At 64.9% G+C, this 57,254-nt stretch carries 50 protein-coding genes and 1 pseudogene (2 of these 51 running past the window's edge); 25 read left to right on the plus strand and 26 right to left on the minus strand.

From position 1 onward, the window contains the following. The 4 genes from DC366_RS04735 to DC366_RS04750 form a co-directional block, all read right to left on the minus strand. A protein-coding gene (locus tag DC366_RS04735; RefSeq protein ID WP_108691049.1) for a DoxX family protein crosses the window boundary here: on the minus strand, positions 1 to 151 show its 5' portion. The gene continues 251 nt to the left of window position 1, outside the view; the window shows 151 of its 402 coding nt (coding positions 1-151); its start codon is at positions 149 to 151; its stop codon lies off the left edge, out of view. Positions 152 to 412: 261 nt separating this feature from the next. Further along, positions 413 to 1,381: an MBL fold metallo-hydrolase gene (locus DC366_RS04740; RefSeq protein ID WP_108691050.1), complete on the minus strand. Its 969-nt coding sequence runs from the start codon at positions 1,379 to 1,381 to the stop codon at positions 413 to 415. Between the two features lie 3 nt (positions 1,382 to 1,384). Next, a complete protein-coding gene (locus tag DC366_RS04745) occupies positions 1,385 to 2,620 on the minus strand; it encodes an alpha-hydroxy-acid oxidizing protein (protein WP_108691051.1) in 1,236 nt (411 codons plus the stop codon). A 123-nt stretch (positions 2,621 to 2,743) separates the two neighbouring features. After that, positions 2,744 to 3,643 carry a LysR family transcriptional regulator gene (locus DC366_RS04750; RefSeq protein WP_108691052.1) on the minus strand — a complete coding sequence of 300 codons (900 nt, stop codon included), beginning with the start codon at positions 3,641 to 3,643 and terminating at the stop codon, positions 2,744 to 2,746. Positions 3,644 to 3,868: 225 nt separating this feature from the next. Between DC366_RS04750 and DC366_RS04755 the strand changes: the two genes are divergently transcribed. Then, the gene (locus DC366_RS04755) at positions 3,869 to 4,429 is read left to right on the plus strand and encodes a formylglycine-generating enzyme family protein (protein WP_165802846.1); all 561 of its coding nucleotides are present in this window, start codon (positions 3,869 to 3,871) and stop codon (positions 4,427 to 4,429) included. Between the two features lie 109 nt (positions 4,430 to 4,538). Next, positions 4,539 to 5,537, plus strand: a complete 999-nt coding sequence (locus DC366_RS04760) for a serine hydrolase domain-containing protein (protein ID WP_108691054.1) — start codon at positions 4,539 to 4,541, stop codon at positions 5,535 to 5,537. A gap of 25 nt (positions 5,538 to 5,562) precedes the next feature. On the opposite strand, the gene DC366_RS04765 is transcribed toward DC366_RS04760, so the two are convergent. Continuing rightward, positions 5,563 to 5,973, minus strand: a complete 411-nt coding sequence (locus DC366_RS04765; RefSeq protein ID WP_108691347.1) for a DoxX family protein — start codon at positions 5,971 to 5,973, stop codon at positions 5,563 to 5,565. 499 nt (positions 5,974 to 6,472) lie between these two features. On the opposite strand from DC366_RS04765, the gene DC366_RS04770 reads away from it, so the two are divergent. Further along, positions 6,473 to 8,041, plus strand: coding sequence for a phytoene desaturase family protein (locus tag DC366_RS04770; RefSeq protein WP_108691055.1), 1,569 nt, complete (start codon positions 6,473 to 6,475; stop codon positions 8,039 to 8,041). Positions 8,042 to 8,110: 69 nt separating this feature from the next. On the opposite strand, the gene DC366_RS04775 is transcribed toward DC366_RS04770, so the two are convergent. Beyond that, entirely contained in the window at positions 8,111 to 8,884 is a 774-nt protein-coding gene (locus DC366_RS04775) for a DeoR/GlpR family DNA-binding transcription regulator (protein ID WP_108691056.1), read from the minus strand. 190 nt (positions 8,885 to 9,074) lie between these two features. Between DC366_RS04775 and DC366_RS04780 the strand changes: the two genes are divergently transcribed. The 7 genes from DC366_RS04780 (at position 9,075) to DC366_RS04810 (ending at position 20,631) form a co-directional block, all read left to right on the plus strand. Then, on the plus strand, positions 9,075 to 10,073 hold the full coding sequence (locus tag DC366_RS04780) for an ABC transporter substrate-binding protein (RefSeq protein ID WP_108691057.1): 999 nt from the start codon (positions 9,075 to 9,077) through the stop codon (positions 10,071 to 10,073). A 99-nt stretch (positions 10,074 to 10,172) separates the two neighbouring features. Next, entirely contained in the window at positions 10,173 to 11,213 is a 1,041-nt protein-coding gene (locus tag DC366_RS04785) for an ABC transporter ATP-binding protein (protein WP_108691058.1), read from the plus strand. After that, entirely contained in the window at positions 11,213 to 12,886 is a 1,674-nt protein-coding gene (locus DC366_RS04790) for an ABC transporter permease subunit (protein WP_108691059.1), read from the plus strand. Before DC366_RS04785 ends, DC366_RS04790 begins: the two co-directional genes overlap by 1 nt. Positions 12,887 to 12,898: 12 nt before the next feature. Beyond that, positions 12,899 to 13,600 (plus strand): HAD family hydrolase, encoded by a 702-nt coding sequence (locus DC366_RS04795; protein ID WP_108691060.1) that lies wholly within the window; start codon positions 12,899 to 12,901, stop codon positions 13,598 to 13,600. A 198-nt stretch (positions 13,601 to 13,798) separates the two neighbouring features. Continuing rightward, positions 13,799 to 14,374 carry a TetR/AcrR family transcriptional regulator gene (locus DC366_RS04800; RefSeq protein WP_108691061.1) on the plus strand — a complete coding sequence of 192 codons (576 nt, stop codon included), beginning with the start codon at positions 13,799 to 13,801 and terminating at the stop codon, positions 14,372 to 14,374. A 26-nt stretch (positions 14,375 to 14,400) separates the two neighbouring features. Next, on the plus strand, positions 14,401 to 17,778 hold the full coding sequence (locus tag DC366_RS04805) for an MFS transporter (RefSeq protein ID WP_108691062.1): 3,378 nt from the start codon (positions 14,401 to 14,403) through the stop codon (positions 17,776 to 17,778). Positions 17,779 to 17,874: 96 nt separating this feature from the next. After that, complete coding sequence (locus DC366_RS04810) at positions 17,875 to 20,631, plus strand: DUF2339 domain-containing protein (RefSeq protein ID WP_108691063.1); 2,757 nt, start codon at positions 17,875 to 17,877, stop codon at positions 20,629 to 20,631. 20 nt (positions 20,632 to 20,651) lie between these two features. On the opposite strand, the gene DC366_RS04815 is transcribed toward DC366_RS04810, so the two are convergent. The 3 genes from DC366_RS04815 to DC366_RS04825 all read right to left on the minus strand — a co-directional run bounded on the left by DC366_RS04815 (position 20,652) and on the right by DC366_RS04825 (position 24,251). Further along, a complete protein-coding gene (locus DC366_RS04815) occupies positions 20,652 to 22,436 on the minus strand; it encodes an SLC13 family permease (RefSeq protein ID WP_108691348.1) in 1,785 nt (594 codons plus the stop codon). A gap of 98 nt (positions 22,437 to 22,534) precedes the next feature. Further along, positions 22,535 to 23,512, minus strand: coding sequence for a glutathione S-transferase family protein (locus DC366_RS04820; RefSeq protein ID WP_108691064.1), 978 nt, complete (start codon positions 23,510 to 23,512; stop codon positions 22,535 to 22,537). Between the two features lie 310 nt (positions 23,513 to 23,822). Further along, positions 23,823 to 24,251: a CHRD domain-containing protein gene (locus tag DC366_RS04825; protein WP_108691065.1), complete on the minus strand. Its 429-nt coding sequence runs from the start codon at positions 24,249 to 24,251 to the stop codon at positions 23,823 to 23,825. Between the two features lie 290 nt (positions 24,252 to 24,541). Here DC366_RS04825 and DC366_RS04830 point away from each other — a divergent pair, with 290 nt between their 5' ends. Together DC366_RS04830 and DC366_RS04835 are read left to right on the plus strand one after the other, a co-directional pair. Then, positions 24,542 to 24,751 (plus strand): hypothetical protein, encoded by a 210-nt coding sequence (locus DC366_RS04830; RefSeq protein ID WP_133176170.1) that lies wholly within the window; start codon positions 24,542 to 24,544, stop codon positions 24,749 to 24,751. 153 nt (positions 24,752 to 24,904) lie between these two features. Continuing rightward, a complete protein-coding gene (locus DC366_RS04835) occupies positions 24,905 to 25,165 on the plus strand; it encodes a hypothetical protein (protein WP_133176171.1) in 261 nt (86 codons plus the stop codon). Between the two features lie 23 nt (positions 25,166 to 25,188). Here the strand turns inward: DC366_RS04835 and DC366_RS04840 are convergent, their stop codons facing one another. Further along, positions 25,189 to 26,334, minus strand: a complete 1,146-nt coding sequence (locus tag DC366_RS04840; protein ID WP_108691349.1) for a lytic murein transglycosylase — start codon at positions 26,332 to 26,334, stop codon at positions 25,189 to 25,191. A gap of 401 nt (positions 26,335 to 26,735) precedes the next feature. Between DC366_RS04840 and DC366_RS04845 the strand changes: the two genes are divergently transcribed. From DC366_RS04845 to DC366_RS04860, 4 genes are all read left to right on the plus strand, one after another. Then, complete coding sequence (locus tag DC366_RS04845; RefSeq protein WP_108691068.1) at positions 26,736 to 28,706, plus strand: polysaccharide biosynthesis protein; 1,971 nt, start codon at positions 26,736 to 26,738, stop codon at positions 28,704 to 28,706. A 133-nt stretch (positions 28,707 to 28,839) separates the two neighbouring features. Beyond that, positions 28,840 to 29,493: a protein-L-isoaspartate O-methyltransferase family protein gene (locus DC366_RS04850; protein ID WP_108691069.1), complete on the plus strand. Its 654-nt coding sequence runs from the start codon at positions 28,840 to 28,842 to the stop codon at positions 29,491 to 29,493. A 32-nt stretch (positions 29,494 to 29,525) separates the two neighbouring features. After that, positions 29,526 to 30,983 carry a TolC family outer membrane protein gene (locus tag DC366_RS04855; protein ID WP_243405041.1) on the plus strand — a complete coding sequence of 486 codons (1,458 nt, stop codon included), beginning with the start codon at positions 29,526 to 29,528 and terminating at the stop codon, positions 30,981 to 30,983. 72 nt (positions 30,984 to 31,055) lie between these two features. Then, positions 31,056 to 31,919, plus strand: a complete 864-nt coding sequence (locus tag DC366_RS04860) for a hypothetical protein (protein WP_108691070.1) — start codon at positions 31,056 to 31,058, stop codon at positions 31,917 to 31,919. Positions 31,920 to 32,070: 151 nt separating this feature from the next. On the opposite strand, the gene DC366_RS04865 is transcribed toward DC366_RS04860, so the two are convergent. Further along, positions 32,071 to 32,394, minus strand: coding sequence for a DUF6280 family protein (locus DC366_RS04865; RefSeq protein ID WP_108691071.1), 324 nt, complete (start codon positions 32,392 to 32,394; stop codon positions 32,071 to 32,073). A gap of 216 nt (positions 32,395 to 32,610) precedes the next feature. Between DC366_RS04865 and efp the strand changes: the two genes are divergently transcribed. Beyond that, positions 32,611 to 33,174: an elongation factor P gene (efp, locus tag DC366_RS04870; protein ID WP_108691072.1), complete on the plus strand. Its 564-nt coding sequence runs from the start codon at positions 32,611 to 32,613 to the stop codon at positions 33,172 to 33,174. Between the two features lie 95 nt (positions 33,175 to 33,269). Here the strand turns inward: efp and DC366_RS04875 are convergent, their stop codons facing one another. From DC366_RS04875 to DC366_RS04885, 3 genes and pseudogenes are all read right to left on the minus strand, one after another. Beyond that, the gene (locus DC366_RS04875; protein ID WP_108691073.1) at positions 33,270 to 35,291 is read right to left on the minus strand and encodes a capsule polysaccharide biogenesis protein; all 2,022 of its coding nucleotides are present in this window, start codon (positions 35,289 to 35,291) and stop codon (positions 33,270 to 33,272) included. Then, entirely contained in the window at positions 35,291 to 36,439 is a 1,149-nt protein-coding gene (locus DC366_RS04880) for a polysaccharide biosynthesis/export family protein (protein ID WP_500690304.1), read from the minus strand. Before DC366_RS04880 ends, DC366_RS04875 begins: the two co-directional genes overlap by 1 nt. 138 nt (positions 36,440 to 36,577) lie before the next feature. Further along, positions 36,578 to 37,645: pseudogene (locus DC366_RS04885) on the minus strand (capsule polysaccharide biogenesis protein); the annotation flags it as partial. A gap of 134 nt (positions 37,646 to 37,779) precedes the next feature. Here DC366_RS04885 and DC366_RS04890 point away from each other — a divergent pair. Next, entirely contained in the window at positions 37,780 to 38,367 is a 588-nt protein-coding gene (locus DC366_RS04890) for a riboflavin synthase (RefSeq protein ID WP_108691076.1), read from the plus strand. A gap of 15 nt (positions 38,368 to 38,382) precedes the next feature. Here DC366_RS04890 and DC366_RS04895 read toward each other — a convergent pair whose 3' ends face one another. The 8 genes from DC366_RS04895 to DC366_RS04930 form a co-directional block, all read right to left on the minus strand. Further along, positions 38,383 to 39,648: an HlyD family type I secretion periplasmic adaptor subunit gene (locus tag DC366_RS04895; protein WP_108691077.1), complete on the minus strand. Its 1,266-nt coding sequence runs from the start codon at positions 39,646 to 39,648 to the stop codon at positions 38,383 to 38,385. A gap of 32 nt (positions 39,649 to 39,680) precedes the next feature. Then, positions 39,681 to 41,471 (minus strand): type I secretion system permease/ATPase, encoded by a 1,791-nt coding sequence (locus tag DC366_RS04900; protein WP_108691078.1) that lies wholly within the window; start codon positions 41,469 to 41,471, stop codon positions 39,681 to 39,683. Between the two features lie 239 nt (positions 41,472 to 41,710). Beyond that, positions 41,711 to 42,352, minus strand: coding sequence for a DUF3726 domain-containing protein (locus tag DC366_RS04905; RefSeq protein WP_108691079.1), 642 nt, complete (start codon positions 42,350 to 42,352; stop codon positions 41,711 to 41,713). Beyond that, a complete protein-coding gene (locus tag DC366_RS04910) occupies positions 42,349 to 44,040 on the minus strand; it encodes a hypothetical protein (protein WP_108691080.1) in 1,692 nt (563 codons plus the stop codon). The genes DC366_RS04905 and DC366_RS04910 overlap by 4 nt, the downstream gene beginning before the upstream one ends. A gap of 61 nt (positions 44,041 to 44,101) precedes the next feature. Further along, positions 44,102 to 45,646: a BCCT family transporter gene (locus DC366_RS04915; protein ID WP_108691081.1), complete on the minus strand. Its 1,545-nt coding sequence runs from the start codon at positions 45,644 to 45,646 to the stop codon at positions 44,102 to 44,104. A 39-nt stretch (positions 45,647 to 45,685) separates the two neighbouring features. Beyond that, the gene (locus DC366_RS04920; protein ID WP_500690305.1) at positions 45,686 to 46,645 is read right to left on the minus strand and encodes a membrane dipeptidase; all 960 of its coding nucleotides are present in this window, start codon (positions 46,643 to 46,645) and stop codon (positions 45,686 to 45,688) included. A gap of 151 nt (positions 46,646 to 46,796) precedes the next feature. Then, a complete protein-coding gene (locus DC366_RS04925) occupies positions 46,797 to 48,245 on the minus strand; it encodes an aldehyde dehydrogenase family protein (RefSeq protein ID WP_108691083.1) in 1,449 nt (482 codons plus the stop codon). Between the two features lie 167 nt (positions 48,246 to 48,412). Beyond that, positions 48,413 to 49,291, minus strand: a complete 879-nt coding sequence (locus tag DC366_RS04930) for a LysR family transcriptional regulator (RefSeq protein ID WP_108691084.1) — start codon at positions 49,289 to 49,291, stop codon at positions 48,413 to 48,415. 133 nt (positions 49,292 to 49,424) lie between these two features. On the opposite strand from DC366_RS04930, the gene DC366_RS04935 reads away from it, so the two are divergent. Together DC366_RS04935 and DC366_RS04940 are read left to right on the plus strand one after the other, a co-directional pair. Then, on the plus strand, positions 49,425 to 49,736 hold the full coding sequence (locus tag DC366_RS04935) for an ETC complex I subunit (protein WP_108691085.1): 312 nt from the start codon (positions 49,425 to 49,427) through the stop codon (positions 49,734 to 49,736). A 247-nt stretch (positions 49,737 to 49,983) separates the two neighbouring features. Beyond that, positions 49,984 to 51,357 carry an MATE family efflux transporter gene (locus tag DC366_RS04940; RefSeq protein WP_243405042.1) on the plus strand — a complete coding sequence of 458 codons (1,374 nt, stop codon included), beginning with the start codon at positions 49,984 to 49,986 and terminating at the stop codon, positions 51,355 to 51,357. Positions 51,358 to 51,372: 15 nt separating this feature from the next. Here DC366_RS04940 and DC366_RS04945 read toward each other — a convergent pair whose 3' ends face one another. Both DC366_RS04945 and DC366_RS04950 read right to left on the minus strand, forming a co-directional pair. Beyond that, on the minus strand, positions 51,373 to 51,777 hold the full coding sequence (locus tag DC366_RS04945; RefSeq protein WP_108691087.1) for a hypothetical protein: 405 nt from the start codon (positions 51,775 to 51,777) through the stop codon (positions 51,373 to 51,375). A gap of 10 nt (positions 51,778 to 51,787) precedes the next feature. Then, complete coding sequence (locus tag DC366_RS04950) at positions 51,788 to 52,990, minus strand: pyridoxal phosphate-dependent aminotransferase (protein WP_108691088.1); 1,203 nt, start codon at positions 52,988 to 52,990, stop codon at positions 51,788 to 51,790. A gap of 87 nt (positions 52,991 to 53,077) precedes the next feature. Between DC366_RS04950 and DC366_RS04955 the strand changes: the two genes are divergently transcribed. From DC366_RS04955 to DC366_RS04965, 3 genes are all read left to right on the plus strand, one after another. Continuing rightward, positions 53,078 to 53,488, plus strand: a complete 411-nt coding sequence (locus tag DC366_RS04955; RefSeq protein WP_108691351.1) for a helix-turn-helix domain-containing protein — start codon at positions 53,078 to 53,080, stop codon at positions 53,486 to 53,488. Beyond that, a complete protein-coding gene (locus DC366_RS04960; protein WP_108691089.1) occupies positions 53,472 to 53,732 on the plus strand; it encodes a succinate dehydrogenase assembly factor 2 in 261 nt (86 codons plus the stop codon). The genes DC366_RS04955 and DC366_RS04960 overlap by 17 nt, the downstream gene beginning before the upstream one ends. Positions 53,733 to 53,840: 108 nt before the next feature. Beyond that, positions 53,841 to 54,347: a MarR family winged helix-turn-helix transcriptional regulator gene (locus DC366_RS04965; protein ID WP_439331647.1), complete on the plus strand. Its 507-nt coding sequence runs from the start codon at positions 53,841 to 53,843 to the stop codon at positions 54,345 to 54,347. A 60-nt stretch (positions 54,348 to 54,407) separates the two neighbouring features. Here the strand turns inward: DC366_RS04965 and DC366_RS04970 are convergent, their stop codons facing one another. Further along, on the minus strand, positions 54,408 to 54,836 hold the full coding sequence (locus DC366_RS04970; protein ID WP_108691090.1) for a VOC family protein: 429 nt from the start codon (positions 54,834 to 54,836) through the stop codon (positions 54,408 to 54,410). A 155-nt stretch (positions 54,837 to 54,991) separates the two neighbouring features. Between DC366_RS04970 and thyX the strand changes: the two genes are divergently transcribed. After that, positions 54,992 to 55,906, plus strand: coding sequence for an FAD-dependent thymidylate synthase (gene thyX / locus DC366_RS04975; RefSeq protein ID WP_108691091.1), 915 nt, complete (start codon positions 54,992 to 54,994; stop codon positions 55,904 to 55,906). Positions 55,907 to 55,989: 83 nt separating this feature from the next. Continuing rightward, positions 55,990 to 56,865: an alpha-1,2-fucosyltransferase gene (locus DC366_RS04980; protein WP_108691092.1), complete on the plus strand. Its 876-nt coding sequence runs from the start codon at positions 55,990 to 55,992 to the stop codon at positions 56,863 to 56,865. Between the two features lie 75 nt (positions 56,866 to 56,940). On the opposite strand, the gene DC366_RS04985 is transcribed toward DC366_RS04980, so the two are convergent. After that, positions 56,941 to 57,254, minus strand: partial view of an alpha/beta fold hydrolase gene (locus tag DC366_RS04985; RefSeq protein WP_108691093.1) — the 3' end only. 448 nt of this gene lie beyond the right edge of the window; 314 of the gene's 762 nt are visible here — the last part of the coding sequence; its start codon lies beyond the right edge, outside the window; it ends in the stop codon at positions 56,941 to 56,943.

Below are 57,254 nucleotides of genomic sequence, written 5' to 3' on the forward strand. Positions count from 1 at the left end.
TCCACGACATCGAAAACATCTCGGGCGTGCGGCCTGCGGGAAAGCCGAGGATCTTTTCGCTGCCGTAGCAAAGGAAGGTCAATCCGGCAGCGATACGCAAGACGCTGCGCATACGCGGACCCCAGTTGGAAGCGTGTTCTTGGACGGTCATCTTGATCTCCTTCTATGTGTGTCGAACAGCGGGGTTATTGCGAAAACCGTCTGCACCAGAGCTGCGTCGGCGTCGTGGTTCTCCCCCTCGGGCGCGGCAGCGATGTGCCGGTGTCTGAGGTCAACATAGAGATGAGCTATCTGCCGCGGAACAGGTATAATCCGCCATTCACTGTTGCGTTGGCTGCAATAAACGCCTGCCGCGGGGCGTAAAAAACCGGCCGCCGCGGGTAGGCTGCGACCGGCGATCCCGTACGGGGTCTTACCAGACGCCGCGGCGGTGGTTGTCGACCCAGCGGAACATGCCCTCGATATTGGCCCGGCGCATGTACTCATAGCCGAACCACTCGTCGCGATACTCGTTCCCGGCGGTGACGTTGCGCCACAGCTGGTCCCAGTTCATGCCCTGGCGCGACAGCTCCAGCACCTGCGCGTGCAGGTCGGTCATGTAATCGCGCAGGGCGACGATATCCTCGGTGGTGGCGGGATCGTTGTAGTGGCCCACATCGATCAGATCGACGTCCTGCTCGATCACCCAGTCCAGCGTCTTGATCCAGCCGGGATAGTAGAAGTCCAGAAAATCCATGTAGGGAAAGGTCTTGGACTGGCAGACATCGGTGCATTGCATCGCGCTCTGCTTCGGGAAGACGACCTGCACCATGCTGTTGGAGTGGTTGCCCGCAGGCTCGTGATGCAAAAGGATCGTCTCGCCGCCCAGCTCGATCTCGGCCTCGTTGTCAAAAACGCGGTCGGGCGTGGCCACGGGCAGCTTTTCGCCGATGATCGGCTCGATCGCGTTGCGCTGCGCGATCACGGTCGCGCCCGCGTCCTGCCAGACCTGCGTGCCGGCCAGATGGTCCCAGTGGGCGTGGGTCTGGACGACATATTTGATGTCGGCGTCGAACCGCGTCTTGATCTCTTCCTGCAGCCATTTGGCGACGCAGGTATTGCCCGCGTCGACGACCAGCGCGCCCTCGTCGGTGATCAGGACCAGCCCGCTATGTGTCGCCGGAAAGGAGCCATTGGTGTGCCGGTAAAGGTTGTCCTTGAACTCGACGAGCGATTTCTCCACGTCGCAGTTTCCTTCGGACGGATCCGGCAGGGTCTCGCGGCCCTCATAGATGGATTGGTCCACCGGCTCGGCAGTATCGCTCGCTGCAAAGGCGGCGGGAGCGATCAGGGTAATGGCCGCCAGCGTGGCGGCCAGAGTCATGTTTTGGAATGTCTGCATGGGTCAGCTCCGGTTGGCTTCGGCGCTGGGGCCGACGAGGTTGATATAGCTGGGGTCCAGATCCGACAGTTTGGCCGCGCCGGTCAGCAGCATGGCCGAGCGCAGATCCTGCCCCAGATGCTCCAGCACCGATTGCACGCCCTGCGCACCGCCAAGGCCCAGCCCGTACATCACCGGACGCCCCACGGCGACGGCATTTGCACCCATGGCCAGCGCGCGGATCACGTCGATGCCGCGGCGCACCCCACTGTCGAGGATCACCGGCACGCGCCCATTCACCGCGTGCGCCACATCCGGCAGCGCCGCGATGGACGCCGGCACGCCGTCGATCTGGCGGCCGCCATGGTTCGAGACCTGGATCGCATCCGCGCCCGCGCCGATGCAGCGGTCGGCATCATCGCCGCGCAGCAGCCCCTTGACCACGACGGGCAGGCCGGTCTGGTCCTTGATGAACTTGATGGCATCCAGATCCAGATCGACCTTCTGGTCGAAGAAGTTGCCCGAGCCGCCCCGTTCGGGATCGTGATTGCCGAACACCATGTCCTGGCGGAAGGGCGCGCCCATCGCCTTGAAATCATCCGGCATCCCCGGCCCGAGCGCGTCGGCGGTCAGCACGATGGCGGAATAGCCCGCGTCCTTGGCGCGCTTCAGAAGCGATTTCGTGACCTCGATATCGTTGTTCCAGTAGAGCTGGAACCATTTCGGCCCCTGCGTCGCTTCGGCGATCTCCTCCAGCGTGCGGTGCGAGGCCCCGGACGAGCAATAGAGCGTTCCGGCCATGCCGGTGCCGCGTGCGGTGGCAACCTCGGCCTCCTCATGAACCATGCCATGCGCGCCCATCGGCGCGGTAAAGATCGGGAAGGGCAGGGTCTGGCCCAGCAGGTCGATGGACAGGTCCACATCCGAGGAGACGCCGCGCAGGCGCTTGGGCTCTATCCGGAAGTCGTCAAAGGCGCGGCGGTTCTCGCGCAGGGTCCACTCGTCGCCCGCGGCGCCCGAGACGAACTGGTAGCCCGCCTCGGGGATCACCTCCTGCACGGCGGTGTCCAGCCGGTCGAGGCTAATGATGTCGAGCGGTTTGCCCGCTGTCGAGGCGCCGTAAGCGCTGGGCTTCACCGCATCGTTTGCGGCGGCCTCGGCGGCGGCATCGGTCGTCTGTGCGGCTGCCGGGCTGACGAAGGGCAGGGTGCCGAGGCCGAGGGCGGTGGCGCCGAGGAAGTTTCTACGGGATTCATCCATGATCGTTCCTTTCTGTTGAGGTCCGAAAGTTTGGGCCAACGATCTTGCATGTCAACAGCGCGGGTTCTGGCGCGCCGCATCGGTTTCGCGCCCGGCCGGTTGGCGCGACTCCGCCGGTCCGGATCACCAGGACCGTGCGCCGCCCAGTTCGACGACCAGATGATCGACGAAAAGACGCAGCTTGGCCGGCATGGGTGCGCTCGGCGGCCAAAGCGCGACGATGGGCATCCTGCGCGTCTCCGCACCGGGCAGAACCCGTTCGAGGCGCCCCTCCGCGATGGCCGGTCCGGCGATGAAGCCGGGCAGGATCGCCAGCCCCAGACCCGCGATGGCGATGTCCCGAATTGCCTCGCCATTGTTCAGCGTGATACGGCTCTTCAATGTTCGCGCCGCGGCCTTGCCGAACGACCACAATTGCGCGTCGGACATATGCTGATACCCGATGATCTGGTGATCGCGCAGATCACCGGGACCCGCCGGGCGGCCGTGCCGGTCCAGATAGGCGGGGCTGGCGCAGGGGATCGCCTCATCAACGCAAAGATTTCGCTTTATCAAGGCACTATCGCGCAATTCGCCGATCCGTATCGCAACGTCAAACCCGTCGCGCAGCAGATCGCGCGCCCGGTCGTCATAGTCGATGCGCAGTTCCAGACCCGGGTGCCGCGCCGCGAACCGCGCGATGATCGGCGACAGGTGGAGGGTGCCGAACGTCATCGGCGCCGTGATCGCCAGCGTCCCGCGCAGGCTGTCATCCTGTGCAAGCCCGCCGGCCGCGCTTTCGGCAGCCGCCGCCAGATCGGCCATCGCAGGGCGCAGCCGGTCATCCAGCCGAAGGGCCGCTTCGGTCGCCCTGATGCGGCCCGCGCTGCGCAGGAAGAGTGCCGCGCCGAGCGCGTCCTCAAGATCGGAAATACGTTTGCTGACGACCGATTTCGACAGGTTCAGCCGCGCCCCCGCCGCGGTGATGGTGCCCAGTTCCATCACCGTCAGAAAGGTCTCGATCTCGTTGAGCGTGTAGCGCATGGGGCCAGCCTATCAGAGGCCCGTCCGTTCGCAACAAGCGAACGCCGCGTTCGATATGCTTTCGCTCACCGCGACCGGCCCCGGATCTGATATATGCTGAACTGAAAGGAGGCCATCATGGAGCTTACCGGAATTCACCATTTAAGGGCGAGGGCGATGGACGCCCCCGCAATCAGTCAATCCGCTTCCGACAGGCTCGGTGCGGGGCCGGTCAAAAGGAACGGCATGATGTATCGCGCAGTTGCAAACAGGGGTCTGTCCCGCATGGTTCTGGCCGGTTTCGCCGTCTGCGCGATCGCTGCCGGTGCGCTTGACGCCCAAGAGGGCGCAGAGCCGCCGGATTACACGCAACGCGCCGCGCGCCCCGTTACGGCGGCCATCGCGCCGCACTCGGTGCAGGCGAATGATGCGATGATCCCGGTCGAGCCGGGCACCTACACGCTGGGCCGAAACGACGGCCCGGCCAGCGAGGCGCCGACTCATCCGGTCCGGCTGCAAGGCTTTCGCATCGACCGCACCGAGTACGGCGCGACGGCGGGCGGTGCGCTCGACATGAGCGGATCGCTCGCCGAATGGACGTCGAGCCTGAAGCGTCCCAATCCCTATGACCCGGCTGACGGGCGTGAGGCGCCGGACAGCGCCGGAGAGCGGATCACGCGCGGCGGCGATTACATCTATGACGCTGCCGCTTCCACCCTGACAGCCACCCATCGGGACGGGTTTTCCAACGCACCGGGGCGCGGCCACCGACATATCGGGTTCCGCTGCGCCGCCGACGCGGGCTGATACGCGGCGCAGGTGATGCGCGCCGCATTCATCGTCACAATCCTGTGCAGCGCGGTGTCATTGCCAAGGCCGCGGCATATTTCCAATCAAACAGAAAAGGGATGTTCTCATGCGCTGCACGCGACGCCAGACGATAACCGGGGGGCTGGCCGCGCTGGCCGCACCTGCCACCTTCGCGGGATCCCTGTCCGCCCAGTCACGCGCCATAGATGACGTAGCGGCGAGGGCCGGGGAGCTCGGCCAGTTGCATGCGCTCGTCATCCGGCGCGGCGGGGATGTGCTTTATGAGAACGCCTTCGCGGGCGGCGGTCTCGACGCGCCCGCCAATGTCAAATCCGTCTCGAAGACGCTTCTTGCCTTGCTGACGGGTATCGCGATCGAGCGCGGCGCGCTGCCGGGGACGCAGGCACGGGTGCTGCCCGCTTTGGGGCGCCCCGAGGCGGGCGATGCGCGCGACGGGATCACGGTCGGCGACCTGCTGTCGATGCGGGCGGGACTGGCCAGCACTTCGGGCGCGGATTACGGGGCCTGGATCGCCAGCGCGAACTGGATCGACTACGTTCTGACTCGCGATCTGGTGGCGGAGCCGGGCGGGCGCTTCATCTATTCGACGGGCGGTTGGCACCTTCTGGGGGCCGTCCTTGCGCGCGCAACGGGACGCGACCTGCTCGGCCTTGCGCGGGACTGGCTGGGCGCACCGCTTGGGATCGACATCGCCCCGTGGCAGCGTGATCCGCAGGGCAACTACATGGGCGGCAACCAGATGGCGCTGTCGCCCCGCGCGCTGGCGCGGGTCGGCGACATGGTGTTGAACGAGGGCCGCTGGAACGGCGCGCAGGTGGTTCCCGCGTCCTGGATCGCCACCTCGTGGGAGCCGCGCGCCCGGTCGCCATGGAGCGGGGACCGCTACGGTTATGGCTGGTTTCTGACCCGCATCGCGGGCCATGACGCCGCCTATGGGCGCGGCTATGGCGGTCAGATCCTCGCGGTCGTGCCGGATCTGGACCTGACGATTGCGATCACCTCCGATCCGACGCTCCCGGCCCGGAGCGAAGGGTATTTCGGCGATCTGCAAGATCTGATGGGTGCCATCGTCTCTGCGGTGTGATGGTTCCGTCCGGTAGACCCCGGCCTCACATATCGGCGCCGGACCTCTTGGCGCGCACGGCGTCCACGCTCCACGGTCCGGGGCCTGCGAAGACGAGATAGAGGAAGACAAAGCAGAACAGGATCGCAGCATCGCCCCCGTTCAGCGATGGGAAAAAGCTCTGCGGCAGATGCGCGATGAAATAGGCAACCGCCATCTGGCCCGAAAGCAGGAAAGCGACCGGGCGGGTGAAGAGCCCGATAACCAGCAGGCCGCCCCCGAAGAGCTCCAGCACCCCTGCAAACCAGCCCAGAGTGAAGGCGTCTGGCACGCGGTCGGCCACCGGGAATCCCAAGAGTTTTTCCGTGCCATGTGCGAAGAAGATCAGCGCGGCCACGATCCTCAGCACGCTGAGCATGCGCGGGGCCCATGTTGTTTCAAGTTCGCGGATTGTCATTTCGGCTTCCTCCCGGTGCAAGGGGCGATGCCCCCCCCAGCGTCGATTGTCGAGCCAAACCGCCGATCCCGTCAAGAGGCATCGCCGATTCCCGATTGCGCTGAACATATGAGCCTCCGCCGCAGATTTGGTGGCCGGGAAATATACCTGCGCGAACAGGCTGGTCGCGACAAAAAGACGGATGCGCTGACTGACGACCAACAGCGCCCGGAGGCTATCCAGATACGCAGATTTCTGATGCTGATTGTCGGTGCGACGCGCAGCGTGACGGTGAAGGGGCGGATTGACTGCGGACGGTATCCTGTGGCCGGGCATGAGATTTGCCGTGCGCCTGACGCAGGAAAGCGCGCCGCTATGGGAATACTGATCCGGCGGCGGGGGCGGGCAGAGCAACGCGCCAGAATTGACTGTCGCATGGCCTTTCGCGCGTTTTTATGGCACCCAAGGCGAAAGTCACACTCAATGCCGCAACCTGCGGGTTTCGGAAGCGGAGCATCCCATGAGCAACGAAAACCATGACGCGATCATTGTCGGATCAGGACATAACAGCCTCGTTTGTGCGCTCTATCTTTTGCGGGCCGGTTGGAGCGTCCGGGTTCTGGAGCGCGCGGATACGCCCGGTGGCGCGGTCAAGACCCTGGAGCTGACCGAGCCGGGGTTCCGGCATGACTGGGCGGCGATGAATATCTCGAACTTCAGGAACTCGGCCTTTTACGAGGAATTCGGTCCGGCACTGGAGCGGCAGGGCGCGGAGTTCGTGACGGCCGAGAATTGCTTTGCCTCGGTCTATGACGATGGGACGTGGTTCGGTGTCGGCACGGATATCGAGGCCAACGTCGCCCGGATCGCGGCCCTCTCTGAACGCGACGCCGAGACGTGGAAATCGCTGACCGGCAGCTTTGCATCGCGCGCGGCCATCGTCGGCGGCCTGATGTCCAGCCCGATGAAATGGACGGCGCTGACCGGTCTTGGCTTTAATGCGCTGCGCCAGCACGGGTGGGGCGGGACGTTCGATCTGGTCCGCTTCGCGCTGTCGTCGCCGCGCGACTGGCTGGGTCGCACATTCGAGAGCGAGAAGGTTCGCGCGGCACTGGCGCCCTGGGGGATGCATGTCGACTATGCGCCCGACATCGCGACGGGCGCCATATTTCCCTATCTTGAGGCGTTCGGCGATCAGGCGGGCGGTCTGTCACTGGGCAAGGGCGGCGCAGATACCATTGTCCGCGCGATGGTTGCCGAGATCGAGGCGCAAGGCGGGTCGGTCGACTGCGGCACCGAGGTGACGCGCATCCTGCACAAGGACGGCAAGGCGCATGCGGTTGAAACCGCGGATGGGCGCAAGATCGCGGCGAACAAGGCCATTATTGCCAATGTCGCGCCGAAGGCGCTGGCGCGGATGACCGGCGGGACAGGCGACGCCGATTACGACGAGGGGCTGGATACGTTCCGCCACGCGCCCGGCACGGTGATGATCCATCTGGCCCTGTCGGATCTGCCGGACTGGCGCGCGGGGCCGGAGCTGCGCGATTATGCCTATGTCACGATCGCCCCGACGCTGGATACGATCGCGCTGGCCTATCAGCAGCCGATGGCCGGGCTTTTGCCGTCCGAGCCGATGATCGTCGTCGGCCAGCCCACCGCGATCGACCCCGGCCGCGCGCCCGAGGGCAAGCACACGCTCTGGCTGCAGGTGCGGATGGTGCCGGGCGACATCAAGGGCGACGCAGCCGGGCAGATCGACGCGGCGGATTGGGACGCGGCCCTCGCCCCCTTTTCCGAGCGGGTGCTGGACATTGTCGAGCGTCATGCGCCGGGCCTGCGGGACCGGATACTCGGGATGCGCTGTGTCTCGCCGCGCGATCTGGAGGCGGACAATCCCAACCTTGTGGGCGGCGATCAGGTCTGCGGCAGTCATCATCTGTCACAAAATGCGATGTTCCGCCCGGTCCGGGGCTATTCGGACGGCACCACGCCGCTGGAAGGGCTCTATCACACCGGCGCCGCCGTCTGGCCGGGCGCAAGCACGGGCGCGGGGCCGGGCACGCTGTTGGGGCGGATGCTGACGTAAGCGCTACGTGATCGGGGCCAGGAGCGGGATGTTCCTGGTCGCCCGCGCGCCGCGCAGCCCGGAACGCGTTCAGTGGGACACGACCTTGACGTCACTCTCGGTCGCCAGAGCAGACAGCGGCGGCGGAAGCCGGTCGTTGGTCACGATAATGTCGATCTCGCGCAGATCGCACAGTTTCACCAAACCGTCGGACCCGATCTTGTTCGAGGTCAGGGCCAGCACGATGTTGCACGCCTGCTCCATCGCGGTGCGCACCCTCTGGACCTCGAAATCGTCGTCGTCGCGCAGGCAGCCCTGCAGGTCCATGCCGCTGACGGCGATGATGGCGTAGTCGAACTTGAACTGTGCGATGAAATCCGCGGCACCAAGGCCGATGATCGCGCCGTCGATGTGGCGCACGACGCCGCCCGGTATGGCGACGGTGAAGTCCTCGCGCCCGTCGAACAGCATCGCGCTGCGGATGCTGTAGGTGACGATCTTGAGGTTGCGCCGCTCCAGCAGACCCAGCGCGACCGCCTCGCAGGTGGTGCCGATGTCCAGAAATACCGTGGCCCCGTCCGGTATCAGGTCCGCGATCCGGTCCGCGATGATCTTCTTCTCCGCGGTCTGGGTCCGGCGCCGTTGCTGATAGACACCGCGGTCAAGCGCGCCGGTGAAGGCGATCCCGCCATGCGTGCGCCGCGCGCCTCCCTGCCGTTCCAGCTCAAGCGCGTCGCGGCGGACGGTCTGCACCGATACGCCGAGCTGGGCCGCCGCCTCGGCCAGGCTGATATGGCCGTGCTCCTCGACAATCCGCGACAATGCGCGGTGGCGCGTTTCCTTCTTTCCGGGGGCGGTCGTCATGGGCGGTCTTCCGATTCGGGCATGCCGGGGCGCGGCCTCCGGGCGGGTGCGTGTCTTGTCTGTGATACACTGAAAATAAGGACTCTTGTACGCTTTTGGAAGAAATTTTACATTTTGCTTGTTATAATGCTTACATTTTGTAGGCTACCCGTCAGCGAAACTCCGAAATCCCAAGCGACGAGGACCGACAATGAAACTTCAGACACTTTCTGTAATCTCCGCCTTGATGATGAGCACCGCCGCAACCGCAGGCGAATTGACCATCTACACCTCATATGAAGAGGACGAGGCAGCGGCGTTCCTCGATCTGGCGCGCGAGGCGATGCCGGATGTGGAGATGAACATGCTGCGCCTGTCGCAGGGCGATCTGGTCGCGCGCATCATCGCCGAGCAGGGCAACCCCCAGCATGACCTGCTGTGGGGCTTTGCGGCATCGGCCATCGTCAATCCGCAGATCGAGAAAACGCTGGAGCCCTACGCCCCCGATGGCGTCAAGCAGATCCCGGCACAGTTCCGTTCGCCCGAGGACAAATGGTTCGCCGTGTCGGGCTACATGGCCGCCTTTTGCGTCAACAACGAGCGGCTGAAGGACAAGGGTCTGGAGATGCCGACATCCTGGGCGGACCTGACCGATCCGGCGTTCAAGGGCGAAGTCGTGATGCCGAACCCGGCGTCTTCCGGCACTGGGTATATCCAGATCAGTTCGCTCTTGCAGATGATGGGCGAAGAAGACGGCTGGGCCTTCCTCGACAAGCTGGACAAGAACGTCGCGCAATATATCAAGTCCGGCTCCAAGCCCTGCCATGCGGCGTCCGCCGGTGAATATGTGGTCGGTGCGTCCTATGACATGCGCGCGATCAAGAACATCAACGAGGGGTATCCGATCACCATGGTCATCCCCTCTGAAGGCTCCGGCAACGAGCTGGAGGCGAACGCGCTGGTGGCATCCTCGGACAACAAGGAAGACGCCAAGCGTTTCCTCGACTGGACGGTGACGCCCGAGGCGGCGACCGCCTATGGCAAGTGGAAGGCGATCGTGACCATGCCGGGCGGCGAGAAGCCGCAGGAATTCCTTGATGCCGGCCTGCCGCAGGACACGTCTGACGTGCTGCATCCCACCGATTTTGCTGCCGCTGCCGAAGACCGCACCGCGATTATTTCGGAGTGGGAAAAACGCTACGAGCGCTGAACACTGCAAACGCTGGCCGGGGGCAGCATCCCCCGGCTTGTCAGTGCCTCGCGCCCCTATGGTGCGGGGCGCTTTTTTCCAACGAATTGAAGGCGCCTCATGGATCTCGATGTCCGCAACATTACCAAGACCTACGGCCCGGTCACGGCGCTGAACGATCTTTCGCTGACCATTCCGGCGGGCAGTCTGACCTGTTTTCTGGGCCCGTCCGGCTGCGGCAAGACCACGCTTCTGCGCGTCATCGCGGGCCTGGAGACGGCCGATTCCGGGCATATCATGCTGGGGTCCGAGGATCTGTCGGACACGCCCCCGTCCGAGCGTAATTTCGGCGTCGTCTTTCAATCCTATTCGCTGTTTCCCAACCTCACGGCGATCCGCAACGTGCAATACGGGCTGGAATGCCGCGGCTGGAGCCGTGCGCGCCGCCGCGAACGGGCGCGCGAGATGCTGGACCTTGTGCATCTGGGCGACCAGGCAGACAAACTGCCCGAGCAGATGTCGGGCGGACAGCAGCAGCGCATCGCCATCGCCCGCGCGCTTGCGCCCGAACCGTCGCTTTTGCTGCTGGACGAGCCGCTGTCGGCGCTCGATGCCAAGGTACGCGCGGGGCTGCGCGGCGAGATCCGCAATATCCAGCAGCAATTCGGCATCACCACGGTGATGGTCACCCACGACCAGAACGAGGCGCTGGAAATGGCCGATCAGATCGTGGTCCTGCGCGACGGCGAGATCGAGCAGGTCGGCACGGCCCGCGATCTCTATGCGCATCCCAAGACGCAGTTCGTTGCCGATTTTATCGGCGCGATCAACCTGCTGCCGGTCAGCGCCACCCCGGATGGCGGCGCGCGATACGGCGAGGCGACGCTTTCCCTGACGGGTGCGTTGGACGGGGCCACGACGCTGGGCCTGCGTCCGGAGGCGATCACGCTGGGAGGCAGCGGCGAGCCCGGCGAGAATGCCCTGACATGCACCGTCGCGGGCACGCGCTTCATGGGTAACCTGCAGCATGTCGACCTGCGGCCCGATTGTGCCCCCGGCCAATCGCTCACTGTCGAAATGAACGGACTGGTGCAGGCGCCGGGCGCCGGTGAAAAGATCGTTGCCCGGTTCCCGTCGCGCGCGTTGCAGGTGCTGCGCTGATGGCCGCCGCGTCCGTCCGCTCGCGCCGCCGCCCAAGGCTCGGCGACAGGGCCGTGTCGTTCATCCTGTCGGGTCTGGTGATCGCCGCGCTCGCGGTCTTCTTTCTTCTGCCGGTCCTTGCCATCCTCTGGCGCAGCTTCGACGTACAGGGCGGAGCGGGCCTTGGCAACTATGCCACAACGCTCAGCGATCCGCGCATCTGGGAGTTGATCGGCAACAGCCTGGGCATGGCGGGCCTGTCGGCGATCGGCGCCGTAACCTTGTCCTATTTCTACGCCTACGCGCTGCAACGCACCAATGTCGTTGGTAAATCCATCCTCAGGATGGTGGTGATGGCACCGCTTTTCGCGCCCTCGCTGATCCAGGCGCAAGGCCTGATATTTCTGTTGGGACGCAATGGCATCTTCAACCGTTTTCTGGGGTTCGAGATCGACATCTACGGCTTTTGGGGCGTGGCGATCGCCAACACCCTTTATACTTTTCCCTACGCCTTCCTGATCCTGTCGGCGGCGCTGGCGGTGGCCGATGCGCGGCTCTATGAGGGGGCGATCGTCATGGGGGCGAAGCCGTGGAAGATCTTTCGCACCGTCACGCTGCCCTCGACACGCTACGGGATCGCGGCGGCGATTTTCGTCGCGTTCTCGCTGTCCATCACCGATTTTGGCAATGCCATCGTCATTGGCGGCGATTTCAGCGTGCTCGCGACCGAGATCTACAACAAGGTCATCGGGCAGGCGCAATTCCACCTTGGCGCAGTGATCGGCGTTGTACTGCTGGTGCCCGCCGCGCTTTCCAAGCTGATCGTCGGCTATATCTCCAAGCGGCAACATTCGCAGGTGACGGACAAATCCGTCGCCCTTCAGGTGCGGCCGAACCGGCGTCGCGATCTGGCCTATGGGGCCTATGCCACCCTCATTGCCATTCTGTTCCTGTCCATTCCGCTGATCGTGTTCTTTGCCAGCCTGGTCAAGCTGTGGCCCTACAACATGACCCTGACGCTGGAGCATTACGCCTTCGACGTGCAGAACGGGACCGAGCCGTTGTGGAATTCCATCGGCGTGGCGCTGGCCACCGCGACACTGGGCGTGGTCGCCGTATTCATCGCATCCATCGTCACAATGAAATTCCGCACGCCGCTGAGCGGGCCGATATCGTTCCTGTCGACGCTGCCTGCCTCGATCCCCGGCATGGTGCTGGGGCTGGGCTATGTGCTGGCCTTCAACAGCCTGGCGAACCCGCTGAACTTTCTCTACGGAACGTTCCCGCTGATTGTGCTGCTTTACATCTACTACAACCATGCGCAGGGCTTCTTGATCACCACGACCAGCCTAAAGCAGGTCAGCGCGACCTTTGACGAGGCGTCGACCATGCTGGGCGCCGGCGCGATGCGGACGCTGTTCAAGGTGACGCTGCCGCTGCTCTGGCCCACCTTGCTGGGGGTCGGCGTGTTCTTCTTCATGCGCGCGATGGTGTCGCTATCGGCGGTGATTTTCCTGATCACTCCGCAGACGCAGGTGGCCGCCGTGTCGGTCCTGCAACTGGCCGATCGCGGAGCGACCAATCAGGCGGCGGCGTTTTCGGTCTGCATCATGGCCATCGTGCTGCTGATGCTGTTGATCGTGCGCGGCATCCTGTGGCTGGTCGGCGCGCGCGGCGTGACCCTGATCCGGTAAGATGGTGCGGACATGACAATAAAAGCTATCCTTTTTGACAAGGACGGGACGCTGCTGGACTATCACGCGACCTGGACATCGATCAATTTGCAGGCGGCGGAGTTTGCCGCCGGCGGCGATCCGGCGCTGGCCCGGCGGCTCCTGGCCCTTGCAGACGCCGATCCTGACACCGGGCGCGCCCATGCGGGCGGGCTGTTTGCGGCGGGCAACTCTGCCGAGATCGCGGATGCCTGGATCGCCGATGGCGCGGCGATGCCGCGCGCGGCGCTGATCGCGGCCATCGACCTGATCTTTACCGACGCGATGCGGACGGCCGTGCCCATAGAGGGGGGACTTGCCGCGATCCGCGCGCTTCATGCGCAAGGCTGCCGAATGGGTGTGGCCAGCAGCGACAGCGCGGCGGCGATCCGTGTTTTTCTGGAAAGCGCCGGGCTGGCCGCTTATTTCGATTTCATCGCCGGATACGATTCCGGCCATGGGCACAAACCCGACCCCGGCGCGCTCTTTGCCTTCTGCCGCGAAATCGGCATCCCGCCGGCTTCCACGGCGATGGTGGGCGACAACATACAGGATCTTCAACTTGCGCGCGCGGGGCAGGCGGGTCTTGCGGTCGCGGTGCTCAGCGGCACTGGCACAGCCGAAACCATGGCACCCCTGGCCGACATCGTGATCCCGGATATCAGCCATCTTGGACAACTGGTCGGTAAAGACTGAATCGACCCGGGCCTGTCCGGGCGGCGTTGGTTCAATGATCCGGCTGCGTCATGACGTTGCCGAACTTTGCCGCCTGCTCCGCTGAAAAGGGGCAGATGGCCGCATTCCTCTATAGGTTCGGAATTTTTCTTGACTTGTCGAATTTGCCAGGCAATAAATGTGAGTGATCGATCACACGCAAGTTGAGGCACAGGCAAAATGGCAAAATCTTCTGAGACCCGGCGCAAGCTGATCGACAGGACCGCACTGCATCTGTTTGCCGAACGCGGATATGCGGAGGTCTCCGTGCGCGATATCGCCCAAGCTTGCGGCATTGGCGAAAGCGCCCTTTACCGGCACATGACGTCCAAGGAAGAGCTGGCCATCCGTGTCTTTCGCGAGGCTTATCTCGGGTTCGGCGCCAGACTGCTTTCTGCCGCGCCGGATGAGGCGCCGCTCGGGACCAAGCTGGCAGCATATCTGCGCGTCATGCTCGAAGGTTTCGACGAAGATCCGGTTCTGATGCGGTTCCTGCTGATCAGTCAGCATGACACGCTCGCCAAGGCAATCACGCCCGAGGATGTCACCCCGGTTTCGATCATTCACGAGGCGTTGTCCCGTGCCGCGTCAACCGGCGAGGCCGATCTGCAGGATGTCGAAATGGCAACGGCGCTTGTCATGGGGGCGGCGCTGCAGCCGATGACCTTCATGCTGTACAAGCGTCTGCCTGCGCCCGCGATCTCCCATCATCCTGCAATTCTGGAAGGTCTGACCCGCCTTCTGGCGCTCAACTGATACAACCTCCGGAAGGGGCTCGTCCAATGACCGACACCAGGAACATCCGCAGCTACGTCTCCATCGTCGTCACCGCCATCCTCGGGGCGCTCAACGACAATCTGCTGAAGGCGGCGGTCATCGTCTTTGCCGCCCTCAGCGTTCCGGCCGATCAGGCGGCGACGGTCGGCCTCTTGGCAGGCGCGCTGCTGATGCTGCCCTTCGTGCTGTTTTCGGGCTGGGCCGGCATACTGGCCGACAAGGTCGAAAAGGCGACCATGATCCGCGCCGTCAAGTGGAGCGAGCTTGGCCTTGCCTGCGTGGCCACCGGCGCGATGATTTCCGGCAGTATTCCCCTGATGCTGGGTCTTGTCTTCCTGATGGGCACGCAATCGGCCTTCTTTGGCCCGCTCAAGCTGGGCTGGCTGCCCGAGCGTTTGCGCCCCGATCAACTGGTGGCTGCCAACAGCTGGCTGGATGCGGGCACGTTCCTGGCCATTCTGGCCGGGATGGTGGCGGGCGGCCTTCTGTCGGGCGCCGAGACGCTGATCTGGGTCGGCGGCGCGGCGATCCTGATCGCCATTCTCGGCGTCACCGCCGCCTATACCCTGCCCAAAGGCGCGCGCGCGGCGCCGGATCTGCCTGTGCCGGTCAATCCGCTGGCGGGAAACTGGCGCGTTCTCAAGGCGCTGTTCTCTGACGGAATCGCGGCCCGCGCCGCGATGCTGGACACGTGGTTCTGGGCTGTCGGTTCGGTCTATCTTTCAACGCTTCCGGCCTATCTGCGCCTGCGTCTGGGCGGGGATGAGACCATGCTGACAGCCGTCATGGCGCTCTTTGCAGGCGGCATCGGTGCCGGTGCGATCATGGCCAGTGTCAAGCTGCGCGGCAAGGTCAGCGCGCAGCTGGCGCTGCCCTCGGGCATCCTGATCGCTGCGGCCTCCTTTGGCCTGTCTGCCGGGTTCGACGCGCTGGAGCCGGGCAGCGGCATGGTCGGCCTGTTCGGCACCGCTCAGGGCCTGTTCGTCGTCACCAGCCTGTTCCTTGTCGCCTTCGGTGGCGGGATGTTCGCCATCCCGCTGAAGGCCCTCATTCAGTCCCGCGCCGGCCAGGATGAGCGCGCGCAGGTCATGGCCGGTTTCAACATCCTCAGCTCGCTCGGCATTGTCGGGATATCCATCCTGATGTCTCTCGGCGTCAGGGCCGGTCTTGAATTGCAGCATATCTTCCTGACGATTGCAGTGACCGCCGTTCTTGCCGTCATTGCCGCCATAGCGTTCTTTCAACGAGAGGCGTTGCAGGGCCTTGGCCGCGCAGTCCTCTTGCCGTGGTTCCGCGTTGAAGTCGAAGGGCGCGAGCATCTGGCGACAAGCGGCCCGGTGGTGTTTGTCTCGAACCATGTCAGCTTTGCCGACGGCCCGCTGCTGTTTTCGCTGATCGACCGCGAGGTTGCGATCGCAGTCAATACCGACTGGGCCAAGGGCCCCGTTCTGTCCCGCCTTGCCGGTATCCTGGGGATCGCACCGCTTGATCCGCAAAAGCCGATGGCGGCCAAGGGGCTGGCCCAGAAGATCAATGCAGGCGGCGCCGCGCTGGTATTCCCCGAAGGGCGCATCAGCACGCATGGCGCCTTGATGAAGGTCTATCCCGGCACCGCTTGGCTGGTGGATGCCGCGCAGGCGCCGGTGGTGCCCATTCACATCGAAGGGCTGGAAAGCAGTCGGGTGACGCGCCCCATCGCCGGCATGGCCCGCCGCCTTTTCCCCAAGGTGCGCATCCGCGTTGGCGCCCCCCGCAGGCTGGACGTGCCCGTCGACATCAAGGGGCGCGCGCGCCGCGAAGTGGCGACCCGCGCCTTGCAGGACATGCTGGAGGACAGCCGTTTCGAGGCGCTGAATGCGCATCGTTCGCTGCCGCACGCGTTTCATCAGGCGCGCAAGCAGTTCGACGCGTCCGACGTGGCCATCAGCGACCCGCTCGGCACGCATCTGACGCGGCGCAAGATCGCTCTTGGCGCCGCGGCCTTCTCTGCCCTGCTGGAGGAAAAGACCGCACCGGGCGAGCATGTCGGCATCCTTCTGCCCGGCGTCGCAGCCGCTCCGGTGGTCCTCATGGGCCTGTGGCGCGCGGGCCGCGTGGCGGCGATCCTCAACCCCACGCTTGGCGCCGCGCCGATGCTTTCGGCCATCGACACGGCTGGCATTGCAAAAATCATCACCAGCAAGGATTTCGTCGAGAAGGCAGGTATTGAGGATGTCGTGCGCGAGCTTGAAAACCAAGGCTTGGAGATCCTGTGGACCGACGAGTTGAAGGCGCAGATCGGGCCGCGCCGCAAAACGCGGGCGTTCTGGGACGCGCGCCGCCCGGCGGACGTGGCACTGTCTGGTGATGAGCCGGCGGCGATCCTCTTTACCTCCGGCACCGAAGGCGCGCCCAAGGGCGTGGTGCTCAGCCACGGCAATCTGGTCGCCAATATCGCCCAGCTGCGCGCCCGCACGGATATCGGCCCCGCAGACCGGGTTCTGTCCGCCTTGCCGCTGTTTCACAGTTTCGGCCTGACGGCGGGGGTGCTGCTGCCGCTCATGGCCGGGGCGCCGGTGATGATGTACCCGTCGCCGCTGCATTACCGCATCGTGCCCGAGGTCGCATACGGCCACAGCGCAACGCTGATCTTCGGGACCGACACGTTCCTGAACGGTTGGGGCCGCCGGGCCAGCGCCTATGATTTCAGCTCGGTGCGCGCCGCGATTGCGGGGGCCGAGCCGGTCAAGGCATCCACCCGCGCGCTGTGGTCCGAGAAGTTCGGCGTGCGCATCCTGGAGGGTTTCGGCGCGACCGAGGCCGGGCCGGTGATCGCGCTCAACACGCCGATGGAGAACCGCAACGGCACGGTCGGGCGGGCGCTGTCGAACATCGACATGCGGCTGGAGGAGGCACCCGGCATCGAGGGGCAGCGCCTGTGGATCCGCGGCCCGAACGTGATGGCGGGCTACCTGCTATCCGGCACGAAAGGCGTTCTTCATGCGCCCGAGGGGGGCTGGTATGACACCGGCGACATCGTCTCGCGGGACGCGGACGGGTTCATCCGCATCGTTGGCCGGGCCAAGCGCTTTGCCAAGGTCGGCGGCGAGATGGTCTCGCTCGCCGCTGCCGAGGCGCTCGCGGCCGAGATCTGGCCCGACGCCCATGTCGCGGCCATGTCGCTGCCCGACGCGCGCAAGGGCGAGAAGGTGATCCTTGTCACCACGCAAGTGGGCGCGGAGCGCAAGGCTCTGTCGGCCGCGGCCAAGGAGCGCGGCATCGCCGAAATCACCGTGCCGTCAGAGGTGGTGGTGATGGAACGCATCCCGCTTCTGGCATCGGGCAAGACGGATTATCCGGCGCTCGGTGCGGCCCTGAAAAGCGCCGAGGAAAAGGTGGCGTGACGCCCCGCACCGCAGCCCGGTCCACACGAAACCAGTGACGCCGCCGCGCGCTTTTTCCAAGCCAGCCCGCGCTCTTCGAGCCAAAGGATAGATGCCATGTTGACGCTTTTGACGGTACTCGGGCTCTGCCTCGCCGCGATCCCTCTGGCCGTGATTTACCTACTGGTCCGGCAATCGCGGATCGTGCGGGATCTTGAGGCGCTGAAGGCGGAGCTTGCCGCGATGAGGGCAGGGGCCGCGCCGCAGGCCCCCGCGCCCAGCGTTGCCGCCCCGAACCCGTGGGTCGCGCTCAAGGCCAAAGAAGAAGCGTCGCGGTCCAAACCCGAAGAACCGCCCGCCAAGGCGGCGCCCGAGCCCGCGGACCCGCACCCGCCCGCAGAGGCCGTGCAGGCCGCAAGCGCCGAGCAGGACGTCCTGCCACCGCGCGCCGTGGTGTTTCGCCGCGAGCGGCTTGCCGAGCTTGGCACATGGCTGCGTGAGAACTGGTTTCTGGCGATTGCCGCCCTCTCGCTGGCGCTTGCCGGCGTCTTCCTTGTGCAATACGGCGCCGAGAACGGCCTTCTCAGCCCGGCCTTGCGGGTAAGCGCCGCCATCGCGCTGGGCCTTGGCCTGATCGCCCTGGGCGAGCGCGTGCGCAGGCGGTCGGGCGACCAAAGCGGCATGACGGCCTTTTTGCCCTCCGCGCTGTCGGGGGCGGGGCTGGTGTGCATGTTCGCGGGCATCCTTGCGGCCCGGCAGCTCTACGGGCTCATCGGCCCCGAGACGGCCTTTGCCGGGCTGGTGGCGACGGGCGCGCTGGCGCTGGTCCTTGGCTGGTTCTACGGGCCATTGCTCAGCTCGGTCGGCATCCTCGGCGCGATGGCCGCGCCGTTCCTTGTGGGCGGCGACGCGTCCGGGCCGACCATCCTCTTTGCCTATTTCGCACTTGTGACCGTGGTCGGCCTCGGTATCGATGCGGCGCGCAGATGGGCGTGGGTGTCGGTGCTGTCGCTCATCCTCGGATTTGGTGCCGGCACGCTTTTGCATCTGGTCGCGGGGGGCGACATCGCGTTCCTGATCTTTGCCGTCACCCTTGTGATCGCCAGCATCGCCATTCCGGAACAAACGCTTATGCCGCGTCATCGCGGCGCGATGGTCAGCGAAAGCCTTGCGCTGCAATCGTCCGGCAAGGGATCAACCATCTGGCCCGAATTCCCCACGCGCCTTGCCGCCGGGGCGACGGTGGCGGCGACCCTCATCGCCGTGTTGCTTGCCCCCGCTGCGTTCTGGCCCGCGGTGATCACGCTTGGCCTGCTGTTTCTGGCCATCACCGTCTGGGCCCGGCGGGCGGATGCGCTCAGCGATCTGGCGGCGGTGCCGGCCGCGGGCTATCTGCTGCTGCTGTGGCTGGTGCCGGAGAGCGGCGCGCCGGTTTTCGAGAGATTCGCAGGCTGGAGCGCCCCGACCGCCCAGGCGGGGCTGCCGGTGCTTGCGATGTTGCTGCTGGCAGGGGGCGTCGCCGGCAGCGCCGTCGCCGCATGGCGCAGCCTGCGCGGCGCGCCTTATCCCGTCGCATGGACGACCGGCGCCGCGGTCTTTGCGCCTGTGGTTACTGAAATCGTCGATCTGCGCTGGGCCCCCTCTGCGGTGATCGGGGCCGAGTTCTGGGCGCTGCACGTGTTGGCCATTGCCGCCGTGATGACCCTTCTGGCCGAGCGGCACGCGCGCGTTGCCGAAAGCCGCGATCTGCGCGTGTCGCTTCTGGCGCTGGCGGCGCTGAGCATGGTCACGCTGGCGCTCTTTACCGTCCTTGTCGGCACGGCCCTGACCATCGCCCTGGCGGTGATGGCCGTGCTGGCGGTGGGGCTGGACCGGCGGTTCGGGCTGCCGCAACTGGCGCCCTTCATCCTCATCGGCGTTGCGGTGACGGTCTGGAGACTTGTCGCCGAGCCGGGCGCCCCATGGGCCATGCGCGCGGATCTTTGGGAGGTGTCGATCAGCTATATCCTGCCCTTCGCGGCCTTTGTGGTTGGCTGGGCTGTGGCGCGGGGGCAGGGCCGCACGATTCCGGCGCTGGCGCTGGAGACGGCGCTTTGGATCATCGCCGGCACCTTCGCCTGCGTGGTGATCGGCCGGATGCTGCCCGATGGGCAGTCCTTTCTGGGCCTGCCGCCTTATTGGGAAGCGTCGCTTTACGGCAGTGTGTGGCTGATCGCGGCCTGCGGGCAGTTGAACCTGCTGCGGCGGACGGGGCCGCTGCGCCGGGTGCATTTCGCCCTGGCGGGTCTTTTCGGCGCTCTGGCCGCGATCTGCATCGGCGCGGCGGTCGTTCTGTTCAGCCCGCTTGTCACCAGCACGCCGGTGCACGGGCCGCTGATCTTCGACACGCTGATGGTGGCATACGGGGTGCCCGCGCTGCTGATGGTGCTGGCATGGCGGCTTTTGCGCCATCTGGACGCGCGGCTGCGGGCCGGGTTCCTCTGGACGGGCGCCGCGCTGGGCGCGCTCTGTGTGGGGTTGGAGATCCGGCATTTCTGGCGCGGCGACGTTTTGTCCGTGCCGGGCACCACGCCCCCCGAGCTTTACAGCTATACCGTGGCGTTGATGGCGGCCTCGGCCCTGTTGATGCTGGGGGCCGTGCGGCGCCGGTCCAGGGCGCTTCGGCGCCTTGCGCTGATCGGCGTGGGGCTGAGCATCGCCAAGGTGTTTCTGATCGACATGGGCAGCCTGACCGGCCTGATCCGCGTCTTTGCGTTTCTCGGTCTGGGCCTGTCATTGGTCGCCCTGGCGTGGATCGACCGCTGGATCACGGCCGCATGGGGGCCGGAGGATACACCGCAGGAGCAAGAATCCGGCGGCGGCGGCGCGGTGTGATCACGCCATTGCCGCGGCCGTCAAAGTGGAAAGAACACGCTGATCGCGAAGGACGAGGTCAGTCCGACCATCAGGTTCATCGGCACGCCGATCTTCAGAAAATCGGTAAAGCGATAGTTGCCTGCCCCATAGACCAGCGTGTTGGTCTGATAGCCGATCGGAGTGGCAAAGCTGGCGCTGGCCGCGATCATCACGGCGACGGCCAGCGGGCGCGGATCGACCCCCAGCTGCGCGGCCAGCGCGATGACGATCGGCGTGAACACCACGGCGACGGCGTTGTTGGTGACGGTCTCGGTCAGGATCGAGGCGGTGAAATACACCGCAAGCAGCGTCAGGAACGGCGGCAGCCCTGTCAGCAGCGGGGTCAGCATGCCCACGATCAGCTCGACCGCGCCGGTATGCTCCAGCCCGGCACCGATGATCAGCATGGCAAAGATCAGCACAAGGATCGACCCGTCGATGGATTGCCACGCCTCGTCGCTGTCGATGCAGCGCAGCAGCAGGATCGCGGCCACGGCGACCAGCGCCAGAATGCCGATGGGCATGACGTTGAGCGCCGCAAGAACCACGATGCCCAGCAGCGCGAGCACCGCGATGGGCGCCTGCCTGCGGCGATAGGCACGGCCCGACGGCTCGGTGACCGACGCCACGTCGCCGATTTCGGCCAGCGCCCGAAAGCCGCTGGCCGGTCCTTCCAGCAGCAGCTTGTCCGCCGCGCGCAGGCGCACGCTGGACAGATCGGCCCCGGCGATATGGCCTTGGCGGAATGCGCCCATGACCCGCACGCCCGCGTTGCGCCCCAGCGCCAGTTCGGCAATGCTGCGCCCGACGGTGTGGCGCGTGGGGGTCACGATGGCTTCGGCGGTCAGCAGCTCCGCATCGGGATCGGGCTCGGACGTGCGCCGCATCCCGACGCGCAGGCCCGGATCCTCGGCAAAGGTCAGCAGCTCGGATGTGGTTGTCACGACGATGACCGCGTCGCCCTTTTGCAGAACACATGCGTCCAGATCGCTGCGGCTAATCTTGCCGCCACGCTTGACGCCCCGGACCTGCACGCCGTCACGCTCGAAATCGGCAATCTCGCCCAGCGGGATATCGATATGGGAATAGTCCTCCAGAATCGTGATCTCGGACAGGAACCGGGTTTCCCTGTCGCCGCCCGCGCCGCCGTCGGTCTTGCGGTGCGGCAAAAGCCACCGTCCGAGGATCAGCAGCGTCGCGCTGCCCACGGCGGTGGCGGCCAGCCCGACGGGCGCGATCTCGAAGATCGAGAAGGGCTCCATCCCGTTCTCGCGCGCGATGCCGTCGACGATGATGTTGGTGGAGGTGCCGATCAGCGTGCAGGTGCCGCCGAGGATCGCCATGTAGGACAGCGGGATCAGCAGCCGCGTCGGCGCCAGCTTCAGGCTGTTCGCCAGCCGTATGACCACCGGGATCAGCACCAGGACGACAGGCGTGTTGTTCATGAAGGCCGAGGCCGCGACCGCCGCGACCAGAAACACGGCGATGGCCAGAACGGGCCGGTCCTGCGCACGCGTGACCACGAGGTTGGCCAGCGCATCCAGCACACCGGTCCGCACCAGCGCGCCCGAGACGATGAACATCGCGCCGATCGTGATGGGCGCCGAGTTGGAAAAGACCCCCATGACCTGATCGTGCGGCACAAGGCCCAGCACGATGTAAAGCGCGGCAGCCCCGGAGGCGATGACCTCGGGCGGGAATTTCTCCAGCGTGAACGCCACGAAGAGGAGCAGCAGGATCCCAAGCGCGAGATAAGGGGCGTTCTGCCCGATAAGGTCGATCATCGCGGCCGCCCTGTCCGTGTGTTCAGCCCCCATGCGATCTGCGTGTGTCGGTCATGCCCTTGCCTTTCCATTGCCGTGATGCCGCGTCCGCTGCGAGGTCAGCCCGCCCGCCCGTGCGGCTCGGTCCAGTCGATCACCGGGTTGATCGGGATGATCCTGTGCGGATTTATCGTCTCGTGGCTGTAGTGATAATGGCGCACGATGTGGTCGAAATGCACCGTTTCCGAGACGCCGGGCCATTGAAACATCTCGCGCGTCCACGCCCAGAGGTTCGGATATTCCCGTATCCACGTGCGGTTGCACTTGAAATGCGTGTGATAGACCAGATCGAAGCGCACCATCGTGGTGAAGAGCCTCCAGTCCGCCTCTGTCAGCCGGTCGCCGGTCAGATAGCGGGTCCGGCCCAGTCTCCCCTCGATCCAGTCCAGACTGTCGAAGAGCGCATGGACCGCCTCGTCATACGCCTCTTGCGATGTTGCGAAACCGGCCTTGTAGACGCCGTTGTTGACCGTGTCATAGACCCGCGCGTTGACCTCGTCGATCGCCGGGCGCAGTTCTTCGGGATAATAATCGTCGTGATTTCCGGCCAACGCGTCGAAGGCCGAATTGAACATCCGGATGATCTCGGCGCTCTCGTTGGAGACGATGGTTTCGCGCGACTTGTCCCAAAGCACCGGCACCGTGACCCGGCCCGAGGCCGCGGGATCGGCCCGCAGGTAGATGTCACGCAAAAAGCGCGCACCATACAGATCGTCACCCGTCGCGCCGGGGAAATCGGTGTTGAACTCCCAGCCTTCCGACAGCATGTCAGGATGGACCGCCGAGACGCCGATATGCGGCGCAAGCCCTTTGAGCGCGCGAAAGATCAGCGTGCGGTGCGCCCATGGGCAGGCATGGCTGACATAAAGGTGATAGCGCCCGCTTTCGGGTTCAAAGCCGCCATCGCCCGTCGGCCCCGGCGCGCCGTCCGGCATGACCCAGTTGCGCCACTGCGTCTCGCCGCGCTCGAAGCGGCCGCCGCTGCTTTCGGTGTCATACCATTGGTCGCGCCATTCGCCATCAACCAGAACGCCCATGCTCGTCTTCTCCTGTCCGGGTTCCCAGAACGCCGTGCCACTCGTTCGGAAAGTAATCTCGTCCGGCCCCTGCCGCGCCGTGGCAGATGACCTGCATGCGCGCGATTGGCCTTGATCCGTGCGTGGCAAATTCAGCTACCTTCAAACAGAGGATCATCTCTCATCGTCATCAATGGCAAGGGAATTATGCCGCCAAAGTCGCGGGCAGACCGGCCGCCTGCAACCACCCGGCGCCGCAGTCGCGCAAATGGGCGGGAGCCATCCGCTCCCGCCCGCTTGCTATCGCTTGGCCGCAAGATGCGGCGCCTTGTTATTCCGCAGCTTCAAGCTGCCCGCGGATTTCACCATCGGGGAACTTTTCGGTATGCACGTTGACGTAATACTTTCCGTCCTTCAGCGCGGTGATCTGCTCATCGGTGATGTCGGCGCTGCCTTCCATGACGGCATCCGACATGTCGATGACGGGGCCTGCGTTCTCACCCGGATCGGCAGGGCCGTGGATATGCGCGGCGACCGGATCGCCGGTCAGCTCCTGAACCGTCACGGTCCATGATACGGTCTTGGCGTCCGTGTCGACATTGACGTCCGCGCTTCCCGTGGCAGAACTGTCGGTTGCCGGAACCTCGGCGTCGGCGGTCAGATCTGCGGTGAAATTCAACTCTTCCGCAAATGCGGGCAGTGCCAGCATGGTGCAGGCGGCAAGGGTTGCGGTGGTTTGTTTCAGGCTTGGTTTGAACATCTCGAAAACTCCTTTTGTCGTCTTCATGTTCCACAACAACGATGCCCGCCCGGCTAAGTTCCGCCCGATTGTGCCGCGATGCGCCACCGGCCAAATTCCGCGCATCCATGGCCGCCTGTCCTGATCGCGTGCATCGGTGCGGAAATTTTCGGACAAGAAAGGTCCGCACATCATACAGTGCCGCATACAGTGCCGCGCATTCAAAGATGGGTTATTGCAGATGAGCCAGGAGGCGGCTCAGCTATCCCGACCTCGTGCATCTGACCGAATGCTGCCTTGCTGCGCCGCGCGTGGAGCATACGATCGTTTATGGCGTGTCCGATAACGACAGCCAGCTTTGGGACAACCACATGGCCGCGCATCTGGGCTTTCGCGCAAAGGATAACGCCGAGCTCTACCGCGCCGAGATCGGAGCCGGCGCCGAGCCCTATGACCGCGATGATCTGACCATCGCCGTGCACGGTGGCAGCTTTGCCGCCGCGGGCCATTTCGAAGACTAGGGCGTTTGGCGCAGATTGCAGCCGGGGCAGGGCTGGCGGGCAGACACCCACACTGCGCGGGAACCGCTGGCCCGGCGCGGCGTTACGTTTGCAGATGGCGCGCTGGCCGCGCCGCAGTTTTTTTCCACGCAGCCCTGTCAGGAGATATCCATCATGCGACCGCATTCCATATCCGCAGCACGGCCACCGTTTCCCGGAAATCCCGGCCCCAAAAACCCCGGCACGCCCGATCCCGCGCCGCAGGAAATACCGAACGATCTGCCCCCCGAAAACGTCCCGCAGCCGCCCGAGGAAACACCCCAGGATCTGCCGAACGAGACGCCGCCGCAGCCCCCGCGCGAGGTTCCCGGCCTGCGCGCCGGACGGCCCCGCGTGCGGTGCGCCTTGGCGGCCCGAGCGCGCGGGTGCATCTAAAGGCTACGGCCCCGCGGCCTTCCTCAGCCGAGGCTGCGCAGCAGGGCAGGGGACGGATCGCCCGTGACGGCCGCGCCCGTGGCCGACTGATAGGCGCGGATCGCATCCTGCGTCTTCGATCCGATCACGCCATCGGCGCCGCCTGTGTCAAAGCCGCGCGCGGTCAGGCGCTGTTGCAAACGGATGCGATCATCCTTGGTCAGGCCGGTTGCGTCGGGCGGAAAGCTGCCCTTCAGCGGGCCCGCCCCGCCGATCCGGTCGGACAGGTGCCCCACGCCGATCGCGTAGGAATCGGAGTTGTTGTAGCGCTTGATCGCGTCGAAATTGCCGGTCACGGCAAAGCGGGGGCCGCCGGGCTGGGGCTGAATGATGCGCCCGCCTGACGCCGCGCCCGTCACCTCGCGCCCCCATGGCTGACCGCGTGTCCAGCCGTTGCGCGCCAGATAGGCCGCGGTCGAGGCCAGCGCGTCGCTCGGATCCTCGGACCAGATATCGCGCCGCCCATCGCCGGTGAAATCGACGGCGAATGTCTCATAGGAGGTGGGGATGAACTGGGTATGGCCCATCGCGCCGGCCCAGCTGCCGGTCATGCGGTCCGCGGTGATATCGCCCTTCTGGATGATCTTGAGCGCCGCGACCAGTTGCTTTTCAAAGAATGCGCCGCGCCGCCCGTCAAAGGCCAGCGTCGAGGTGGCCGAGATCACCGGCACGTTGCCGCGCCGCTCGCCATAAAAGCTTTCAAGTCCCCAGATGGCGGCAATGATGCGCGCATCCACCCCGTAGCGATCCTCCAGCGCGCTCAGAACGCCGCGGTGCCGGGCGAAGGCCGCGCGCCCCTTGGTCACGCGCTCGTCCGAGGCGGCGATGGCCAGATAATCCTCAAGCGTGCGGTTGAACTCGGTCTGGTTGCGGTCACGCTTGACCACGCCGGGCAGGTAGCCCGCGCCGCGAAACGCCTGCGCCAAGGTGTCATTTGATATGCCATAGCTGCCCGCGCGCGCGCGAAATGCGCTGACCCACGCGTCATAGGCGGCATTCGGCGCCGGGCGCAGATCTTCGGCCAGCGCCGCAGGGACGGTCCCGCCGCCGTCCAGACCGCGCATGTTGCCGCATGCCGCGAGGCCAAGCGCTCCGATGCCGATTGCGAAATGTCGTCTTGTGATGCTCATTTGTCTGCCCGCCTTCTTTTTGTTCGATGCCTGATCGATGTGTTTTTGCCCAGCATAGGGGAGGCTGGCGCGCGACAAAAGCGGGCAGCGCGAATTCTGTCGGAAATCCGCCTGACGCCGCTGCGCCCGCGTCGGTCGGCGCGGCGCGCAGGGCATGTGGCACAGGATACGCGCATTCCCGCTCGGATTGTGCGCGCCGGTTGAAATACCCGCGAAAAAGGCGCAATAATACTCGACTTCATCTGGTCCGGAATCGGCGGACGGCGTCTCTGGGCAGTGACCCAGGCGCCGAAAATAAGCCGCAGAGACCTGTTTTTGAACACGGTTCGTTGTAGTGGGCCGATTTTCCAACCGCCGAGGCCGAGCAGGCGCAGGGTGGTACGGAAGGAACCTTGCGCAATATGATAAACGGCGGGCTCACTCATCTTTTGCAGCTCAAGCGTGCGCACAAGCGGGCGCTTCAACTGTTCGCGGATGCCGTTGTCCTGTTGCTGAGCTACCTGCTGGCAACGCTTCTTGCCGGCGGTGACGTCGCGTCCTTTGCATTGCCCGGCTTCTGGCTCTCGATCCTGATCTTCGTGCCGGTCAGCCTGCTGATATTCGTGCGGTTGGGATTTTATCGCGCGGTGGTGCGGTATCTGTCGATCCCGCTGTTGATGACCATCCTGACCGGGGTGCTGGCCTCGGCATCTGTCCTGCTGGCGGCGGTGAACATGATGCAGGTGCCCTTGCCGTGGACGGTGGCGCCGATCTACGGGCTTACCGCGATGTGCGTTCTGGGCGGTTTGCGCATAACGATGCGCGCGCTTCTCCACCGTCATCCGATCGAAGGGCGCACTGCGGTGATCATTTACGGCGCGGGCAAGTCCGGGCGCCAGCTGCTGGGGTCGCTGCGCGAGCAATCGGAATTCATACCCGTCGCCTTTGTCGACGACGCCGCCGAGCTGCGCGATTCCGACGTCGGCGGCCTGCGCGTCTATGATCCCGCGCGGCTGGGGCGGCTGATCCAGATCCACGGCATCAAGGTGGTGCTGCTGGCGGTGCCGAGCGCCTCGCGCGCAGAGCGGCGCGAGATCGTCGAGCGTCTGGAAAAGCTGCCGGTGCGGGTTCAGACGATCCCCGGCATGACCGATATCGTCACCGGCAGGGCCCGCGTCAGCGATCTGCATGACGTCGCGATCGAGGATCTTCTGGGCCGCGATCCCGTGCCGGGCCTTGAGCCGCTGATGAAGGGCAACATCCAGGGCAAGGTGGTGATGGTCACCGGGGCCGGCGGATCCATCGGCAGCGAGCTGTGCCGCCAGATCATCCAGCAGGAGCCGCAGACGCTGGTCCTGTGGGAGCTGTCGGAGCTTGCGCTGTATACCCTCAACAACGAATTGGGCGAGATCGCCGAGGCGCAGCGCCTTGACGTGCGGCTGGTGCCGCTGATGGGGTCGGTCCAGAACCCGCGCCGCATGGCTTCGGCGCTGGAGCGGTTCGGGGTGCAGACGATCTATCATGCGGCCGCCTACAAGCACGTCCCGCTGGTCGAGCAGAACGTCGTCGAAGGGCTGCGCAACAATGTCTTCGGGACCAAGGTGGTCGCCGATGCGGCCATCGCGGCGGGCGTTGAATCGGTGATTCTGGTGTCATCGGACAAGGCCGTGCGCCCGACCAACATGATGGGCGCATCCAAACGCCTGGCCGAGCTGGTGTGCCAGGCAGCCGCCTTGCGCCAGTCCGCGACGGTGTTTTCCATGGTGCGGTTCGGCAATGTGCTGGGCTCGTCCGGCTCGGTCATACCGCGCTTTCGCCAGCAGGTGGAGCGCGGCGGGCCGGTGACGGTGACCCATCCCAGCATCACGCGCTATTTCATGACCATACCCGAGGCCGCGCAGCTGGTCATACAGGCCGGCGCGCTGGCGACGGGGGGCGACGTCTTCGTGCTGGATATGGGCGAGCCGATCAAGATCGTCGATCTGGCGGACCGGATCATACGGCTGAGCGGGCTGACGTCCTACCGCCTGGCGCCGGGCGCGCCCCATCGCGGGCCAGCCGCGCCGAAAGACAAGAGCGCCGGAGATATCGCGATCTGCTTTACCGGGTTGCGCCCCGGCGAAAAGCTGTACGAAGAGCTGTTGATCGGTGAGGATTCCCTGCCCACCCGGCACCCGCGCATCATGACCGCGAGCGAGATACATATCGCGCCGGACGCGCTGGATGAGCTGTTGGACGAAATCCTGGCCTCGTGCCTGATGCAGGACATCGCGGCGTTGCGCCGCATGATCAGCGCGGCCCCCATAGGCTATCGCCCCTCCGGCCCCACCGCCGATCTTTTGGGCGCCGAGACGATGCCGCGGCCGCGTCTGGCGCGGACGGCGGCGGAATGATGCAAATGGCGGGGCTCATGGCAGGGACTGGGCAGGGCCGCCACGGCGCGGCGCGAACGCTCTTTGCGGCGTTGCCGAGTGGGCGCTTCTGTGTCAAAAGCTTTATGGACAATTCCGAACGCACGAGTTTCTCATGACCGACTACGCCGCTCGACGCACGATGATGGTGGACACGCAGATCCGCCCTGCCGATGTAACCAAATTTCCCATCATTGATGCCATGCTGAGCGTCCCGCGCGAGGCATTCGTGCCGCGCGCCCTGCGCGAGGCGGCCTATGTCGGTGAAAACGTGGATCTGGGCGACGGCCGCGTCGTGCTGGAGCCGCGCACATTGGCCAAGATGCTGGATGCGCTGGATATCCGCGGCGAGGAGTTGGTGCTCGATATCGGCAGCGCGCTGGGCTATTCGGCCGCCATCATCGCGCGCATGGCCGCCGTCGTCGTCGCCGTCGAGGATGACGAGGCGTTGAGCGCCGAGGCGCAGGCGCTGCTGACCGAGCACGGCGCCGATAACGTCATCGTCTACACCGCCCCGCTGACCAAGGGCGCGGCCGAGCATGGACCCTATGACGTGATCGTCGTCGAAGGCGCTGTCGAGGAGCTGCCTGCCGCGCTGCTGGACCAGCTGAAGGATGGCGGGCGTATCGCGTGCCTCTTCATGGAAGGGGCGCTGGGCGCGGTGCGCATCGGGTATAAATCCGCAGGACAGATGACGTGGCGCTTTGCATTCAACGCCGGCGCGCCCGTCATTCCCGGTTTCGAAAGACAAGCGACGTTTGCACTATGATGATGGCACGGCTTCCCTGGAAGGACGAGACGATGATCAATCCCACGCAAGGCAATTCACGGCCCGGGCGCAAGACAGGCGTGCGGTTGCGAGGGATGCTCGTCGCCGCCGCGATGGGGCTGGGCGCGCCGATATTCGGATCCGCCGCGATGGCCGGCGATACGCTGGCCGATGCGCTGGCAGGGGCCTATAACTCCAGCGGCCTTCTGGAACAGAACCGCGCCCTTCTGCGCGCGGCGGACGAGGATGTGGCCGGCACGATTGCGCGCCTGCGTCCCATCATCAACTGGACCACCGATATCACGCGGACCTACTCGCACCGTCCCGGCGCCTTCGGGGCGGGCAATGTGCGCAGCGGCGCGACGTCGCTGAACGCGGGTATCACGGCCGAATGGCTGCTTTATGATTTCGGCCGCACGCGGCTGAGCGTGGAGGCGGCCAAGGAATTGGTGCTGTCCACCCGCCAGAGCCTTGTTTCGATCGAACAGCAGGTGCTGCTGCGCGCGGTGCGGGCCTATATGAACGTGCAGCGCAACACGCGCTTCGTCTCGCTGCGCCGCTCCAACGTGCGCGTCATCAGCGAGTCGCTGCGCGCCGCGCGCGACCGGTTCGATGTGGGCGAGGTGACGCGCACCGACGTCGCGCAGGCCGAAGCCCGGCTGCAGCTGTCGCGGGCCAACCTGGCCCAGGCCGAGGGCGATCGCGAGCGCGCGATCGAGGAATACGTCGCCGTCGTGGGCCACGAGCCGGGCGATCTGTCCCAGCCGCCCAGCCTGCCGCGTCTGACCCAGACCGAAGAGACCGCCAAGCTGATCGCGCTGCGCAGTCACCCCGACATGCTGGCCGCCCAGCATGACGTGGAGGCCGCAAAGCTGAACGTGCTGGTGGCCGAGGCCGCGATGAAACCGCGCGTGTCGCTGAACGCGTCGATCGGTGTGCAGGAGCAGTTGAACGGCAGCGATTTCGGCGAAACCGGCACGCTGGGCGTGCAGGTCGGCGGGCCGCTCTATCAGGGCGGCGCGCTGTCCTCGGCCAAGCGCCGCGCCTTTGCGCAGCGCGACGCGCAGCTGGGCGTGCTGCACATCACCCGCGATCAGGTGCGCCAGAATGTCGGCAATGCCTATGCGATCCTTGAGGCCGCGCGCGCCACCTCGCTGGCCACGGCCGAACAGGTCCGCGCGGGCCGCGTCGCCTTCGAGGGCGTCAACGAGGAGGCCAAGCTGGGCGCGCGCACCACGCTCGATGTGCTGAACGCCGAGCAGGAATATCTGGACGCGCAGGCCAATCAGATCTCGGCGCAGGCGGACGTCTTCATCGCCGCCTATGCGGTGCTGGAATCCATTGGCGAACTGACGGTGCGGGACCTCAACCTTGCGGTGCAGACCTATGATCCGGCGGCGTATTACAACCTGGTCAAGGACGCGCCCGCCGCGCTGAGCGAGCGTGGGCAGACGCTGGACCGGGTTCTGCGCAGGATCGGAAAACAGTAAAACTGTTCCTATCTGTTGTGCGGATGCGCGCCGGAGGATAGACTGAGGGTCGAGGCAAGAGTGGTAAGAACAATGTCCGATCCCGTGACGAATGTGGAAATCGAGGATGTCCTGTCGTCGATCCGGCGGCTGGTCTCCAGCGATGACAAATCCAGGCCGGTTGCCCCGGCCGCATCTGCCGAGGTGCCCGCAGACGCAGAGCGTTTGGTGCTGACGCCCGCGCTGCGGGTGGATGAGTCGGCGGCGGAAAAGACGGCGGCGCGCGATGCTCCCTATATCGCGACGACGCGCGCGGAACCCGAAGAATTGCGAGGCCCTATCATGCCGCCCGAGGACGCCGCAGAGGTGACATCGGCGGATCTGCCCGGCAGCGACGAGTCGCCCGAAGACGCCACTGCCAACCCGCAAACGGAGCCGGTAGCGCATCACGCGCCGCGGCAGGACAGCAAGGCCGAGCTTCAGGCCCGCGTGGCGGAGCTTGAAGAGGTCGTCTCGCGCCAGGCCGATCAGTGGGAGCCCGACGGTGCAAGCGACGACGCCAATTCCGGCAGCGCCGCCAGTCATCCCCTGCCATGGGAAGATTACGTTCCGGCCGCCGAGGATGGCAGCCCGCAGATGCCGGATCCCGCAGCGCGCGAGAGATCATCGGCGGATAAGGCGCAGGATGAAGAGGCCGCGCCCTCGCAGGCAGATGACCTGCCCAAGAATTTTGCCGCCGATGACCGGCCTGAGGCGAATGAAGCCGCCGCACAGGACGCACGCGATTTCCTTTCGGCGCAAGACGAGTTTCTGGACGAAGACGCGCTGCGCGATCTTGTCGCCGATATCGTCCGCCAGGAATTGCAGGGCGCCTTGGGCGAGCGGATCACGCGCAACGTGCGTAAATTGGTGCGCCGCGAAATTCACCGCGCGCTCGTCAGTCAGGACCTGCAGTAAGCTGACGTTGGCGCGCGGGCTTACCGCCCCGGATATACCTCATTCCACATTACCTTGGCCGGTCTGCAGGAGTTGCACGCAAACTCCGACACCCGGCAAACGAAAAGCCCCGCAAGACGCGGGGCTTGTTCGACATTCTGCACGCGCGTGATCAGGCGGCTTCGGCCTGTGCGGCGGCAGCATTGCGACGCTCGCTTTCCTCGCGAGACAGCGCGACGGAGGTGCGCACGCCTTTGGAAACGAAATCCATCAGGCCGGTTACGACACGCTCGTTCGGGTCGATCCCGGCGCAGGACAGAACCTCGCGCCCGTCGCGCGAACGCGCCCAGCGTGCGATCTGATCCGGACCGTTCCCATATTTCTTGTCGTCGGAAATGGCGTCGTCCAGTGCAGCCAGTACGACAGCTGCGAAGAGTTTGCGTGCCCGATTGCCTTGCTCGTTGTTGAAGGCGGCACCGTCAACGAAATCTTTCATGACTCGTCCTTAATTTTATTGCTCTTGTGTTTTCGGCGTATGGCTGTGTATGGCCGAGTTTGCGCGATTCGGATAGAGCGTATATGCATACCTTCTATGCGAAATTTGCATGGCTCCTGCACCTGAACACGATATCTCGTTGTCTTGCCCACCGGCCCATCGCCATATATAGGGTACGCCGGAATATCATCAACCTTTTGTCAGGATTTTGACACAATGCCCAAGATCAACGGAAACGAGATCCGCCCCGGAAACGTTCTGGAGCATAACGGCGGATTGTGGTCGGCTGTGAAGGTCGATCACGTGAAACCTGGCAAGGGTGGCGCTTTTGCACAGGTCGAAATGCGCAACCTGCGCAACGGCTCGAAACTGAACGAGCGGTTCCGCTCGGCAGACAAGGTCGAGCGCGTGAGGCTGGAGCAGAAGGACCAGCAATTCCTCTATGAAGTCGACGGAATGCTGGTCTTCATGGACAGCGAAACCTACGAGCAGATCGAGCTCCCGGCCGAGATTCTGGGCGAGCGGCGCCCGTTCCTGCAGGACGGCATGACGATCCATATCGAATACCACGAATCCGAGGCGCTGAACGCCACCTTGCCGCAAAAGGTCACCTGCACCGTCGTCGAGACGGAGCCGGTGGTCAAAGGTCAGACCGCCGCGAACAGTTTCAAGCCTGCGGTGCTGGATAACGGCGTCAAGGTGATGGTGCCGCCTTTCGTGGGGCCCGATGAGGATATCATCGTGAACACCGAGACGATGGAATATTCCGAGCGCGCGTGACCGCCGCGCCCCCAACGCGGGGCCTGCGTTTCGCTGCATTTCCGAACAGATGAAAGCGCCGCATGGATCCTATGGTCTGCGCGGCGCTTTGCCGTTCAGCGCCAGAGGGCCGCGCGGGATGCGAATAGCCCCTGCAGTTTCGACAAGGCGCGGTTGCTCGCGCCGCGCCGCGGCAGCGGGCCGGAGCCAAGCCGCCCGACGATGACCTCCACGGGGCAGGGCAAGCCCGTTATCGGATCATGATAGCGAGGGTAGTCGATCAGCGCGGCATGCACGAGGCCCGCCAGTGTCGGCCGTGCGCTGCGCCTTGCGGGCACGCGCCCCAGATCGGTGGTCAGGCCCCAGCCCGCGTAGAAGGGCGCGCCGGTGGTTGTCACCGGCAGGCCGCGCAGCAGCGCCTCGAACCCCAGAAGCGATGTCATGGTCCAGACCCCGTTGACCTTCGCCAGAAGCTGCGCGGTATCGGCCTCGGGCAGGACAAGATCGGCAAGGTCGCTTGTGTCCCTTTGCCCAAGTGCGCCGGGGCGCAGGCCCGCTTCGACATCGGGGTGGGGTTTGTAGAGGATCACGGCATCTGGATGCGCGGCGCGGGCGGCGCGCAGCAGCGCAAGATTGGTGCAGATATCTCCGGCGCCCGCGCGGATCGACGCGTCATCCTCGACCTGGCCGGGCACCAGGATAAGCTGGCCCTCCGGCAGTTCCGGCGCCGTGCCGCCAAGATTGTACTTCGTGGTGCCCTGCCCGCAGATTGCCGCGATCAGCGCCTCGGCGCGCCGCGTCTGATCGGGGCGCATACGGGCGCGGCGGGCGATCCAGTCCTCCAGATCGCTGGGCTGGCCGGGATCGTAATAGATGCCGCGCGTGTCGCAGACGAGACTGAGCGGCGGCACCAATTGCGCGCCCAGCCCGCGCGAGCGCAGAAAGCCATCCTCGACACGCACGGCCCCCTCGGGCGCGCCCTCGGCCTTGCCCGCCCAGACCATGTGGCGCCGGCCGTCTCCTTCGTCCCGGCCAAAGCGGACGGGCCGGTAGCGCCCGAACACCTGCTGAAGCGCGCCCCGTTTCCACAGCCGCATCCCGTGCGCGCACCAGCCGCGATGGTCCTCGCGCCACGTGCGCGCCGCGGCCTCCAGCGTATCGATGACCTGCTCGATCTCGCACAGGGTATCGCGGAAGGGATCGTACCATTTGGGATAGAGGATCATCGCCGCCGCGAAGATCTGCGCGCGGCTGAGCGTGCGGCCCCGGCGCGGCATCGCGAGCGGGTGGCGGTCCTCCGTCAGACCCCAGCCGGCATAGAAGGGTCGGCCGAAGACGCGCGGGCGATGACCCGCAAAGATCGCCTCGAAGCCAAGCTGACTGGAGACGGTGTAGACGCCGATTGCCCCCTCCAGAAGCGCCCAGGGGCTGACCGGATCCGGCAGGAACGTGATGCGCCCCCCGGCATTTTCAGCGCGGAAATACCCGGCGCGGCAGCCTTGCGCGGTTTCTGGATGCGTCTTGATGACGATGCGCGCACCGGGGTTTTCCTCCTGCGCGTAGTACAGCATCTCCCGGAAGGTGTTCGCATCGGCCCCGCCAAGGCGCACGGCGGCATCGTCGCGTGTCTGGTCTATCACTAGGACATAGCCGGGATCGGGGCAGGGCAGGGCCGGATCATGGGCGTTGTATTTGCTCAGATGCGCCTCCTGCAGCCGCGCGATGGCGGCGCGAGAGCGGTTCATCAGCGCGGTATCGTCCAGGGGATGCGTGGCCAGAAGCCGCTCCAGATCGGAGGGGTGCGAGGCGTCGTAATGCGCGCCGTCGGCGTCGATCAACAGGCCCAGCGGCGGCTCGCCCGACTGGCGGGCGGGATGGACCGAGCGCAGCCATGCATCCTCAAGCCGGATCAGGCCCGCGCCCGTGCGCGCCGCCGCGGCCTCGCCGCGATGGGCGTAGGGGCTGTGACCCCAGACCGCGACCAGATCATCGGCGCCGGGCCATCCCAGCCGCATATCATAGCCCGCCAGCGCCATGATGCGGCGCAGGCGGCGTTGCCTCAGAAAGCCGCCGTTGAAATAAAAAACCCGCCGGCGCCCCTCGGCACCGGCGGGATTTCGGGCGCGCGGGCCGGGCATTAACTGCCGCCAAGCGCCGTGCTGGCCGAATCGACCGTGCCGATCACGCCGAGCGATCCGGTAAGCGCGCCGATGACCTTGCTCCACTGGGCGAAGGGCGCCTCGGTCACATAGAGCGTGTCCTGATCGCGCACCGAAAAGTCGCGCGCCATGAACATGCCGTTCGGCTTGGTCAGGTCCAGCACGTAAACCATGCGCTGGTCGCCCATCAGGTCATTGCGGCCCAGAACCTGATTGGCAATCTCGGCCGGCTCGTTGCGCAGGATGAAAACGCCCGTGGGATCGGCGGCTGACGCCTGAAGCCCGCCGACCGTTGCAATGGCTTCGATCGCGGACAGGGTCTGCGTCTCGAATGTCACGCGCGATTGCGCGCCGGTCGCGCCAAGCGCGGTAAAGGCGCGCGTGTCCTGCTCGACCAGGATACGGTCTCCGCCGCGCAGCGCGATATCGAAATCGGGATTCTTGTAGAGGTCCTGAAACCAGACCTTGCTGCGCTGGTTGCCGCGCAGGACGGTGATCTGGGCGACCTCGGCGGGAATGACGATCCCGCCCGCCGCCGACAGCATCGCCGACAAGGTGCGCGTGGGACGCTCGATCGGATAGACGCCTTGCGCGCCGACCGACCCGACAAGGGACACTGTCGCGCCATCGCCGGCCAGGCGGCGGACCTGCACCTGGGGATCGGGGGTCTGCTCGTCCAGCTTCGAGGTGATGATGCGCCGAATGGCTTCGGGCGTGTTGCCCGCGGCGCGGATCCGGCCCGCATAAGGCACAAAGATAAAGCCGCTGCCGTCCACCTGAACCTCTTCCAGAACGGTCTGGTTCGTCGCCTCGCCTGCCAGCAGGCCGTCATCGACGTTCTCCCAGATCGTCAGCCCAAGCGTGTCGCCGGGGCTGATCGTGTCCGAGCCAAGCTGATTGGCATTGCGAAACCCGTCGCTGAACCCCAGTGCCGGTTGCACCGCCGTCGCGCGCGTGACGCGGTCGTTGACCGACACGACGAATGCATCGCCCGACCGCTCGACCGATCCTGCATAGATCTGACGTTTGTTGGGGCCAACTTGTGGCATGATACCGCACGATGCCAAGGCCAAGGCCATGGACGCAAGGGCGACGGAACGCGCCCATCGACGTGTCTGGAACTTCACTGCTCGGTCTCCTCGACCTGATTTTCTGCCTCGGCCTTGGTCGTATCGCCGTCTGCGCGGCGTAACTCACCCTTCAGGTTAGCCGAATTGCAAATCAAAATAAAGCGTTCCGGGGCAGCCGCGTCAGATAACCAGCCGCAGCGGCTTGGTCGAGACGAATTCGGGTTTGGCATATACCGCCTGCCCGAAGGTCTTGAGCGGAATTCCGCGCCACAGCACCTGCTGGCCCGCCGTCGAGTTGACGGTGACGGCGCTGCGCGCCTCGTCCAGAAGCTGCGCCAGCTTGCCGCCGCGCACGAAATGCACCCGGTCCGCGACGCCGTGGGCGCGCGCGAGCCGCCGCAGATCGCGCCGGATGGGCGCGCGCCCGTCCTCCAGCGGATGCGCCTTGATCACCAGATGATGATGCGTCGGCGCGCCCTTGGCAAACCCCCGGACGACGGTTTCGAGAAACTCCGACATCGTGCCGAAGGGCGAGTGCATCTGGAAACTGCTGTCATGCTCCAGCTGCAGCAGCGCCAGATGAAAGGGAAATCCGCCATGCCGGATGCGCCATGTCGCGATGCGCCTGTCGACCGCCTGCGCCGGCATCAGCAGGAGCCGCCGCAAGTAGAGCGCGAATTCCTTGCGCACGGTGATCGCGCGGTGGGGCCTGAAATTGCGATATCCACGGTTCAGCGCGAGTACGAAGAAATGATAAAGCGCGCCGTAGAACACGTGCTGGCGCATGTCGCCCCAACTGGCCGGGGGCAGGGCGCTGTCCATGTCCGATTGCTCCAGATCGGCGCGCATGCGCTCGACCGTGAGGTCCATCAGCCGCGAATTCCCGTTGCTCCCGCCGCGCTCGTAGGTGACCCAATAGGGCCGCATGTAGCCTTCCTCGAATACATGGATGCGCAGGTCCCGCGCGCGCGCCTGCGCGACCGCCTCGGCGTGAACGGGGCGCGTATCGCCGTAAAGCACGATGTCGGTGATGCCGCGCCGGTCCAGTATCTCCTGCAGCGTTCGCGACCACAGCTCCGGCGTGTCGCGATAGGCGATGTAAGTGCTCCGATCGGGCCAGAACGCGCGATCACCCGCGTTGAACCCCACGCGCAGCACTTGCGCCTGGGCGCGCTGCAGCATGCGGGCCAGCCGCGCAAAAAACGGCCCGTGCGGCCCTTGCAGGAACAGAAAAACGCGCTGAGGAGCAGATGAAGTCGTCATAAGCGATCATAATTACCGTTCTTGCGGAAAATAGCCGCCGATCTGGGCGAAAGTAAGACAAAAACGTCAGGCTGGCTTGTCAGGCAAGCAGGCGGCGGGTTAGCTGCGCCCAGCATCAAGGAGGAGCCGGACGCATGTTCACGGGCATCATCACCGATCAGGGCCGCATACACACTCTGACGCAGCGCGGCGATCTGCGCGCGCGCATCACGTGTTCCTACGATACCGATACGATCAGCCTGGGCGCGTCCATCGCCTGCGATGGTATCTGCCTGACCGTGGTCGAGACCGGCGCGGATTGGTTCGATGTGGAGATTTCCGCCGAAACCGTCTCCAAGACCAACCTGTCCCGCTGGGCCGAGGGGCGCCGCATCAATCTGGAGCGTGCCTTGAAGGTGGGCGACGAGCTTGGCGGGCATATCGTATCGGGTCATGTGGACGGCGTGGCCGAGATCATCGCGATGCGCGACGAAGGTGACAGCACGCGTGTCACGCTGCGCGCGCCGGAGGCTCTTGCCCGTTTCATTGCGCCCAAGGGCTCGGTCGCGCTGAGCGGCACGTCCCTGACGGTGAACGAGGTGGACGGGTGCGAGTTTGGCATCAATTTCATTCCGCATACGAAGGACGTGACCACCTGGGGCGATGCAGCCGTCGGCGATCTGGTCAACCTCGAGATCGACACGCTGGCCCGCTACGTCGCACGGCTGCGCGAGTTCGACTGACACGCGCCGCGCCCATCAGCCGCGGAACGCGCGGGCGAAGTAATCTGTCAGCGGCTTGGTCAGATAGGCGATCGGCGTCATGTCACCGGTTCGGATGAATGCCTCGACCGGCATGCCGGGCACAAGCGTGACGTCCTGCGGCAGGCGCGCGCGCTGGGCCTCGCCGATGGAAATGCGCGTGCGGTAATAGCTCATCTGCGTGCGCTCGTCCTGAAAGGCGTCAGCCGAGATCCGTTCGACCTGCCCGATCAGTTCGGGCGTGCGCCGCTGGTCCAGCGCGGAAAAGCGCAGGATGACATCCTGGCCGGGATGCAGCTGGTCGATATCGGTGGGATTGACCTGAGCCGTGATGACCAGCGGCCGGTCCTGGGGGATGATGTGCAGCGCCGGATCCGCCGCGCGCAGGACCGAGCGCGGCGCGAACACCTGCAGCCCATAGACGATGCCCGCAACCGGCGCCACGATGTCCAGACGGCTCAGCTGTTCGGTCAGCGAGGCACGCTTCTCGCGCAGTTCCAACTCGCGGTATTGCAGATCACGCAAGGTGGTGATCGCTTCTTCGCGGCGCTGGGCGCCCAGTTTGACCAGTTCGATGTCGATCTCGGTCGCGCGCCCCTCGGCCTGCGCCTTCTGCGCGATCAGGTCGCCCAGCGATCCCGTCAGCCGGGCCTCCTCGCGCCTGAGCGCCAGAAGACGCGATGTCTGCGCCAGCCCCTTGTCCAGCAGGATTTGCTGGCTGGTGCGCTCTTCGGAAATCAGTTCGATCTGTTCGGACAGGGAGGCCTGCTGCGCCTCGATCCCCACGATCTGATCTGCAATCTGGCCGCGCCGCTTGGCGAGCTGGCCGGTTTCGCTGCGGGTGGTGTCGGCGCGCGCCTCCAGCAAGCGGCGCTGACCCTCCATCAGCTCGGCGGCGTCGGGATAGCGCGCGGCCGCGTCGATCAGCAAGGGATCAAATGTGATCGCGTCCCTTCCATCGCGCTCAGCCTCAAGGCGCCCGCGGCGTGCCATCAATTCGAAAAGGTGGTTTTCGGTGATGGTCAGCTGTGACTGAAGCAGCGTCGCGTCCAGTCGGATCAACGTCTGGCCGGCCGACACCACGCTGCCTTCCTCTACCATGATGGACGCAACGACGCCGCCATCCGGATGCTGGACGACCTGCCTGTTCTGGTCCACTTCGATTTGCCCCGGGGCTATGACCGCGCCGGCAATATTCGCAAAGGCCGCCCATCCGCCGAAACCGGCGACCAAGACGAACAGCGCGGCGCCGCCGATCAGCATGGGCTGGCGCGCGGACCATTGACGCGATTGAGTCACTGCACGCCCCCCTGTCCGACGGATTGAACGATCTGCGTCCGGTTTCGCACGACTTTTTGCAGAACCTCCTCCTTGGGACCGAAGGCGCGCACCTCGCCCTGCTCCAGCATCAGCAGCATGTCGCATTCCTGGATCGCCGCGGGACGGTGGGCCATGATCAGAACCGATCTGCCGTCTGCCTTGAAGCTGCGGATCGCGCGGTTGACCGCGGCGCTGCCCTCGTTGTCGAGATTGGAGTTCGGCTCGTCCAGAACCAGGATCACGGGATCACCGTAGAGCGCCCGCGCAAGTCCGACGCGCTGCATCTGCCCGCCCGAAAGGCGCCCGCCGCCCGCGGTCACATGCGTGTCATAGCCTTGCGGCAGCTTCAGGATCATCTCATGCGCGTCTGCCGCCTTGGCGGCGGCGACGACGCGGTCGGCGTCGGGGGCATCCGACAGGCGGGCGATGTTCTCGGCGACCGTGCCGTCGAACAGCTGCACGCGCTGCGGCAGATATCCGATATGTTCGCCCAGTATCGCAGGGTCGAACTGGTCCAGCGTGGCGCCATCCAGCCGCAGGGCGCCGGCCCGTGGGGGCCAGACGCCGGTGATGGCGCGCGCCAATGTCGACTTGCCCGAACCAGACGGGCCGATCACGCCCACCGCTTGCCCCGGCTCTACCGCAAAGCTGACGGATTTGAGGACGGGCGCCGTGTCACCCGGCGCAAACACGGTGGCCTTGATCAGCTCCAGTCTGGCCTTGGGGCGCGGCAGCGCGGTCCGGGGCATTTCGGGCGGCACGTCCTTCAGCAGCTGCGCCAGGCTGGTCCAGCCTTGCCGCGCGCGCTGGACCAGCGCCCATTGGCCCACCACCTGTTCGATCGGTGCCAGCGCGCGGCCCATCAGGATCGAGCCCGCAATCATTGCGCCCGCTGTCATCTGGTTCTGCAGCACCAGATATGCCCCGAGGCCCAGCATCGCCGATTGCAGGGCGAGGCGGAACGCCTTGGTCGAGCATGTAAATGTCGTTCCCAGATCGGTTGCGTCGATCTGTTTCTCCAGCGCGGTGCCGCGCGCCTTTTGCCAGCGGTCGAACGCGGCGCCGCGCATGCCCATCGCCTGCACCATCTCGGCCTCGCTGCGGATCTGCGTGGCGATCGCGTCGGCCTGAACCGCGGTGCGGCCGGCATCGCGGGACGGCTGACGCGTGGTGATCTGGTTGAGGATCGCGATCGCGACCAGAAGCGCGCCGCCCGAAAGGGCAAGGATGCCGAGCCACGGATGGAATATCCATATGCCGGCCAGGAATATCGGGGTCCAGGGCATGTCGAACATCGCCGTCAGCACGGGCGAGACCATCAGCCGACGCACCGCTTCCAGATCGGCAAGGCCCGTTGCGGTGCCCTGATCGGGCTGGATTGCGGATTTGCGCAGCACGGCATCGAACACGCGCTTGTCCAGCCGCGCCTGAAACCGCGCCCCGACGCGGCCCATGATGCGCCCGCGCGCGAAGTCGAGGATGCCCATCATCGCAAAAAGAAATCCGACCAGCACCGTCAGCGCCAGCAACGTCTCGACCGAGCGGCTGCCCAAAACGCGGTCATAGACCTGCAGCATGTAAAGCGGCCCGGTCAACATCAGAAGGTTAACGAAGACACTGAAAACGCCCACAAACCAATACAATCCGCGAGATTCGCGGCGTGCGGCGCGCAATTCGGGCAATCCCGGCTCGACCGGGCGCGCGGGCGCCTGTGGCCGGGCGCTGGGCGCAGATGTCAGGCGGGCGATCTTGGCGCTGGATGACATACGCTCAGGCCGCCGCAAACCGCGGAGCCGCGTGCGTGACTGCGTCATTATCGGGAACAATGGGCATCATGACGTCATATGAAATCATGCGAGTGAACATAAGGTTACTCAATCACGAAATCATGGGGCGCTAGCTAATCTGCAGATGCTTAACTGCGCATGCCCGCTTCGCAAGGGGCATGCCTGGCCGATCGAAGCGTTTTGGGGCCGTCTGGTGTGCGGGTTTTGCGCGAGGCGTGTCAGTCATTGTCGCGCAGCCCGGCGCCTGCGCCGGACAGACGGCTGGCGGCGGTGTCGGGCGCGTAGGTGCGCTGCGCAAGCGCGCCAAGACGCGCGGCCGTGGCGCTGTCCAGATCATAGCGCAGCTGGCAGGTCGGCAGCGGCAGATCGGCCGCGGCGCCGCGGCGGATGACGGCGCGCCCGGCAGGCGCCAGCGGCACGGGTGCCGTGCCGCGCAGATCGGCCGCAAAGGCGAAGGTGGCGCCGTCCCATGTGACATTCAGCGCGTGGTCCGCATCCTCTGCCGCGCCCGCGACGAAGGACAGCAAAAGCAGCGGGAACGCGCACTCGGCAAGCGTGATCTCGGCTTGCAAGGTGGCTTCCGCGGCCATGTCGCACAGGGCCGCGCCGGTCGCTATGGGGCACAGCATGCCGCCCGCCGCCTGCCAGACCGGCGCCGCGGTATCCAGCGGGCGCATGCGGCCCAGCGGCCTGCGGTCATACGTCGCCAGCAGCGCGTCCAGCGCTTCGGGGCCGGGCAGGCCCAGTGACGCCAGCCATCGCACGGCCTTGCCCGCCTCTTCGGCCAGGCCCCAGTCGAACCCGCCGCCGCGGGCGGCCTTGCGTGCCAGCCCCTCGATTTCGCCCAAGGACCAGGTCATGACGCCTCCAGCGGCGGATAGGTCCAGTCATCGGCGTCGCAATCGGCCAGCTCATGCGGGAAGGGCGCGTGCTGAAACATGGTGATGCGCACCCACCGGTCCGAGCGCGGATCGAAATGGCAGGCGCCGAAAAAGCTGAGCTTGGCGCGCAGCATGTCGATGGGCATCAGGCTGGCGCCGATGGTGTTGCTGCGGATCTCGGCATAGGGCAGGCGCGCCGCGATCTGGGTGCGGCGCACGATGTGGCGATGCTCGGGATGGGCCAGCACGAAGGCGGCGACATTCGCGCCGCCGAACGCCTCCAGCGCGGCGAACATGCGCGCGGCATCGCGGCCGGGACACAGCGGTTGCTCGTAGGGCTCCAACGGCTCCAGCCGCCGCTCGCCCAGACGCGGCTCCAGCTTGGCGTCGGAGATGTACCAGACGCGGTCCTGCGCGCCGTCCGCGTCCCAGTCGATCTCCAGCGCCCAGCCATAGATGCTGCGCACCGCATCCTTCAGCCGCTCGATGCGCATGGCGCCGTCGATGCGCCATTGGCGGTCCTCGTCGCAGGACATGGTGCCGACCAGATCGTCGGACATCTGCGGATAGGGCTCCAGCAGCAGCGCGGCCAGCTGCTCCTGTCCCTCGATGGACAGCGCGCCGCCGGCCCAGTTCCACAGGCGGTCCCAAGGGTGCGGCGCGGTGAAGTCGGCCGTCTCGACATGGGCGGACAGGCGCGCCAGATCGCGGCGCAGATCGGCCAGCTTGGCGATCTGGAGGGGGTGATCGCTGTGCCACGCCTCGGCGTTCAGGACCGCGCGGCGCAGGATGTGGCGGAAGGCGGCGACGTCATAGGGCGCAGCCACCTCTAGCGCGCGGATGCGCGCCAGCGCCGTCTCGCGCGCGGCGATCCAGCAATGCAGCAACGCGGGGTGATTGAGCAGATAGGGCGCCATGCCAAGCCCCGTGGAATTGCCGATCCCGAAGCGGCGGCGCAGCTGCGGCTCCAGCGCGGCGGCGGTGCCCGGCGATTTCAGCTGCGCCATATGCTCGACCAGATCCATCACGAAGGCGCGGGTCAGGTAGACCGACAGCATCTCGACCTGATAGGGCGCGTGGAATTCGGGACGATCCGCGATCACGGCGCGGTCGGCGGCCCCGAACTTGCCGGAGCCATAGACGGCGGTGGTGCGCATCAGATATCCCACGTCGCCGATCAGCGCCGGATCGGGCTGCTCGCCTGCCGCCAATGCGGCGACGACATGATCCCACAGCCGGACCGAGCGGTTGGCGCGGCTCAGCGACAGCTCGCTCTGGCTAATGCGGCCGGCCTCCTGCAAGGGCACATTGGCGCGGAGGCGGTCGATATCGGCACCCGTCGGCACGCCGTCAAAGAGCGTGAACGTGGCGTCCCATTCGGTCGCGATCACCCGGTCCGAGCGTTTTTCCGGCGCAAGATCATTGGCAAAGGCGATCAGGCTATAGGCGCGCTGCGGGCCGCGGGCGGTGTAGACGGCGCAGCCGACGCCTTGCGCGTCGATATCCCAGACCGGGCGCGTGAACTGCCAGTTTTCGGCCTTGAGCCGCCGCAGCAGGATGCGCATGAACGACAGACGGGATTGATGAAACGAGCCCAGCCGTTCAAGACGCATGACCTGGTCGGGCTGGCGCATCCCGGCAATCGTGGCCGGCTGGTCGATCTGCATGTCATCTCCTCCCTTGGAAACAAATAGGGCGGCCCCTGCGGGCCGCCCAGTGAATTTCGCGTCAGAGCGTCCCGCGCCCTTTGCCGATGGTGATGCGCAGCGCATCCCATAGAGATGGCAGCAGGATCAGCGACACCGGAACCGCGGTGACGACGATGAAGCTCTGCAATTTGCCGATGCCGCCCGAGCCGGTCCAGATCAGGATCATCGCCATGATGCCCATCGTCACGCCCCAGAAGACGCGCACGCCGGTCGCGCTGCGATCCTCGTCCGACATGGCGACCGAGATGACATAGGTCATCGAATCGCCGGTCGTGGCCACGAAGATCGTGGTCAGGACCAGGAAGAGCAGCGACACAAGGAAGCCCAGCGGCATCTGCTGCGTGATCGACAGGAGCGCGGCGGGCAGGTTGAACCCCTCGAACGCCGCCGAGACGGAGCCGGGATTTTCCAGCTCGAACGCGATGCCGGAGCCGCCGACGATGGTAAACCAGAAGGTCGTCACGATCGGCGCGACGATCGACAGCATGATGATGATCGACCGGATCGACCGCCCGCGGCTGACGCGCGCAATAAACATCGCCATCAGCGGACCGTATCCCATGAACCAGCCCCAGAAGAACACGGTCCACCAGCCCAGCCAGCCCGGAGGGCCGAACACGTCCGCCTCGCCGCGGTGCAGCGCCATGCCGAAGAAATTGCCGATATAGGTCGAAAAGCCCGAGACATAGCTTTTAAGGATGAACGCGGTCGGCCCGGCGATCAGCATGAAGATCAGCAGGATCGCCGCAAGGATCACGTTGATCCGGCTGAGGATCTGAATGCCCTTGGACAGCCCCGTAATGGCCGAGATCGTGTAGATCGCCACAAGCCCCGCGATGACGGCGGCCTGCGTGGCGAAGGTGTCGGGGATGCCGAACAGCGCCTCCAGCCCATAGCTGACCTGAAGCCCCAGGAACCCGACGGGGCCGACGGTGCCCGCCACCACGGCGATGATGCAGCACGCATCGGCGATCCAGCCAATGGGGCCGGTAATCGCGCGGTCGCCGAACACCGGATAGAGCAGGGTGCGCGGCGCCATCGGCAGGCCCTTTTCATAGTGGTAATGCATCAGCATGATGGTGCTGAGCGCGCCCAGGATCGCCCATGCCAGGAAACCCCAATGCATGAAGCTTTGCGCCAGGGCGGGCGCGACGGCGGCGGGGGTGCCGGATTCGCCTCCGTAATAGGGCGGCGAGGACAGGAAATGCGCCATCGGCTCGCCCGCGGCCCAGAATACGCCGCCCCCGGCCAGAAGGGTGCACATGATCATCGCGCCCCATTGGAAGATCGGAAATTCCGGCGTCAGCACGCCGCCCATGATGGACCGGCTGCCCGGCAGAACGATCAGGACCAGCCCCATCAGGAAGGTCGCCAGCAGCAGGAATTGCCAGTAGAGACCGAAATATTTTGCCGAAAAGGCAAAGCTGGCATCGACGATGGTCGATAGCAGGTCGAGATTGACCAGCGCGATGATGCAGAAAAGGGCGATGAAGCCGCCGGTCATGGCGAAAAGCGGCACATTTATATGCGCCCGTCTTCCGCGCTCCGAGGTGGTTTCCGTCATGTGACACTCCTCCCTGAGTGTTTGAATTGCTGCGCCGGATCAGTCCGGCGTGCCTGCCGTGCCCGCAGAGTCGCGGTGCAAACCGCGGGGGATGAAGCTTTCGCCGAAGAAACGCAACCAGTTGCCGCCCATCAAACCGTCGATTTCCGCCTGATCGAAGCCGATTTCGCGCAATCCGCGCTCGAAATTTCCGAAATCGCGGTTGTCCTTGAACCATTCGGGCTGGGCCGGAAATCCGGGGGCGGCGGCGCTGCCTTCGCCATAGTCGATGCTTTTGGTCCAGCGGCCGGTGCGCATCCATTCGACCACGCTGTCGGGCTGATCCTGGCACAGATCGGTGCCGATGCCGAAATGCTGGACGCCGAACTGCTCGGCGGCGCGCGCGATCATCTCGCAGAACTGGCGCAGCGTGCAACCCGAGCCGTCTTTCAGGTGGTGCGGATAGGCGGAAAAGCCCATCATGCCGCCGTTTTGCGTGACCGCGCGGATGACATCGTCGCGCTTGTTGCGCAGGGCGGGCTGCCAGCTGTGCAGGTTGGCATGGGTGATCGCGATCGGCCGCTCGGACAGGTCCGCGGCCTCGATCGTCGAGCGATCCGCCGAATGGCTCATGTCGATGACAAGGCCGGTGCGGTTCATTTCCTTTATCACCTCGCGGCCCATGCGGGTGAGCCCCGGATCCTCGGCCTCGTAACAGCCGGTGGCCAGAAGCGACTGGTTGTTGTAGCTCAGCTGCATGAAGCGCGCGCCCAGATCGTGCAGCACCTCGACCAGACCGATGTCATCCTCGATGGGCGAGGGGTTCTGGAAGCCGAAGAAGATCGCCGTGCGGCCGGTCTCGTGCGCGGCGCGCACATCGCCCGCCCACCGGCCCTTTGTGATGAGCTCCGGGAATTGCTCGAACCAGCGGTTCCAGCGCTCGATATTCAGCACTGTTTCGCGGAAATTCTCGTGATAGGCGATGGTCACATGCACCGCGTCCAGCCCGCCGTCGCGCATCTGGCGGAAGATCTTTTCCGACCAGTTGGCATATTGCAGGCAATCGATGCGGGGGCGGAACGTGGTCACGGCGCAGCTCTCGCCGCCGCGCGTTCAGAGGCGGCGGATTTGAGTAATTTTGCCAAGATGAAGGCTCGGTGTGCCGGGCGGGTCATGAAGGGGTGCCGCTGGAGATATAGGATGTCTTGACGATGGTATAGAAATCGCGCGCGGTCTGGCCCTGTTCGCGCGGGCCATAGCTGCTGTCGCCGCGCCCGCCGAAGGGGACGTGGTAATCGGTGCCCGCGGTCGGCAGGTTGACGGTAACGACGCCGGTGCGCGCGTTTCGCCGGAAATGCGTGGCGCGGGCCAGGTTTTGCGTCACGATGCCGGAGGTCAGGCCGAAATTGGTTTCGTTGACGACCGAGAGCCCTTCGTCATAGCTGCCCACCTTGATGACCGCGGCGAGGGGGGCGAACATCTCCTTGCGGTTGATCTGCATCTGGTTGGTGGTGTTCAGGAAAACGCCCGGCGACATGAAATAGCCGTCGGTGTCCAGGCTCAGGCGCTCCCCGCCGCAGGCCAGCTCGGCGCCCTCGGCGCGGCCTTTTTCCACCCAGGCGAGGTTCTCCGTCAGCTGCTGCTCGGACACGACCGGCCCAATCTGGGTGCCGTCTGCGAGCGCATGGCCCACCTTCATCGCCTTGGTGTCGGCGACCAGCTTGTCCACGAAGGCATCATGCACGCCGTCCATCACCACCAGCCGCGAGGAGGCGGTGCATTTCTGGCCGGTGCCGCCGAACGCGCCCCCGAGGGCCAGCGTGACGGCCAGATCCAGATCTGCGTCATCGGTCACGAAAAGCGCGTTTTTCGAGCCCATTTCCATCTGGATCCGCGTGAAGTTCTGCACTGCCGCCGCCGCAATCCCGCGCCCCACGAGAACCGAGCCGGTAAAGGAGACCGCGTCGATCAGCGGGCTTTCGACCAGACGCTGGCCGACATCGCGCCCGGCGCCCATGACGAGGTTGAACAGACCCTTCGGGATGTCCTGGCGCGAGATGATCTCGGTCAGCGCGTGGGCAGAGGCGGGCGTGACATTCGCCGGCTTCCAGATCACCGCGTTGCCATAGGCCAGCGCGGGCGCGATCTTCCAGCTGGCGGTGGCGGTGGGAAAGTTCCACGGGCTGATGATGGCCACCGTGCCCACAGGCTCGCGCCGCACGTCGATCTCGACGCCCGCACGCACGGAATCCGCCGTCTCGCCCAGCTGGCGCAGCACCTCGGCGGCGTAGTAGGTGAAGAACTGTCCCGCGCGGAACACCTCGCCGCGGCCCTCGGCCAGGGGCTTGCCCTCCTCGCGGCTGAGCAGCGTGCCCAGCTCTTCGGCGCGGGCCATCAATTCGGTCCCGATGGCGTTCAGGACGGCCTGCTTGCGCTCCAAGGGGTAGGCGGCCCATTCGGCCTGAGCGCGGCGTGCCGCGTCCAGCGCAAGGTCCAGCTGATCGGCGCCGGCCTGCGCGTAATGGCCGATGATGTCGCTCAGGTCCGAGGGATTCACGTTGGCAACATGGTCCGGACCGTCCAGCCACGCGCCCGCGATGTAATTCTCAGATATCTTCATGACGGCATGACCCCTTGGCGTGTGTTCGACCTTGCCGCGCCGTGTTGGAGGCTTTGGAAGCGCCGCGCGGCTTCGCGCCGTATCAAACGCCTGTTATCGCTTCAGGGCAAACGCAATCTGATTGAATGGAATTCAGAATAATTGAAGTTCGGCCAGCCGCGGCCAGATCAGACCGGCAGGTTCATGTCCGCGGCGCGGATCGCCGCGGCCAGCGCTTCGGCTGCCGGGCTGAGGCCGCCGGGGCCGGGTGTGACCATCCAGACCTCGCGCCGCGTCTGCGTGCCGGCCAGCGGCAGGAAGACGAGATCCGTAAAATCGAGGGGCAGCGCCATGCGCGGCAGGACGGTCACGCCTGCGCCTGCGCGCACCATGCCAAGGATGGACGCGGTATTGCGCAGCATGAGGTTGGATGCGGCAAGGACGGGCTGAAAATCGGGGTCCGTTATCTGCGCGCAGAGACCGTTGGCAATGAACGCGGCGCCGTCCAGATCGTGCCAGCCGACGCCGCCTTGCGTGCGGCTCAGCGGATGACCTGCGGGGCAGATGACGCCGTATGCGTCCGAAAACAGCAGTTCGCGCCGAAAGCCAGGGAGGATCGGCAACGTGGCCAGCCCGATATCGGCGCGCCCTTCGATCAGGTGGCGGCGCACGGCGTCGCTGTCGGCGTCGCGCATGTCGATGCGCACGCCGGGGCGCGCCTTGATGAAATCGCGCAGGACGCGCGGCATGATCATCTGCGCCACCGACGGCGTGCAGGACAGGCGCACATGCCCCGCCCGTGCCTGCGCCAGCGCCTCGATCGCGTCGATGGTGCGCGCGTGATGCATGAGCGCGCGCGCCGCCTCGTCGCGGATCAGCGCGCCGAGTGGCGTGAGGCGCGATTTGCGCGTGCTCTCGAACAGGGGGGCGCCGACATGGTCCTCGAACTGGCGCAGCATCATCGAGACGGCCGACGGCGTGCGCCCCAGCGCATCGGCCGCACCGGTCAGGCTGCCGTGATCGGCGACCGCATGAAAGCAGCGCAGCATTTCGATCTTGATGGCCACGGCGTTCTGTCCTGTTGCAGGTGGCGGGGCCTGAAGGGTAGCGCATCCGCGCCGCATCGCACAGGGCCGCGATTGACATTCCGCCCGGATTTGAGGCACATGGGCCAAGCCCTATGCCGCAGGAGACACGAGCATGCCCGCCCGCATCTACAGACCCGCCCGCACCGCCATGTCCTCGGGCACGGCCAAGACCCGTTCGTGGGTGCTGGAGTATGTCGCGGGCGAGGCGCGCGAGGTCGACCCGCTGATGGGCTGGACATCGTCGCGCGACACGCAGGCGCAGGTGCGGCTGAGCTTTCCGACCAAGGAAGCGGCGCTGGAATATGCAGAGGCCCATGGCATCGATGTCGTGGTGCAGGACCGCAATATCCGCAAGCCCAACATCCGTCCGGGCGGCTACGGCGAGAATTTCGCGACCAACCGCCGGGGCGTCTGGACGCATTGATGCGGCCATGGCTGCGCGCGGGTTGAAAGCCTGTTCGCGGGACAAAAGTTCATTGAGTTTGCGCGGTGGATTGGCCAACCTGGCCGGGTTCTTGCCTGATGTGTCATCTCGATGAGGACGCGCCCCGCCTGACCTCGGCATGGGATGCCGCCATTGGGGCGTTGGCTGCGCCGGTCCTTGATTGCGGCTACAGAAATTGGGGCAAAGCGCTTTGGCGAGACCGCCCAGGGAACCGATCTGAGTCACCATGCACAGCCCCGATTTGACCCGATCCGCCATGTTCTTTCGCGATGCGCGCTCGCTGTTGGTGCTGGGCGTGCCGCTGATCGGCAGCCACCTGGCGCAGATGGCGATCCATCTGACCGATTCCATCATGCTGGGCTGGTTCAGCGTCGAGGCATTGGCGGCGCAGGTATTGGCGCATACATTCTTTTTCGCGCTCTTCATCATGGGATCGGGATTTGCCTTTGCGGTGATGCCGATGGTGGCCAGCGCCGTGGCGATGGGGGACGAGACGCAAGTGCGCCGCGTCACGCGCATGGGCTGCTGGGCGTCGATCCTCTTTGCGGCGCTGGCGCTGCCGCTGATCCTCAGCTCCGAGACGCTGTTTCTGGCGCTGGATCAGAACCCGCGCACCGCGGCGCTGGCAGCCGAGTATCTGGACATCGCGGGCTGGGTCATTGTCCCGGCCCTGCTGGTGATGGTGCTGAAATCATACCTTGCGGCGCTTGAGCGCACGCAGGTCGTGCTGTGGCTGACGCTGGGCGGTGTCGCGGTGAACGGGCTCGTGAACTATGCGCTGATCTTCGGCAATTTCGGCTTTCCCGAGATGGGCGTGCGCGGCGCGGCCATTGCCTCGCTCAGCGTCACCAGCGCGACGCTGGTCGCACTTTGCATCTATGTCGCCGCTGCAACGCCCGAGCATGCGATGTTTCAGCGCGTCTGGCGCCCCGATTGGGAGGCGCTGCGCGACGTCGTGCGGCTGGGCTGGCCGATCGGGGTGACCAATCTGGCCGAAACGGGCCTCTTTGCCGCGTCCTCGGTGATGATGGGCTGGCTGGGCACGCTGCCGCTGGCGGCGCACGGGATCGCGCTGCAGCTGACATCGGTGACGTTCATGGTGCATGTCGGTCTGTCGAACGCGGCGACGGTGCGCGCCGGGCAGTCCTTTGGCCGCCGCGATCGCGGCGGGCTGCGCCGTGTCGCGCTGGTGTCGGGCAGCGTCTCGGGCGCGTTTGCCTTGCTGACCGCGGCGGCCTTCGTGCTGATGCCCGAACCGCTTCTGGCGATCTTCCTCAGCCCGGATGATCCGGACCGCGGCGCGGTGATGGCTGTGGGCGTCGGGCTGCTGGCCGCATCCGCGCTGTTCCAGCTGGCCGACGCGGGACAGGTAATGGCGCTGGGGCTGCTGCGGGCGGTGCGCGACACGCGCGCGCCGATGATCATCGCGGGGATCAGCTATTGGGTGATCGGCATTCCGGCCAGCTATATTCTGGGGTTCCCCTTGGGGATGGGCGGCACGGGCATCTGGATCGGGCTTGCCATCGGGCTGGCGGCCGCGTCCACTTTGCTGGCCGTGCGGTTCTGGCGCTGGACAGAGCGCTGGGCGACGGACGGCTGACGCGCGCCCGGCGAGTCAATTCCCGGCCAGCATACGGTCCGCTTTTTTACGCACCAAGACCGTGCGCAGATCATGCATGGCCAGCAGCAAGGCGTCGGTCACGGCGTCCAGCTGTGCGTCCGTGGCCTTGGACTGCACCCAATGGGCGGTCGTGTTGAGATAGTCCACCGCGCGGTGGATATCGTCGATATCGCGGTATTCCAGCAGCTCCAGCCGCTCGGCCATCCAGTCGCGGATGACGGACAGATCCTCGTCCGTCAGCTCGCGCTCGCCGTGGGGCTTGATCTCGCCCTTGCGGATGTTGACAACGGCGATCTGGTCCATGTCGATCCGGCGCTGACGGTTCTCGGTGTCCACGCGGAACACGAAGGCCCCGTTCTCGCGGATCCTGAAATAATAGTCAGGCAGATCTCCGGTCATTGAGGTCCCTTTATGTCAGCGCCTTGCAGAAATCCTGTATCCGCGTGCAGGCTTCTTTCAGCGCCTCGTCCGACGTCGCATAGCTGACGCGGAAGTTGGGCGACAGGCCAAACGCGGCGCCAAAGACGACGGCCACGCCCTTCTCCTCCAGCAGCGCGGTGGCGAACACCTCGTCATCGGTGATCTTCGTGCCGTCCGGCGCGGTCTTGCCGATGCAGCCCTTGATCGACGGATAGACATAGAACGCGCCCTCCGGCACCGGGCATTCGATGCCGTCCGCATCGTTCAGCATGGACACCACCAGATCGCGGCGCCGCTCGAAAATCTCGTTGTGCCGGGCGATGAAATCCTGCGTGCCATTCAGCGCCTCGACGGCGGCCCACTGGCTGATGCTGCACGGGTTCGAGGTGCTCTGGCTCTGGATCTTGCGCATGGCGGCGATGATCTGCTCGGGGCCGGCGGCATAGCCGATGCGCCAGCCGGTCATCGCATAGGCCTTGGAGACGCCATTGCAGGTGAGGGTGCGGTCATAGAGCTTCGGCTCGACCTCGGCGGGTGTGCAGAATTTGTAATCGCCGAACACCAGATGTTCGTACATGTCGTCGGTCATGATCAACACATGGGGATGCCGCAAGAGCACATCGGTCAGCGCCTTCAACTCGTCCCAGGTATAGCCCGCGCCGGTGGGGTTCGAGGGCGAGTTGAAGATGAACCACTTGGTCTTGTCGGTGATCGCGGCCTCAAGCTGTTCGGCGGTGATCTTGTATCCGGTTTCCATCCCGGCGGCGACAAAGACAGGCTCGCCGCCCGCGAGCAGCACCATGTCGGGATAGCTTACCCAATAGGGCGCGGGAATCACCACCTCGTCGCCGGGGTTCAGCGTGGCCATCAGCGCATTATAGAGAATCTGCTTGCCGCCCGTGCCGACGCTGACCTGCGCGGGACTATAGTCCAGCCCGTTATCACGCTTGAACTTGGCGCAGATCGCCTGTTTCAGCTCGGGGATGCCGTCGGGGGCGGTATAGCGCGTCTTGCCCTCGTCGATGGCGCGCTTGCCCGCCTCGCGGATGTTTTCGGGCGTGTCGAAATCCGGCTCCCCGGCGCCCAGACCGATGACATCGCGGCCCGCCTCCTTCAACTCGCGCGCCATGGTGCTGACGGCGATCGTGGGCGAGGGTTTGACGCGCGACAATGTCGCGGAAAGCATGGTCATGGTCGTCTCCGGTTTGAAATGTCGGCGTGGGTGTTCTAGGTTGCGCTACGATCCGGATCAAGCACGATCACATAAGAGGACATGGATATGAGTGTCGAGACGCCCGAAAAATGGTTCGACCCCGAGGCGACGACTTTTGGCGACCGTCTTGCCGGTGCGCGCGAACTGGCCGGAATGACGCAGGCGCAGCTGGCCAAGCGGCTGGGCGTCAAGAAAAAGACGATGGACGATTGGGAAAACGACGTGCGCGATCCGCGCGCGATGCGCCTGTCGATGCTCGCGGGTCTGCTGAACGTGTCGCTTTTGTGGCTGCTGACCGGCAAGGGCGACGGCCCCGGAGACATGCCCGATCCCACCAGCTTTGTGCGCAGCGGGCATCAACTGCTGGATGAGGTGCGCGCGGTGTCCGCCCAGATGAAGCTGAACGCGGAGCGTCTGGAACGGGTCGAGCGGGAATTGCAAGACCTGCTGAAAGCGGACGATGCCGGAGCCGCGTGACATCCGCCTGCGCCGCCTGACGATGCGGTCAATGCGGCGCGGCATCCGCGAGATGGACATCATCCTGTCGCGTTTCGCCCATGCACGGCTGGATCGCCTGAGCGCCGCCGAGCTCGACATCTACGACGCGCTGCTGGAGGAGAACGATCAGGATCTCTACCAGTGGGTCAGCGGCCAGACCGCGCCGCCAGAGCGCTATCAGGCGATGATCCACCAGATCGCAAAGTTGCCCGATACCGTCTGACCCGGCGAAATAGATCGCATTTTAGCGGTAAAAGCGTTTTATCCGCGTGGTTTAACCGATTGTTCGGCAATTTGGGTCAGTTTCCTTCCGAGCAGGTTTTGCACGGAGATGGAAATGAGCATGCACAATCCCATGGCGCCCCCCGCCGCAGATCAAGGTTTCATGGCCGGGTATCTGGACGCCCTCGCACTGGTCGAACGGCTTCACCGGCTGCTTCTGGACGTGATCAAGGATGAATTCGAACGGGTCGGCGTTCTGGACATCAACGCCGTTCAGGCGCTGCTCTTGTTCAATATCGGCGATAACGAGGTGACGGCAGGCGAGCTGAAATCGCGCGGCTATTACCAGGGCAGCAATGTCAGCTACAACCTCAAGAAGCTGGTCGAGATGGAATATATGCACCATCAGCGCTGCGAGATCGACCGCCGTTCCGTGCGGGTCCGCCTGACGCCGCGCGGCCGGGAGATCCGCGATGTCGTCACGGGGCTGTTCGGGCGCCATGCGGAGGGGCTGCAGGCCCACGGGGTGCTGGGGGCCGACGGTATCGATCAGATCACCAGCTCCCTGCGCCGGGTCGAGCGGTATTGGAGCGACCAGATCCGCTATATCTATTAAGGCCTTTTCCCGCAGGGTGGCGCCGGGCGCGGCGCATAACGCGCGCCCGGCGCCTGCATCCTACCAATGGCCGGTGTTCTCCATGCTGGCCCACGGCTCGGCAGGCTCCAGCGCATCGCCCTCCTGCAGCAGCTCGACCGAGATGTTGTCCGGGCTGCGCACGAAAGCCATATGCCCGTCGCGCGGAGGGCGGTTGATGGTCACGCCGTTCTTCTGCAGATGCGCGCACATCTCGTAGATATTGTCGACGCTATAGGCCAGATGTCCGAAATGGCGGCTGTCATCGGGCAGCTTGTCATCGCCGTCCCAGTTATGTGTCAACTCGACAGGGCATTCCTCCTGTCCTTCGGGCGCCATGAAGATCAGCGAAAAACGCCCGGCTTCGTTGTCCATGCGCCGGATTTCGCGCAGGCCCAGCAGCTCGAAAAAGGCCATGGTCTTGTCCAGGTCCTTCACGCGGACCATGGTGTGCAGATAGCGGATCGTCATTGCGGTCTCCTTATGATTTCCGTTGGCACCTATCCTAGAGGGATCTGCACCCGCGTCCACCGCATGCGCGCCGCGGCGCTTTCTTCGCCCGCAATCTGGCGCTAGACAGAAATGCAATCGACTCATGCCCATTTTTGCCGCGCGAAGGACCAGCCATGCCCCTTACCCCTCAGCAGATCGCCGAAATCGACGCACAACGTGCCCAGCCGCAGACAACCTTGCGCGCGACAGCCCACGGGATGGAGGCGCATCTTTACACTGCCTATCCGGTCCTCGATCACGGATTTGTCCGCGTGGTCGACTACATGGGCGACGACGCCGCAATCTGCCAGGCCGCGCGGGTCAGCTATGGCAAGGGCACCAAATCGGTGCAGAATGACGAGGGGCTGATCCGCTACCTCATGCGTCACTGGCATTCGACCCCGTTCGAGATGTGCGAGATCAAGCTGCACGTCAAACTGCCCGTTTTCGTCGCGCGCCAGTGGATCCGCCACCGCACCGCCAACGTCAATGAATACTCCGCCCGCTATTCGATCCTGGACCGCGAATTCTATATTCCCGCGCCCGATGCTTTGAACGCGCAGAGCCAGGTCAACAATCAGGGCCGCGGTGACCTGCTGGAAGGGGAGGAGGCGGATCGCGTGCTGAAATACCTGCGCGACGACGCGATGCGCTGCTATGACCATTACGAGGAAATGATTTCGGACGAGGGCCAGCAGGGCCTTGCGCGCGAGTTGGCCCGGATGAACCTGCCCGCCAACATCTATACCCAATGGTACTGGAAGGTCGATCTGCACAACCTGCTGCACTTCCTGCGCCTGCGCGCCGATTCCCACGCCCAATACGAGATCCGCGTCTATGCCGAGGAAATCTGCAAACTGGTCGCCGACTGGGTGCCTTTTGCCTACCGCGCCTTTGAGGATTATCGCATGGGCGGCGCGCAGCTGTCGGCCACCGCACTGGATTGCGTGCGCCGGATGCTGAAGGGCGAAGAGGTGACGCAGGAGAATTCCGGGATGAGCAAGGGGGAATGGCGGGAGTTTGAAGGGGTTATTGGCGGAAATTCCTGATCAATATGCGTAAAGCGGTTGTATAGTTGTATATATGTCCGTTTTACCAGTGAGTCGCGGGAAATCGAGGTTTATTAAAGCTTATGACAACTTTTCATCGAAACCTTCTTAAGGCTCTGAATAGAGTTCTGGCGGATAAAAATCTTGCCGTTATCCGCAATGAAGGAGGCTTGGCAAGTCAAATTGCATTTTGGGCCCTTGGGTATGAGTTCGCTCAATTAGGTTATAAGGTTAAGTTCGACAACTCTTGGTTTAAGGCGAGCGGCTTGGATATAAATGGGCTATTCCCAAGGAACTTTGATTTTCCAAAAGCATTTCCATCCCTGTCGATTGACGAAGCATCAGTCTTTGAAAGATTTATTCTAAAGAAACTTAATAACTTTAGGGAGGGGGATTTGAATGACGTTACTGCACCAGTGTATCTTGGTGGATTTTATGACCGCTGGAAACTGGTCCAAAAGCACCGGGAGCATTTGTATGAAAACTTTTCACCCGACAGTGTCTATTTTTCAGAAAAAGACATCGAAATCTTGGCGCAAATAAAGCGAGATGAAAATTCCTGCGGTGTACATGTTCGTCGAGGGGATCTTGCGAGTGATCATCCAGATTATGGGAAATCTCTACAAGCCGATTACTTTTTGCGCGCTATTGATGAAATTAGAACTAGACGTAAAGACCCATGCTTTTATTTTTTCTCAGATGAGCCGGAGTGGATAAAGTCAAATATTGTCGAAAACTTGGGACCCGAAATTCGTCACGTCGTTGTCGATAGCAATGGTTCAGATCGAGGCTTTATAGACTTGTATCTTATGTCCCGATGCCATTCTTTTATCAGCTCGCAGGGGGCTTATGGAAAATATGCCAGGATATTAGGGGATCCATCCCGCCTAATTATTGAACCAAGCTCTCAGGCTCTTTTTGATAAAGACGATGCAAATGTCATTGTGTTGGAAGTCTAAGGTCAGGGCACATATCGATCATACTCAAAAGAACGTGAGCTTAATGCTATCAGCATCCGGCGAACCCCGCGCAACTCATATCCTCTCCAACCACCCCTTCACCACATCCACAAACGCCCGCGGCTCCTCGGCGTGCAGCCAATGGCCTGCGCCCTTAAGCGCAGCGAACCGGGCCTCGGGAAAGAGTGGCCGGATCACCTCGCGGTGTTCGGGCTGGACGTAGTCCGATGCCTCGCCGGTCAGGAACAGGGCAGGGCGCTCGAACTGGCCCTGCAGGTCGGGGAAGCCCATGATCTGCGGCATCGCGTCCGCCAGCACGTCGAGGTTCAGGCGCCAGCGCCGCTCGGCCACGTCCAGCGATTGCAAGAAGAACGGCACCAGCGCCGGAT

It is taken from the genome of Pelagivirga sediminicola (genome assembly GCF_003072125.1).
GTDB classification, from domain to species: Bacteria; Pseudomonadota; Alphaproteobacteria; order Rhodobacterales; family Rhodobacteraceae; genus Roseovarius; species Roseovarius sediminicola.

Bases quoted from the DNA above. Each gene is read 5' to 3' on its own strand.
- DC366_RS04740 (WP_108691050.1), bottom strand. From the start codon at position 1,381: ATGCAGACATTCCAAAACATGACTCTGGCCGCCACGCTGGCGGCCATT.
- DC366_RS04745 (WP_108691051.1), bottom strand. From the start codon at position 2,620: ATGGATGAATCCCGTAGAAACTTCCTCGGCGCCACCGCCCTCGGCCTC.
- DC366_RS04750 (WP_108691052.1), bottom strand. From the start codon at position 3,643: ATGCGCTACACGCTCAACGAGATCGAGACCTTTCTGACGGTGATGGAA.
- DC366_RS04755 (WP_165802846.1), top strand. From the start codon at position 3,869: ATGATGTATCGCGCAGTTGCAAACAGGGGTCTGTCCCGCATGGTTCTG.
- DC366_RS04760 (WP_108691054.1), top strand. From the start codon at position 4,539: ATGCGCTGCACGCGACGCCAGACGATAACCGGGGGGCTGGCCGCGCTG.
- DC366_RS04765 (WP_108691347.1), bottom strand. From the start codon at position 5,973: ATGACAATCCGCGAACTTGAAACAACATGGGCCCCGCGCATGCTCAGC.
- DC366_RS04770 (WP_108691055.1), top strand. From the start codon at position 6,473: ATGAGCAACGAAAACCATGACGCGATCATTGTCGGATCAGGACATAAC.
- DC366_RS04775 (WP_108691056.1), bottom strand. From the start codon at position 8,884: ATGACGACCGCCCCCGGAAAGAAGGAAACGCGCCACCGCGCATTGTCG.
- DC366_RS04780 (WP_108691057.1), top strand. From the start codon at position 9,075: ATGAAACTTCAGACACTTTCTGTAATCTCCGCCTTGATGATGAGCACC.
- DC366_RS04785 (WP_108691058.1), top strand. From the start codon at position 10,173: ATGGATCTCGATGTCCGCAACATTACCAAGACCTACGGCCCGGTCACG.
- DC366_RS04790 (WP_108691059.1), top strand. From the start codon at position 11,213: ATGGCCGCCGCGTCCGTCCGCTCGCGCCGCCGCCCAAGGCTCGGCGAC.
- DC366_RS04795 (WP_108691060.1), top strand. From the start codon at position 12,899: ATGACAATAAAAGCTATCCTTTTTGACAAGGACGGGACGCTGCTGGAC.
- DC366_RS04800 (WP_108691061.1), top strand. From the start codon at position 13,799: ATGGCAAAATCTTCTGAGACCCGGCGCAAGCTGATCGACAGGACCGCA.
- DC366_RS04805 (WP_108691062.1), top strand. From the start codon at position 14,401: ATGACCGACACCAGGAACATCCGCAGCTACGTCTCCATCGTCGTCACC.
- DC366_RS04810 (WP_108691063.1), top strand. From the start codon at position 17,875: ATGTTGACGCTTTTGACGGTACTCGGGCTCTGCCTCGCCGCGATCCCT.
- DC366_RS04815 (WP_108691348.1), bottom strand. From the start codon at position 22,436: ATGATCGACCTTATCGGGCAGAACGCCCCTTATCTCGCGCTTGGGATC.
- DC366_RS04820 (WP_108691064.1), bottom strand. From the start codon at position 23,512: ATGGGCGTTCTGGTTGATGGCGAATGGCGCGACCAATGGTATGACACC.
- DC366_RS04825 (WP_108691065.1), bottom strand. From the start codon at position 24,251: ATGTTCAAACCAAGCCTGAAACAAACCACCGCAACCCTTGCCGCCTGC.
- DC366_RS04835 (WP_133176171.1), top strand. From the start codon at position 24,905: ATGCGACCGCATTCCATATCCGCAGCACGGCCACCGTTTCCCGGAAAT.
- DC366_RS04840 (WP_108691349.1), bottom strand. From the start codon at position 26,334: ATGAGCATCACAAGACGACATTTCGCAATCGGCATCGGAGCGCTTGGC.
- DC366_RS04845 (WP_108691068.1), top strand. From the start codon at position 26,736: ATGATAAACGGCGGGCTCACTCATCTTTTGCAGCTCAAGCGTGCGCAC.
- DC366_RS04850 (WP_108691069.1), top strand. From the start codon at position 28,840: ATGACCGACTACGCCGCTCGACGCACGATGATGGTGGACACGCAGATC.
- DC366_RS04855 (WP_243405041.1), top strand. From the start codon at position 29,526: ATGATCAATCCCACGCAAGGCAATTCACGGCCCGGGCGCAAGACAGGC.
- DC366_RS04860 (WP_108691070.1), top strand. From the start codon at position 31,056: ATGTCCGATCCCGTGACGAATGTGGAAATCGAGGATGTCCTGTCGTCG.
- DC366_RS04865 (WP_108691071.1), bottom strand. From the start codon at position 32,394: ATGAAAGATTTCGTTGACGGTGCCGCCTTCAACAACGAGCAAGGCAAT.
- efp (WP_108691072.1), top strand. From the start codon at position 32,611: ATGCCCAAGATCAACGGAAACGAGATCCGCCCCGGAAACGTTCTGGAG.
- DC366_RS04875 (WP_108691073.1), bottom strand. From the start codon at position 35,291: ATGCCCGGCCCGCGCGCCCGAAATCCCGCCGGTGCCGAGGGGCGCCGG.
- DC366_RS04890 (WP_108691076.1), top strand. From the start codon at position 37,780: ATGTTCACGGGCATCATCACCGATCAGGGCCGCATACACACTCTGACG.
- DC366_RS04895 (WP_108691077.1), bottom strand. From the start codon at position 39,648: ATGCTGATCGGCGGCGCCGCGCTGTTCGTCTTGGTCGCCGGTTTCGGC.
- DC366_RS04900 (WP_108691078.1), bottom strand. From the start codon at position 41,471: ATGTCATCCAGCGCCAAGATCGCCCGCCTGACATCTGCGCCCAGCGCC.
- DC366_RS04905 (WP_108691079.1), bottom strand. From the start codon at position 42,352: ATGACCTGGTCCTTGGGCGAAATCGAGGGGCTGGCACGCAAGGCCGCC.
- DC366_RS04910 (WP_108691080.1), bottom strand. From the start codon at position 44,040: ATGCAGATCGACCAGCCGGCCACGATTGCCGGGATGCGCCAGCCCGAC.
- DC366_RS04915 (WP_108691081.1), bottom strand. From the start codon at position 45,646: ATGACGGAAACCACCTCGGAGCGCGGAAGACGGGCGCATATAAATGTG.
- DC366_RS04920 (WP_500690305.1), bottom strand. From the start codon at position 46,645: ATGCGCGACGGCGGGCTGGACGCGGTGCATGTGACCATCGCCTATCAC.
- DC366_RS04925 (WP_108691083.1), bottom strand. From the start codon at position 48,245: ATGAAGATATCTGAGAATTACATCGCGGGCGCGTGGCTGGACGGTCCG.
- DC366_RS04935 (WP_108691085.1), top strand. From the start codon at position 49,425: ATGCCCGCCCGCATCTACAGACCCGCCCGCACCGCCATGTCCTCGGGC.
- DC366_RS04940 (WP_243405042.1), top strand. From the start codon at position 49,984: ATGCACAGCCCCGATTTGACCCGATCCGCCATGTTCTTTCGCGATGCG.
- DC366_RS04945 (WP_108691087.1), bottom strand. From the start codon at position 51,777: ATGACCGGAGATCTGCCTGACTATTATTTCAGGATCCGCGAGAACGGG.
- DC366_RS04950 (WP_108691088.1), bottom strand. From the start codon at position 52,990: ATGACCATGCTTTCCGCGACATTGTCGCGCGTCAAACCCTCGCCCACG.
- DC366_RS04955 (WP_108691351.1), top strand. From the start codon at position 53,078: ATGAGTGTCGAGACGCCCGAAAAATGGTTCGACCCCGAGGCGACGACT.
- DC366_RS04960 (WP_108691089.1), top strand. From the start codon at position 53,472: ATGCCGGAGCCGCGTGACATCCGCCTGCGCCGCCTGACGATGCGGTCA.
- DC366_RS04965 (WP_439331647.1), top strand. From the start codon at position 53,841: ATGGAAATGAGCATGCACAATCCCATGGCGCCCCCCGCCGCAGATCAA.
- DC366_RS04970 (WP_108691090.1), bottom strand. From the start codon at position 54,836: ATGACGATCCGCTATCTGCACACCATGGTCCGCGTGAAGGACCTGGAC.
- thyX (WP_108691091.1), top strand. From the start codon at position 54,992: ATGCCCCTTACCCCTCAGCAGATCGCCGAAATCGACGCACAACGTGCC.
- DC366_RS04980 (WP_108691092.1), top strand. From the start codon at position 55,990: ATGACAACTTTTCATCGAAACCTTCTTAAGGCTCTGAATAGAGTTCTG.